Here is a 57,512-nt window from a genome sequence, read left to right as displayed (position 1 = left end):
ATGAATGGAATCGTCTATCTATATGACTCCAAAGGCGAAATGATTTCTTGGGATAGTTTGGGATTCTATCAAGAATTACCATTACTTTGGAACTCGCATACAGATCTCGAAACGGACACTTACTATATTAGTATAAAAGGAAATGACTATTATCAAGGTATTTATGAAATGGACGTCTCTTTCATTCCAGCGAACAATGATGAGATCGAGCCGAATAATAGTAGGGAATCAGCAACCCCAATCGAAGTAAACGACAACAAGATCCATACCGGATTTTTAAGTTATACGGATAAAGAGGATTATTATCGGATTGAAATGAAGTACGATGGCTACATGACGATTGGCTTTTCATCCGAATTTAGTGGGTATAGTTTGATGAAAGAAAGAAGTATTTCGTATGATTCACATTTAAGCAGTGGAGCCATTGGGAAACCTGAAAAGTCATCTAAAAGAGTTGAACTTAAGAAAGGTACGTATTATTTCATTCCTTATGCGCAAGTGATTTGGCAAGGTGGAGTTTATACAATGTCCTTCAAGGCTGAACCTGCGTTCAAAGATATGGCGGGAAGGTACACTCCAGCAGTAACGTACTTAGCAGACAAGGAAGTTGCAAAGGGGATTTCGGGAAGCGAATTTGGAGTCCAGGATAATATTAAACGGGTAGACGCGGCAATTTGGCTTGCTAACATAATGAAACTGAATCAGTCAGATTCCCGTCCAACGCCATATGTCGACGTTCCGGAAAGAGCTTGGGGCGCAGTGAATGCGTTGAAACGAAAAAACATCGTAAACGGAAAATCGTCGACCCACTTCGGTGCAAATGACACGATGACTCGCGGTGAAATGGCTTTGTTGATCCAACGGGCATATGAATTATCAGGCAATGGTGTGAAGCTTCCTTTCACCGATGTTTCATCACGCTATGCAGAAGCGGTTAAGGCTTTGATGAAACATAATATTACGCAAGGGAAATCGGCGGATAAGTTTGGAACCGATGCGGCCATCACACGTGGCGAAATGGCATTGTTTTTATATCGTGCGGATTCGAAGTGATAATGGAAAGAGTGGTCCTCGGACTGCTCTTTTTTGTGTGTGAAGAAGGAGAACCAGCATAGAATGGAGAAGGATAAGGGAACAGCCTATGCAGCCTATGAGCCAAAGTAGTTTAGGAGTGTTAAAATGAAAAAAAGGTACTGGTTTGGCGGTCTATTAGTGTTAATCGTCTTCATTGCTATCCTAACGAATCCGTCGGAAGAAAAATACTTGCAGTTTAGCAAAGAACGTTATGGGGATATAGAGGCACCTGTCGAGATGAAAATTGAGAGAATCAATTTCGTGTTGTTTACTGCTTATACCCCAACCTATCACTGGGATCATGGGATCACACATATAGGAGCATTCGGCACATTCTTTCAAGTGTCAGATGGTCAATATGATTATCCGTTTTGGTTGGAATTTTTTAATTAAAGGAAAGGTCTTCATATGCAAAGAGGCACCCTTCTATTTTTATTATATTAAATAAGTGTGAATTATTATGGGTATAGAAGCTAAATTTGATAAAGGAGAGGATTGTATGGAAGCTTTATTAGTAATTGATGTGCAAAATGGCATTATCGAATTCGGTGATTTTAATAATGAATTGAACTTAATTACAAATATCATTGAAGACTTTAAAGCGAAAGGGAAGCCTATAATTTTCATCCGACATTTTGATGATATGGAGGAGAGTCCGCTTTACAAAGGCTCCGTAGGTTCTGAATTGCACTCTTCCATTAAAGAATTTGCAGAAGTTGTGGTAGAAAAGCAGACACCAAGTTCATTTTTCAAAACCGAATTGGCAGATGTGTTAGGGGAGTTGGAAGTGGATCATGTATTCATTACCGGCTTCAATACTGAATTTTGCTGTATGTTCACAGCAATTTCCGCATTTGACCGTGGTTACAAGGTGACATTCATTGAGGACGCAACAGGGACTGTAAATACAGATGAAACGTATGAGATGCCTAACCTGGATATTAGGGATTTTGTCGGGACAGTGCTGTATTGGTCGGATGTAATTGAAGTACTGGATTATGAGGAGTATGTAGAAGAGTACAAGTAAGGGGGGAGGAACATGTTACCGCAGGAGTTGGCTGTCGAAAAGATTAGTGAAAGCTTGAAGAATGATCCTCTTGTCCAGGCGATTTTCTTGAAAGGGTCGATGGGACGAGGGGAGCATGATGAGCACTCAGACATCGATCTGTATTGCTTGGTGAACGAAGAGGATGAAAAGGAATTCCTTGCCAATCAGGTGAAGCATTTACGGGCGTATCGCGACATCATTTTAATGGATGATATTTTCATTGTTGCACCGCAAATTATCGCTGTGTTTGATGATTTATTACATATTGATTTATTCACAGTGACTAAAGAAACGTTTGTGGGTGGCGACCATTTCAAGGTGCTATATGATCCGCATCATCTGATGGCTGGGTTTATTGAAACACAGGGTCTGACTCTGACGGAGCAGGAGTATCGGGATGATGTCCTCGATGTCGGGTGGTTTTTGTATCAATATAGACAATCTGCCGCGCGAGGAAACGATATCTGGTCGGTAAAGATGCTGACAAATGTTGTGCATCATTTGGGGAGGGTGTTGCTTTATCGTTATGCCCCGGAGCGTGCGAAATTGGGATTGAAGACGATTGAACGGTCATTGCCGGATGAAGTTGTTTCGGATTTGAAGGGGATTTTAGAGTTCATTACTCCCGGTGGACATTCACAGGCGGCATTGCGGATTGGGCAATTGGTGGAACGGGAGTATGAGTGGATTCGGTTGCAATGGGATGAAGATAGCGAGGGGATGAGGTTTATGAAGAGAATGGTGGAGATGTATACAAAAAGTCAGGGGGCAGAGGTATGACACAGGTTTGTGTAATTAGCATTTATGTTCCGGATATGCAGAAGGCGCTTGGATTTTACACGGGGGTATTGGGGTTTGAGGTGAATAAAGAGTATGGCTCGAAAATTGTAACGCTTGTCCACGGAGAGTTGCCGATCGTTTTGGAGGAGATGGAGAATGCAGTGTTTAACCGGGTTTCTTCAGGTGTGGTGTTGACACTAAAAACGGACGACATCCATCAATCCCTTGAAGTGCTCAAAGAACATGATGTTGAATTAATTATCGGAGAGCCGGCCGATTGCCCTCCAGGCAAATATATAAGCTTCCGCGACCCGTTTGGGAACGTGTGGGAGTACTTACAGTTTGGTTGAATAGTTAGATTTCTATTGGATGAATATGCTAAACTTGTAGATAGCGGAATAATAGAAAAGGAGTGGACCATATTCATCCATAAACGAAGAAAAGCGCCCTTACTGTTAGAGGGTCTTGAAGCGGCGATTAGGCGATTGCAGATCTACCATGAAATGGTTCCTGTTTTGCGTTCAAAGCATGCGGCAGTAAAAGCGGGATTTGGCGGCGAGCAGGAGTTGGACAAGGTGTTTGAAAGCTATTCATTTTCAATGAAGCATGGAATTTTCAACGATTTATCATTGTCGTCGAGTGCCTTCTTTCAAGTGGACACGCTATTCATTACGCCGTGGTATGCGGTTTTATTCGAAGTGAAGAACATTTCGGGAGAGCTGACGGTGACAGAGAATCCCCCTCAATTGATACGTACATTGGACTCTGGGCAAGTGAGCGGCTTCAAAAGCCCCATCGCCCAATTGCAAAGTAACTGTGAATTATTTCAAGACTGGCTGTACAGCCGAGATCTATCATTGCCGGTATACGGTGCTGTCGTGATGGCCTACGCCAGCCAACGCATCGAAGTATTCGACACAAAAACCCCTGTACTATTTCCAAGTTCTGTTCCTTCGTATATACGAAAACTTCCAGCAATCTCCCCATTGTTGGATGATGCAGCATTCAACCATCTTCTTTCACTTTTAGCTAACGGTCATCGCCAATTCATTCCTTCCCCCATTTGTGATACGTATTCTATTCGATATAGCGACATTGGGACGGGTGTGATCTGTCCAGATTGCAAAGTCTTAGGCATGAGTTGGCATAGAAGGCGCTGGGAATGCATAAATTGTGGTTTTCGATGCAGCGAAGCGCACAAACAAGCAATCCAAGATTGGTTTTTACTGTTTGGTGGAAAAATGACTAATAAAGATTGCAGGGAATTTCTCCATCTTGAAAGACAGCAAAATGCGAACCGGATGCTTCGGGATATGGATTTACAAACTGAGGGGGCTAATCGCAATCGAACATATTCGATGTTGTTATCAGAAAGCCAAAAAAAGCGCACATAATCGTGCGCTTTTTTGTGTGAAAATATGCTAAGTGGTGATAAAAGCTGACTAAGCGGTGATAAAGACAATGCAAGTGGTGATAAACCTGTTCTAAGTGGTGATAAACCATTTCTGAGTGGTGATAAATTGGTAATACCCTTGAAACTGCCTTGTCGTCACGCTGAAAATGGGCTTTTACCCCGAAATATGCTAAGTGGTGATAAAAGCTGACTAAGCGGTGATAAAGACAATGCAAGTGGTGATAAACCTGTTCTAAGTGGTGATAAACCCACTTTAAGTGGTGATAACCTATCGATCAACCTCAACTCACTTCACTTCACTCACTCCACCTCAATCAATCCACTCTCCACCAAAAACTCCTCCGCAACTCTTTCAACCATCATGCCGTCATTGTCGACTTTGGCGTTCATTTTTTGCATGGCTTCCTCGTCGATCATTCCTTCGAGTTGCTTCAAAATCTCTTCGATTTCAGGATATTCCTTCAGCGTTTCTTCCCGTACGAGCGGAAGTGCGTGGTACGGAGGGAAGTAGGATTTGTCGTCTTCCAATACACGCAGGTCGAATTCCTGCAATTGGCCGTCTGTCGTGTAGGAGTTGATGACGTCGACTTCACCTGCATTGATTGAACGGTACATGATGCCGTGATCCATACCCTTTACATCCTTGAATTCGAGTCCATATTCCTTCTTGAAACCGGGCAGGCCGTCCGGGCGGTCGATGAATTCGAAGACCGCACCTAATGTGAAGTCTTCCGAATAGGCTGCGAAGTCACTGAATGTGACGATGCCAAGTTCTTCGGCTTTTGATTCATCCAATGCGAGAGTATACGTATTGTTGAAGCCGAATGTGTTAAAAGCGATGATGCCGTCTTCAGCAACGAGACGCCTTGTCGCTTCCAACGTCTCATCGGCTGTACCCGGCTCTTCGTGATAATAAGTCACGACAATCGTCCCCGTGTAATCGGGAATGACGTCGAGATTGCCGTTCAGCATCGCATTCCACACGACGTTAGATCCGCCGAGATTCTCTTTATAGATTACTTTTATGTCTGTTTTATGCTCAATCAACTGCCCCATGACGTGCGACAGGATGATGCTTTCTGTGTTGTTCCGTGAACCGAGCGTCAATGATTCTTTTTCGATTAAAATGCAGCCACTTAGCATACTTGTGACAATCGCAATGAGTAGCAATGAAGTTAATTTTTTCCTCATTCTGCTTTCAATCCTTTCGGTGTTGTCCAGCGCTCAACCGAGCCGAAGAACACTTCCAAAACGATTGCAAGTAGTGCTGCAGGGATTGCACCAAGTAGTATCAAACCGTCGATGCCTCGCGTAATTCCTAGGAAAATGAAGTCCCCAAGACCGCCTGCACCAATGAAAGCTGCAAGGGTAGCGTTACCAACGTTAATGACAGCGGCTGTTCGAATTCCAGCCATTATAATGGGGATCGCGAGTGGCAACTCCACTTTGAAAAGAATTTGCATGCTCGTCATTCCCATTCCCTTTGCGGCTTCCCGCGTAGCCGGGTCGACGTCGTTTATACCGGTATAAGTGTTTCGGATGATTGGCAACAACGAGTACAAGAAGAGTGCAGCAATCGCTGTTTTAACGCCGATACCGAAGATAGGAATCATGAAACCGAGCAAGGCGAGACTTGGAATCGTCTGCATGACGCCGCTACCGCCAAGAATGAGTGTCGACAGTTTCGGAACTCGAGTGACGAGGATTCCGAGTGAAACGCCGAGAACGATGGCGATTAACATGGAAAAGAATACGAGTTGAATATGGATGGATGTCGCTTCGAGAACTTCTCCCCAGCGCATCTGTGTTTGTTCAATTAATTGTTGCCAAATTGATAAATTATTCATTGTGCAGCCTCCTCCGTTTCAGTCCACTGAGTGGATAATGCGGATAGTAACGAGCCGCGTGTTACGAGTCCGACGACCTTGTTCGCTTCATCTACGATAGGAATCATGCCGAATGGTGTTTCATCCATCATGATAATTGCGTCTTTTGCGGATGCAGAGTCGAGTAGGAAATGGTCTACCGGCTGCATGATTTCTCCGATCGTACGGATGGCGTTCATACTCTTAATGACGTCATAGGCAGACACGATGCCTTGCAGAGCTTTTGATTCATCCACAATGATGAGATCTGTAATTTTCCTCTGGCGGATTAGTGTAATTGCCTTTTCAGGAGAGCTTTGAGGAAGAGATGTGACGACCGATTCTGACATAATGTCAATGACTGGCATCAGTTCAGGGTTTTGAATGATTCGATGCTTGCCAATGAATTCTTCGACAAAACCGTGGGCGGGTTCATGAAGTAACTTCTCGGGAGTGTCCAGCTGAAGTAGTTTGCCATCTTTCATAATTGCGATACGGTCACCCATTTTGAGTGCTTCGTCCATGTCATGAGTAACGAAAATGATTGTCTTATTCAGTTTTTTATGCAATGAAATGAGTTCGCCTTGCAATTGCTCCCTTGTAATCGGGTCCAATGCGCTGAACGGTTCATCCATTAAGATGACTTCGGGATCGGATGCAAGTGCGCGAGCGATTCCAACACGTTGCTGTTGTCCCCCGGAAAGTTCTTTCGGATAGCGGTTTGCATGGATATTGGGATCGAGTCCTACCAATTCCATCAGTTCATGGACTCTTGGTTTAATTTTATCTGGACTCCAACCGTTTAACTGGGGAACGATGGAGATGTTTTTTTCAATCGTATAATGGGGGAATAAACCAATCTGTTGGATCACATAGCCGATACCCCTCCGCAAATCGGAAGCGACATACGAGTTGGTATCCTTTCCGTTAATCAAAATCTTCCCACTTGTATGTGGTTCCATCCTATTAATCATTTTCATCGTCGTAGATTTGCCTGAACCACTCGGACCGATAAGAACGAGCAGCTCGCCTTTCGGAATCTCAAAGCTGATAGAATCAACGGCTTTGAACCCGTCTTCATACACTTTACTAACGTTTTCAAATTTAAGCATAAAATCCTCCTATGTGTTTTTTTACAAAACTGTATTCCGTTGAATCTGGGGGTGAAAAAATAAAACAACGGGAAAAAAAAGAAGACATTTATATCACCTGGAAGGCCAGGAGCGATGTCTCAGTAATTAGTATAACATACTTCGGGGGTAGAAGTATTGGAAATCCGACTTTTCAGTAGGTTATTAGTATACATATTAGGTGGTATATAAGTCTCATTGGCGGGAGAGAGGGACGAGGATTGGCAAATCGGTGATAAACCCTTCGGAGTCGGTGATAACACGTGAAGAGTCGGTGATAAAGTGGAGGAACTCGGTGATAAACTCACTCAAGTCGGTGATAAAGTAAATCATCTATTAAGATGATTCTTTTGGACTATATGTTATATTGAAATTAAGTTGTAGGACGAGGAGTTTTGGCGGGCCGGTGGTAAAGTCCCCCGAGTCGGTAGTAAACCATGCTAAGTCGGTGATAACCTCACATCCCCGATGATAATCTTTTCCAACTCGGCCCTACACCCTTATAATGAGGGGAAAGAAAGGACGTGGGGCGGGAATGGATATGAATATTTTCATCGTAGAGGACGATTTGGCAATTTACAATTCACTCAAAGAGAGGCTGGGGCAATGGTCGTTTCAGGTGTCGGGACCAACAGATTTTCATGATGTAATGAAGTCGTTTATTCAAATAAAACCGCATCTTGTCATACTCGATATCCAGCTCCCGGCTTATGACGGGTTCCATTGGTGTCGGGAGATCCGGGCGGTTTCGAAGGTACCAATCATCTTCTTGTCATCACGCGATCATCCGATGGATATGGTGATGGCGATGAATATGGGGGCGGATGATTATATTCAAAAACCTTTTCATACGGATGTGTTACTGGCGAAAATCCAGGCGACACTTCGTCGAACGTATGCGTATACGGATGAAACTTCGGACGTGCTGGAATGGAATGGGGCAATGATCGATATGAAGCGCGGCGTCATTCGGCTTGATGGCAATGAAGTAGAGCTAACGAAAAATGAGTTTTTCATCTTGGCGGTGCTTGTCCAATCGAAAGACGAAATTGTGTCGCGTGATGAGTTGATTCGTAAACTTTGGGATGATGAGCGGTTCGTAAACGACAATACACTGACCGTCAATGTGACGCGGTTGCGCCAAAAGCTTGCGGAAATCGGACTTGGTGATGCAATTCTCACAAAAAAAGGGATGGGTTATATGGCGGTTAGCCTGTAGGGGGGATTCGATGTTCATTGCATATGTAAAGGATATGAAAAGCTGGATACTCCTGTTTGCCGCGTCGCTCGCAGTGACCGATGGTTTAATTTGGATTGATAAAGGTTTGACATTGAGGCTGAGCTCTTTAATTTATCTCAATATACTGCTGATTGCTATTTTCATATCATTTCTCATCTGGCGTATTAAAAAAGAAATGCATTTCACGAAAGAACTTCTCCGTATTTCGGAGGATCCTTCAAGGGATTGGCAGGAGGGGCTGCCGGAGCCGCTCTTCTTACGGGATCAAACGATCAATGACCTATTGAAGCAAGTAGCGGCTGATTATATGGGCAAATTATCGGAAATGAAAAGCGCAAACCTTATGGAAAGCGATTATACCGCGGCGTGGGTGCATGAAGTGAAGGCGCCGCTCACCTCGATGAAAATGATGATTGATGCGAATCGGCAAGACCTAACAATTCGGAAAATCGAGTCTGATTGGCTGCGAGTCCATTTGCTGATCGATCGGCAGCTTTATATTTCACGTATGCCGTCGCTCGGGACGGATTATGTATTGGAGAAAATTGAAATGCATCAGCTGATTACACCTGAAATCAGCGAACTTCGGTCATGGTGTATCGAAAAAAACATCGCTGTGGAAATAGAAGACAAAGAGTTGGAACTAATCACGGACAGCAAATGGTGTCGCTTCATCATCCGGCAATTGCTGACGAATGCGGTGAAATACAGCCCGGATGGAGGAGTCGTCTATATTAAGTTCGACCGTTCAGAAAGCGGGAATCCGGTTTTATTGATAAAAGATGAAGGTTCCGGAATCCCTACGCATGATCTCCCTCGGATATTCGATAAAGGGTTCACAGGAGGGACGGGACGGCTACATAATGCGGCGACTGGAATCGGTCTTTATCTAGCTCACCAAGTTGCATCGAAAATCGGAATTTCCTTGTCGACACACTCTAAATTAAACGAAGGAACGACGATGAAAATGACGTTTTCCACCGAAAATGAATTTGATGCGACCCGAACGTGACAACAATGTCACATTGACCGACCTGTTTGTCATCTAAATCGCACGACCATACCAAATTTCCCCGATAAGATAAGGGTATAGCAAACAGGGAGGGTACAATGATGGATCAATATAAGACAGTCTTACACGCACAAAACATCCGTAAATCGTACGGGACTCGTGGAAATGTGCAAGAAGTATTGAAAGGGATCGATTTGCGAGTGCTAGAAGGGGAATTTGTCGGCATTATGGGGGCGTCAGGTGCCGGGAAGACGACACTATTAAATGTCCTTGCGACAATCGATCGTACGACGGAAGGTTCGATTTTGATTGGGGAATCGGATATTTCGAAAATGAAGGACCGTGAACTGTCCGCATTCAGGCGCGATAAATTAGGGTTCATCTTTCAAGATTACAATCTGCTCGATACATTGACAGTAAAAGAAAATATTCTCTTGCCAGTCTCGCTAGGCAAGATGAAAAAACGGGTGGCGGAGGACCAATTCAAGTCGATTGCCGACATTTTAGGTATCAAGGAATTGGCGGATAAATACCCACATGAAATATCAGGCGGTCAAAAGCAACGGACTTCCGCAGCCCGCGCACTCATTAACAAGCCATCCATGGTGTTTGCGGATGAACCTACAGGCGCGCTTGATTCGAAATCGGCTTCGTCTCTGCTCGGGACGTTGGAAGATGTCAATAAAGAACGCGGTGTCACGATCATGATGGTAACGCATGACCCCGTCGCGTCAAGTTATTGCAGCCGAGTTGTCTTCCTGAAAGACGGCAATATCTACTCGGAGCTGTACCGCGGCGAAAAAACGAGACAAGCCTTCTTCCAGGAAATCCTGAAAGTCCAAGGTGTCCTCGGGGGTGACAGCGTTGACGCTCTTTGATCTCGTCATCCGCAGCATGCGGAAAAACATCAAGCATTATTATTTATACTTTTTCGCCCTCATTTTCAGTGTCGTCCTCTACTTTGTATTTGCAACATTACAGCATGATCCGTCGGTAGTTTCTCGGTCTGGAGGCAGCATGGGTGCGGCTTTCAAAGTGGCAGGAATTCTATTATTATTCATCGCAGGAATTTTCGTCGTCTATGCAAATGCGATTTTCTTGAAAAGAAGAAGCCGTGAAATCGGGCTGTATCAATTGATTGGCCTGACGAAAGGTTCTGTCTCGCGTCTGTTGATTATCGAAAACTCCTTGCTTAGCGCCGGGGCATTAGCTATTGGGATTGGCATAGGAATTCTCGTGTCACGTGTATTTTTATTGTTGTTAATGAAGCTTATCGGATTTGACGGTTTTATCGAAGTAGCATTTTCGACGGCCGCAGTCATCCAGACGGTTGTTGTATTCCTTGGAATCATCATTCTCACATCGATTCAAATGATTGTCGCAGTTTACCGCAATACATTGCTCGGGTTATTCAATGCCGAAAAGAAGGGCGACCATCCGAAGAAACCGAAAGCGTTTAGATCAGCACTACTTGCGATTTTAGGAATGGCACTCATCGCGTTCGGATATTGGCTATCCGGCCGGATGTTGAATGCATTGCTACTCATCAATATGGTCGTCGTTTTGGCTGCGACAATTCTCGGTACCTATCTATTGTTCCGGGTGACGATCAGCTGGCTGCTTTATCAGATCCGGAAACGGAAGCAAGGCCATCTGGGGCTGTATAACAGTTTATCTCTTGCGCCGCTTATGCACCGGATGAAAGCCAATGCGAATTCATTGACGATCATTACGGTATTGTCCGCGATGACGCTGACGATGCTGGCAGGTTCGTATTCCCTTTATTATTCAACGGAAAAGGAACTTCGCCTTGTATATCCTTTTGATTTTTCTTTTGATAATTTTTGGTATGAGGACGGTCAAGAAGCCTCCGCAAAATTTGTCAGCGAACTGGATAAGCAAAATATAGCGTATACGGTTTCAACGGTTGAAACTCTAAAAGTGGAGGGCGAATTCGAAAAGGGTAGTGCACCGGAAATGATATCCACATCGTTTGGAGCGATTATTATTAGCGACAAAAATTTGCAGCAAGCAGGTGCAGATATTGAAATTTCCGATCCTGATGCCGCGTACCTTTATGATGCAAGCATATACTGGTTATTGAAAACGATTGAAGTCCCGTTTAATGTCGAGTTATCGAATTCTGAAATAGAATCTGATATGAAAGTTGTGAAAGTGAACGAAGGAAATGCATTAAATACTTCAGGGTCAACACAACTTGTTGTGAAAGATGCGTTTTATCAAGAATTAAAAGGTCAATTTTTGAATGATGAAAACGGTTGGCGCATTTCAAACACTTATGCCATCGATGTGCCGGATCACGATCAGCTTGTTGAGGCATCTGCCATCTTTAAGCGCATCAATGAGGAAAATGATCAACACGGATTTGATTATTATTCTCAATATGTCTCGTCCATGGAATTTAATGGACTGCTCATCTTCATTTCAGGTTTCCTTGGACTCGTGTTCCTCATTTCAACTGGCAGTATTCTATACTTCAAGCAAATGACGGAGGCGGAACAGGAGAAAAGCAGCTATACAACCTTGCGTCAATTAGGCTTCACTGTGCAAGACATCATGCGCGGCATCGTCCGAAAGCAAGTGTTCGTCTTCGGCGTTCCGTTGATAATTGGCTTACTACATTCCATCTTTGCAATCAAGGCAGCATCCTTTATGTTCATGTCGGATATTACCTTACCCGCATCCATCGCAATGGGCATCTACGCGCTCATTTATCTTATCTTCGCATTCTTGACGGTTGGGTATTATCGGAAAACGGTGAAGGCGGCGCTTTGAGAATTGGGTAAATAAGCCGAGTCGGTGATAAAGTGCTGAGAGTCGGTGATAACGCTCTGAGAGCCGGAGGTAAACACGAATAGAATACACAAAAAAGCAATCGCCAGCGAGCGATTGCTTTTTCTTACATTTCTTCAGGCGCTTTCATTCCTAACAAGCGCAGTGATTCAGATAAGACGATTGTGACGCTTTCGATGAGTGCCGAGCGATAGGGCAGATTTGCCTGATCGGTTAACACTTGAACATTCCCGTAAAATGAATTGAATGCTTGCGCGAGATCGATCGCGTATTTGGCGATGATGGACGGATCCAATTCATCAGCTGCACGTTTTACAGCGTGCGGAAATTGTTCAAGCAGCTTGATTGTTTCCCATTCATAATCATTCACTTCATTTACATTGAATGAATCGACGTCGCTAACTTTACGCAAAATCGAGTGGGCACGCGCATTGGCGTATTGGACGTAAGGACCCGTTTCGCCTTCGACCTGCAACATCGATTCCAAGTTAAATTCGATATCATGCTTCCGATGCTGTTTCAAGTCGCTGAATAAAATCGCACCAACGCCAACCGCATCAGCCACTTCGGATTGATTGGCAAGGGTAGGGTTTTTCTCTTTGATATTTTTCTGTGCAAGTTCGATTGCTTCCTTCAAAACATTCTCAAGCAAGACGATCTTTCCTTTACGCGTCGACATCTTTTTCCCGCCTTGCAAAATGAGCCCGAACGGTACGTGTTGAATGTCATTCGACCAGTTGTGCCCCATTTTTCCCAACACTTGCTTCACTTGCGTAAAGTGGAGGCTTTGTTCATTCCCAACGACGTAAATGGATTTGACGAAGTCGTAATTATTTTTTCGATCGATGGCAGCTGCCAAATCACGTGTTGCGTACAATGTCGCCCCATCTGATTTCTTAATCAAACAAGGAGGCATGCCTTCCTGAAGTTCGACGACCATGGCGCCATCGGATTCAACCAATAAGCCTTTGCTTAGAAGCTCTTCCACGACAGGCTCCATTTTGTCATTATAATATGCTTCGCCATTATACGAATCGAATGTGACTCCTAACAGATCATAAATCCGTTGGAACTCCTTCAATGACTCGGTTTTGAACCAATTCCATAAGGCAAGTGCATCCGAATCACCGTCCTCCAACGCTTTGAAGGCTGCGCGCCCCTCATCGTTTAATGAAGGATCAGTCTCTGCTTCCTTATGAAAACGGATGTACAGCTTCAGCAATGTTTCAATTGGAGCTTGACGAACGTCCGCCTCATTACCCCATATCCGATACGCTGTAAGTAGCTTCCCGAATTGTGTACCCCAATCACCGATGTAATTGATTTTCACCGGCTTGTAGCCGATCTTTTCAAGCAATAAAGCAATGGAATTCCCAATGACCGTTGAGCGCAGATGGCCCATGGAAAATGGCTTAGCAATATTTGGTGAGGACAAATCAATCGTCACGACACCATCATTGCCTTCATTGGAAGTGCCATATGTGGTCGATTGTTGCAAGATTGTTTGAAGAAGCGTATCGGCAATGACTTCCCGGTTCATGAATAGATTTACATAGCCATTTACCGCTTCGGCTTTCTGGATTAACGGATGATTGATGGAAGCAGCAATCTCCTCCGCAATGGCAACAGGCGATTTTCGTAAGACTTTTGCAAAAGGAAAACATGGCAATGCAAAATCGCCTAATTTTGCATGTGCCGGGCGTTCTAACATATGTTCCTCCAATGGAATCGGGCTGACTGTCTGTAAAGCTTGTAGAATATCCTTTTTCATATACACAAACCCCTTTTTAGATAAAATAAAAAGCCCTCGATCTCAATAAATGAGACGAAAGCTTGTTCCGCGGTACCACTCAAATTGCCCCTGATAGTATGGATAGGGGCCCCTTTCTCCTAACGGCGAGACACCGGCTTCTCCTACTTCATTCAGAAAAGCATCTACGAAGTGCGTTTCATAATTCATCTTCGCCAGGCTTCCACCAACCCCGGCTCGCTATGGAAGGAAAGAATTATTACTCTCTTCGTCTTCGATATTGTAGTTGAATGTATCAAATCGGTGGCTGGGTGTCAATGGGCGTCACGTAACTTTTGTACGAATCGTCCGTCTAATCCGTTGATGGGAGGTTTTGACATGAACTATAGGTTAACAATCTTATTAAGTGCTGCTTTATTGTTGGGAGGATGTGGAACGGATGATTCCCCGAAAAATGTCGCGGTTGAAGATAGTGTTGAATGGAAGATGTTAAAAATGGTGAGTGGGCGTGAAATCATTGCGGAATTGAAGCAAACCGCTCAAGAAACGCCTAAGCGAGACGAGGCGGCCACCATTGAAACACCACCTGAATATGAAAAGCCTACAAAAGAATTGGCGGAGGATTTGGCGGTCAAAGCAATTGAGGGACCCGCTGCAATCCAGGCGGTGGAAGAAGTTTACGGTGAAGGCGGCATTCGTGATGAAGGAGTCCTCTTTATCGAAATTCAGACAAGAGGCGCAAAGCAATCTGGCGTCTGGATCGGGTTAAAGGAGCCTGACGAACGCGTTCAACAATTGCTTGATCTATTGCAGCCAAAAGTGGATGCGGGCGAAATCCTTGCGGAACCAATCTATATTTTCCGCAGCCCCCACACGGAAAAAGAGCTCAATGATTTACAGGATGAAGTCGCGGAAGCATTGAAAGGAATCGAATCGGAACAGGGATCCTATGCGCTGTACGTCGATGTCATCAACGGCGAGATTGAAGTTTCCCATGATTTTCTCATGCCGGAGCAGCAAGAGGAGCTGCGCCAACAATTCGCAGACCACACAATCAATTTCACGCAAAATGGAAGAATGGTAGCTGCTCCCGGGGAATCAAGGATTATTGCTCCTGAACAAACTTACACAAGCACTCCACTCACGGATGGTGGATTTGTACTGTCTGTTAGTGAAGGGCAGTTCTTGGTAGCTGGTCCGAATGAAACTGCTGCGTTTTACAAATTCCCTGAAGCTGACAAGTTGAAAGTAGGCCAGCGTGTGAAAGTGGAAGCATCAGGCCGCATGATGGAATCCTATCCTTCGCAAGGGACTGCAAAATTTGTAGAAATCTTGCCGGATTATAAGCCTGTAAATGCGAAGCTTTCCGAGTCACAGGCCGTAGCAAAAGCGTTGGAGATTTCGGGTGAGAGGCTATCAAATGGCTATATCGTTATTAACGAGATTATTTTTGATGAGAATGAAAAGAAATGGATTTTCGAGCTTTTGCCGGACGACGGGGAAGGAATACTGGAAGTTGTAGATGAATAGAGGTTATTTGGCAACCGTCCTTTATTGGGCGGTTTTTTTGTGGTGAAAAATTGTTGAGTGGTGATAAATGTCGTTTAAGTGGTGATAACGGCCACCTAAGCGGTGATAAACCCTGCACAAGCGGTGATAAAGTCCGACAGAGCGGTGATAAACTTTTTTGCCATGGAAAATTGCATTGCGGAGCGGGCGAATTGTTTGCAGATACTCTAAAATTGTAGCCAAACGGTGATAAATTCACCTAAGTCGGTGATAAACTCACCTAAGTCGGTGATAAACTCTCCCGAGTCGGTGATAAAGCTCCGAGAGTCGGTGATAACCTCGTCCAAGTCGGTGATAACCATGTCTCTTTCGTAAAAATCAACCCCTTATCACCCCTCTCCCGGTTTCCGCCCCCTTCCCATGGGTATGCTATCTGCAGAGGAGGGATTGATTTGTCGAAAAAATTGATCGCCGCGATACAGGAACACGCTTTTACGTTAGATGAGAAGGCATTTGACACTATTATGAACGCAATTGGGGATGCCCGAATTGTTATGTTAGGTGAAGCGTCGCATGGAACTTCAGAGTTTTACAAAGTTCGCGCGGCATTATCTAAACGACTTATTCAGGAGAAAGGATTCAAAATCATTGCGGTAGAAGGAGATTGGCCGTCTGCTCAAGCGGTTAACCGCTATGTGAAAGGCTTTGATGAAGAGGGTAAAACCGCTCGGCAAGTATTATCGCAATCGTTCAATCGTTGGCCGACGTGGATGTGGGCGAATGAAGAGGTCGCGGAGCTTATTGAATGGTTGAAGCGTGAAAATGAAGGAAAGGATGCAGCTGATAAAACAGGGTTTTACGGGATTGATATGTACAGTCTTTATGAGTCGATTGATGAAGTGTTGCAATTTCTTCAGGAAAATCCCACTTATAATGCGGACTTGGAGATGGCAAGAAGAGCATTTTCCTGTTTTGAGCCGTACAACCGAATGCCTGAGCATTACGCATTGTCGACTCTTCATTTTTCGGATGAGTGCATTCGCGAAGTGACGAACTTGCTGACGACCATCCGTAGCCACGAAGATCTTTATTCAAACGATCAGGAAAAGGATCTAAACATAACGATGAATGCATTGGTCGCGAAAAATGCCGAATCATATTATCGTGCGATGATGCAGGACGACGCCATCTCTTGGAATATACGCGATATGCATATGGTGGAGGCGGTCGGCGAACTATTGAACTACCATGGCGATGACGCCAAAATCATCATCTGGGAGCATAACACGCATGTTGGCGATGCATCGGAAACATCAATGGCCGACCATGATATGATCAATGTCGGTCAGCTCATCCGGGAGAAGTATGGAAGGGATGACACATTTGCCATCGGCTTCGGTACGTATGAAGGAACCGTCATTGCAGGCGAAGGTTGGGGCGAACCGTTACAAAAGATGAAAGTCCCACCCGCCAAGTTCAATTCATGGGAAGGTCAGATGCATGCAGCCGCTGAAGTAGATCAGGTTATTCTTTTCACGGAGGAAAACCGTCATTTATTCAATGAATGGATCGGCCATCGCGCTATCGGGGTCGTCTATAATCCGGAGTTTGAAGCGTATGGAAACTATGTATCATCAAGAGTTGGCAGCCGGTATGATGGGTTTATTTTTGTTGATCAAACGACTGCGCTGACACCAATCAATTCCAATGATTAAGAGCCACGCAATTGCATGGCTCTATCTTTTAAAGAATGGCATTCGCAATGATTTTATCGAGTTTACGTACATCCACTTTTTTATTCAGATTAAATTTAAGTTTTCCTGCCTTCGTCCACAATTCAATTTCAGCGTTGAAATCAATCCGTCCTGCGTTTTCTGTGGAGTACATATTGATTGACTTAAAAGGAATCGTATAGATTTCAACCTTTTTACCTGTCAGTCCTTGCTTGTCTGCGATAATAAATCGTTTGTTTGTTACAACCGCCACATCACGAATTGTTTTATAGGCAACCTCTGCTACTTCGCCATCAATGAGCAAATCCTTTATTTCGTCTGGAACAGCAACTTCCTCCGTAAACGTCCAAGCCATAATTGCGTTTAAATCAGCCATTGGAACCCCTCCTCCTTTTTATATTTATCATCACATATATGAGTAATGAAGTATAGGGAGAAGTCCGTAAATTAAAATATCTTTCTACCTATTTACGATTAAACCACAACATGTTAGGGTAGTAGTTATACATAAGACACAATATATAGTATCGAACGATGGAATGGTACCGTTATCGGTTTAAAAGGGAATCCGTAATTGGAGCTGTCCCCGCAACTGTAAACGCAGACGACCGTCTCAAAAACCACTGCAGCATGAAGCCGCGGGAAGGGGAGATGGAAGGAAGAAGCGTTAGCCAGTAGACCTGCCGTCCATCGTCAAGCGACACTTTCTTCGGGGGTTGAGAGGTGGAAGCGAGCGGGTATTTTTTGCTTTCACTATTTAGGCGAGGTCCCGATCTGTTTCCTAATCAAATTCCATGAGCGATGACTCTACCGAAGAGGTGGAATCATCGCTTTTTTGTATTGTGTCACAAAGGAGGAATCATTTTGATGACATTGATTCGTGAAAAGATGGATGTAGCGGGCATATTTGGAAGCCTAAAGGCGGAGTTCGGGGAAACACGGTTGGCGGTGTTAGAAGATGCGAGTCTAAAATGGTTGGAACGCCATTCCGATGGAGAAAAATCTGAGTGGACGAAAGCGATGATTTTGGAGGCGCTTAGCTATATCGATGAAGCATCCGGTTATTGGACATTCGTTGCTGCGAGGATTTATTTACAAGATGTTTATTCACGCCAGGAAAGCGTTAGGGGCGCAAAAGCATATACGGATTTTGCCGATAACGTGGAGCGGCTTGTTGAGAAGGGCTTGTATACATCTGTTTTGATTGAAAAATATTCGCGCGAGGAATTGGATGAAGTAGGAACATTCTTGAAGCCGGAAAGGGACAAGCTGTTCACGTATATTGGATTGAAAACACTTATGGACAGGTATGTTGCAGTTGATTTCAATAAACAGCCTGTCGAATTGCCGCAAGAACGTTGGCTCATCATTGCGATGACGCTCATGCAAAATGAAACTGAAAATCGCCTTGAAAAAATTGCGGAAGCATATTGGGCGATGAGCAATCTGTATATGACAGTCGCGACGCCGACGCTTGCGAATGCGGGCAAGCCGCATGGTCAGCTGTCGAGCTGCTTCATTGACACGGTCGCTGATTCGCTGCAAGGCATTTATGACAGCAATACCGATATTGCGAATCTATCGAAATACGGCGGTGGAATTGGAGTTTACATGGGCAAAGTCCGTTCACGCGGGTCTTCCATCCGTGGTTTTAAAGGTGCCTCAAGCGGCGTTCTTCCGTGGATCAAGCAGCTGAACAATACGGCGGTAAGCGTCGATCAGCTTGGTCAGCGCCAGGGGGCAATTGCAGTTTACCTCGATGTTTGGCATAAAGATATTTTCACTTTCCTTGACCTCAAGCTGAACAACGGGGACGATCGCTTGCGTGCGCATGATATTTTCACAGGAGTCTGCCTTCCGGATCTATTCCTGGACCAAGTCGAAGCGCGTGGCGATTGGTATTTATTCGACCCGCATGAAGTCCTGACTGTTATGGGATATTCGCTTGAGGATCATTATGATGAAACGAAAGGTGCCGGTTCATTCCGCGATAAATACGAGGAATGCGTGAACCATCCGGAATTGTCAAAGGAGACCGTCCCGGCGATTGAAATCATGAAACGGATCATGCGCAGCCAGCTTGAGACGGGGACGCCATTCATGTTTTACCGTGATGAAGTAAACCGGACAAACCCAAATAAGCATAAGGGTATGGTGTATTCCAGTAATTTGTGTACAGAAATCATGCAAAACATGAGTCCAACCGAATTCGAATCGGTCACTTTTGAAGACGATATCGTCGTGACCCGTTCGAAGCCTGGAGATTTTGTTGTATGCAACTTGTCGTCCGTGAACCTTGGCCGAGCAGTACCCGCAGACGTATTGGAACGACTTATTACGATCCAAGTCCGCATGTTAGACAACGTCATTGATTTGAATAAAATCCCGGTCATCCAGGCGCAACGGACGAACGCCCGCTACCGTGGCATCGGCCTTGGAACATTCGGCTGGCACCATCTGCTTGCATTGAAAAACATCCAATGGGAATCGGATGAAGCGGTTGACTATGCGGACGAACTGTATGAAAGAATTGCTTATTTGACAATCAAAGCATCGATGGAATTGGCGGGGGAGAAGGGGGCTTATCCTTTATTCGAAGGGTCAGATTGGCAGACTGGGACTTATTTCGAACAACGTGGCTACGACTCGAAACAATGGCGTGAGCTACGCATTGATGTTGCGACAAACGGCATGCGAAACGGCTATTTAATGGCTGTCGCGCCGAACAGCTCAACATCGGTCATCGCAGGGTCTACGGCTTCCATCGATCCGATTTTCAAGCCGTTCTACCACGAGGAAAAGAAAGATTACAAGCTACCTGTTATCGCACCGGATTTGGACCATAACACATACGATGTCTACCGTCGCTCTGCGTATATTGTCGATCAGCGCTGGTCCATCAAGCAAAATGCAGCAAGACAGCGCCATATCGATCAGGCAATTTCGTTCAATATTTACGTGCCGAATAACATACGCGCATCCGTCCTCCTTGAGTTGCATATTCAAGCATGGAAATCGGGCATGAAATCGACGTATTACATGAGATCTACAGCTTCGGATATCGAGGAGTGCGAATGGTGTCATTCCTGATTGCGTATGCATCCTGGAGCGGAAATACGGAGGAAGTGGCTGAAATCGTGGAGGAGACGCTGCTGTCGGAAGGATTGGACGTGACTGTGCATCGGATCGGAAACGGTCCGATACCGAATCCGCGGCAGTTTGATGCGATGATAATCGGTTCATTCACATGGGATAAGGGTGCAACGCCTGACAAGGTGAAGGATTTCGTCGCGGACATCAGCTATAAGCCCGAAAACGTCTATGTCTTCGGTACTGGAGACACCCAGTTTGGCGGGGACGAGCTATTTTGCCACGCCGCCGATAAACTAAAACGATTTTATGAATCAAAATACGAACCTCTAAAAATCGAACAAAGCCCACGTGGCATCCAAGAAAAGAAAGTAATCGAATGGGCGAAAGGAGTTCATCAACATTGGCAACACTTACACGCGTTAAAGTGCTAAATCCAGCAAATCCAAATAAATCAACGGCAATATTCGGCGGAAAAGCGAGCGGTATCCTGAACTGGAACGACCTATCGCATCCGCATTTCTATACAATACGTCAGCGCATCCGCTCTCTTTTTTGGACAGCGAATGAAGTCGATATGACGCAGGATGTAAAGCAATTCCCGAACTTATCGAAAGCGGAACAAGAGGCGTTTCTAAAAATTATCGGGCTGCTTGCAACACTCGATGGCCCGCAAACCGTCATCGCCATGAAAATTGTGGACTTCACAACTGATCCTTCGGTGAAGTCAATCATGGCTACAATCGCCGACCAGGAAAGCGAGCATAATCACAGCTATGCGTACGTCCTTTCCTCCGTAACGACGCTCGACAAACAGATGGATTCATTCGAAATGGGCCGCAGCGATGAAGTACTAATGAAACGGAACGAGCGGATTGTCGATATTTATAATGAATTCGCGGAAAATCCTACGGTTGAAACTGTGTTGAAAGCAATGGTGTACACGACATTATTAGAAGGACTATTCTTCTATAGTGGTTTTGCATTCTTCTACAATCTCGCGCGCCATCAGAAAATGGTCGGAACATCGACGATGATTTCATATATAAACCGCGATGAACTGCAGCACGGTAAAGCAATCAGCGATATTTTCCGCGCGGCACTTGCAGAAAATCCGAAGTATAATACCGAAGAATTCACCGATTGGATTTACGATCAATTCCGCCATTCCGTCGAACAGGAAATCATTTGGAGCCGCTATGTGTTAGGGGAAATCGTTGGAATCGACCTCGAAGAAATGGCGGGCTACGTGAAATATCGCGCAAATAAAATGTTACGCATGCTTGGATTGAGCGAAATCTATCCGGAATTCACCGATAACCCGATGAAATGGATCCGCGCCTATGTCGATAACTTTGACGACACAAAAACCGATTTCTTCGAACAAACATCAAGACAATACGTAAAAACAAGCAACTTGAACGGGTTTGATGACTTATAAATGAAAATGAAGAACGGAGAGCTAAATACGATCAATGGCTCTCCGTTAAATACGTATAAATCGGTACAATCACGCATAATCTGTCCGAAAAGTGCATAAAGGGCGAGAATCACGCATAAACACGTCCAGCCGCACATAAAACTCAGAATTCCAGCATAAGCACGTCCAGACACGCATAAAGCTTCAACCGAAAAAAGTTCTGTAAATGATAACAACAATAATTCCTAACGCAAATCCTATCAATGGTTTCAATGCTTTCTTCATATTAGTCCACCATCCTTTTCCGATAAACAACAACAGTCAAGCCAAACATCGCAATCGCCCAGGCTAGGATGATACCTAAAGGCAAGAATGTATCCCCAAATCCTCCACCGGCTTCGACTTTTGCTGCGATCTCAATCAATTGGACATTTGGAAAATATTCCAGAACCTTCAAGACCGGGTACTTTTCTGCAAACGGAAGAGCAAAAGTTCCCATCGAGAAAAATAGGAGCACTGGTAAAACAATAACATTAGCTTCCATAACGGATTTCGCAAACAAACCTAACAATGTCCCCATACCGATATAAAAGAATGCCGAAAAAGCAAATGCCACGCCGATGATAAGCACATTCTGTGGTCGGTAATCTCCGAAAAAGACAGAAAGTATAAGTACTAACATCGTCAGAAGGAAAGTTAGCAGGCTTTTACCTCCTAAAATCTCTAATGTGCTGGCGGGGGAGATCATCAATCCACGCAATGTATTCTTATCTTTCTCTTCTGCAATCAAGCTGCACTGCACATACGTCGCAACAAGAGCAAATGCCATATTGAAAACCATATAATGTGCTTCTATCGAAACAGTTCCAATACGACTGAACAAGGCTGCCATAACAGGTGGCATGAAGATGATAATAGAAACTGCTAGATTTCTAGAAAAGTCCTTATAATCTTTCACTAAAATAGCATTCACACGTCTCCAAGAAAAAGTCATACTAATTCCCTCCCAGTAACTTGTACGAAAATATCACCTAGTGTCGGCTCATTCGAATGTATCGTCGCCACTTGATTTGCCGTCATGTAATTAAATAATTGCTGGGCCCCTTCCTCTCCTGCTGGAATGACCACTTTTTCTTCATTTAACAATTCGACTGTAATGGTTGCATCCGAAAACTGCTTTTTAAGCCGATCAGGTGTATCTAATAATTGGATTTTTCCTTTATTAAGGAAAGCAATCCGATCACAAAGCTTCTCTGCCTCAAGCATGTCATGCGTGGTAAGGAATATCGTCGTTCCTTTCGCGTTGAGAGCTCGTAATCCCTCATAAATATGAAGGGTATTTGTAGGGTCGAGAGCCGAGGTCGGTTCATCCAAGAAAAGTAATTCCGGCTCATGAATCAAAGCACGAGCTAATGTAACCCGCTGAGTCATTCCTTTAGACAGCGTGGAAACCCGCTTTTGTTGATCCGCCTTTAAATTGACGATTTCAAGCACTTCGTCAATTTTGGAAGGGGGCATTCCGTACAAATCGCAATAGAGCTTTAAGTTGTCGTATATGGACAATCTTCCATATAATCCGCTATTATCCGTCAACACTCCGAAGCGTTTCCGATTAGTGGGTTTCCGAAGTGCTTCAACAGATTCTCCAAATACCGTCGCAACTCCGCTTGTTGGATTCAATTGTCCAGTCAATATTTTAATGGTTGTTGTTTTACCTGATCCACTCGGTCCAAGGAAACCGAATACCTCGCCCCTTTTAACTTGAAAATTAACACTTTCAAGTGCTACTTGGTTAGCAAAGACCTTTGCCAAGGCCTTCACTTCAATAATGTTTTCCATCCGTATCCTCCTCAAACTGTTATTCGTTCATTTCGTATCTGCAATCTCAGATTACAAGGAAATGAATAGGGAGGCATTATATCTTGGATGAAAGGAGTTTATTTCAAGGTGAATGGAGCAGTTTAAAGGGTGAATGAACAGATGAAAACCGGTCACTGGAGCTGAATTTCTGTTAAATAAGAAAAAGTGAAGCGTGAAGAACGCAGGAAAATCACTGTTTTTTAAGTGTCTTCTATTGTCGAATATTTCCGGGGAAATTAGACAAGCTTCTACATGATTAGAGTCCTAACATCTCTTTAAGTTCAGCCATTTTCGTTTTCGATAATGGGATTGAAGACTTCTTCGCATCCTCCAACACCAAACTATAACTATTCCTTGTCCAAGTAATCACTTCTCTTACCCTTTGAAGATTAACGATATATGAACGATGGCAACGAAAGAAACCGAAGGGAAGTAGTCGTTGTTCCAAATCATTCAGGGTGAACACGCTTGGAAATGACTCTCCTTTAATATGCAAGAATGATTGGCCTTCATTACTTTCAATATAGTCAATTTCAATAGGGTCAAATAATACGATTTTATCGTTCACTTTTGTTGGGATTTTTTCGAATTTTACCGGTTGAACGACCGGTACGGTTTGTTCATTCGAAACATTAATTTCTTCTTCAGAGGGCATTTCGTTATCCGCCTCAATCTGCTCTTCGATCTGGACGCCATGGAGTCCGTTTTCGTCCAACCTCCAAACTTCATCGGAGGAATTGACTGCACTTTCGAGATTTCCCGTTAATATGAAAACTACCTTTTTCTGTAACCGAATCTCATCTAAAACAGTGAGCAAGATTCTTTTTGTTTCCAGATCAAGGTTTTGATCGGGCTCCTCCAAAATGTAAATAAAAGGATTTTGAATAAGTAAACAAGCAAGTTGAACTCGTTTTTTCTCGGAATAGGACAACTGTTTTATTTTTACATTACGTTTTGAACCTAATTGAACTGAGTTAATGACTTCAGCAACTGATATAGCGGATGAGTAAATACTTTTTGTGAACTGAATCATTTCTACAATAGATAAACGTTCATATAATCCACTGTTTAAGAAGAAAAAACCAATTTGATGTTTGTTCCCGGGAATGTCATCCTCACCGATGCGAATTTCTCCATTAGATAATTTGTTTTTTCCAACTAAGAGCCCAATCAGTTGTTCCCGGATATTAACGCTGGAATAGACTGCAACAACTTTACCTCGTTCAGCTGATAAATCGAAAGAAGGGAAGATGACTGAGTCATTGATTCTTTTTTCTGCATTTATAAATTGAAGTGACAAGTAACAAACCCCATTTCCGGAATTATATCTAATATTCGTATTATACCAGTAGATTAATATCTATGAAGTTGGAATACTGGACATTTTTCACAGTTTTTGTAGCGAGTCGGTGATAAAGTGCGGAGAGTCGGTGATAAAGCGTCAAGAGTCGGTGATAAAGTCGTCCAAGTCGGTGATAACCCCCTAAGAGTCGGTTATTCATCGTTTTTATAGGCATATACGCGTCCCAAATTACGAATAATGTGACTCGGGGATTTGACTAAGCCGTTCAGTTGAGAGGTACAAAAACTAAATTAAACACACAAAAAGAGTCCAAATTCGCATATGAATTGGACTCTTTCCTTTTTACCTATATATCAACGTTTGCAAATGAATCACACCTACTTTAGATAGCCTATCGACAAGCCTATTAGCAGGATTACAATTTCTATTGTAGTTCTGCTAACGTATGTGTTAATACCGCTGTTGATTTGTATGTCAAAACATATTTTTATAAGTTGGAGTGATCAGAAGTTAATTAAATTGCGGCATAAATTAAGTAATTTGAAGGTTTCGTTCGTTATCTCTGATATAATAAAGAGTAAGGAATAAAATTTGATACTTCAACAAACGGAGCCAGATTGTTGTATACGGAAATATCTATATTAAAGGTATTGTAAATAAAGTTTGTGAAGGATTGTTCAAGAGAAGAAACATTAGGTTTCTGTGATGTAATTCTTATGTTAATTTTTCTCTTAGTCATTATTTATTATGAGGGAGCTGAGTAATTTGGAATTATTTATTTTGTTGATAGTAATTGTGGTATTAGTTATTGTGCTAATAGTTAGCATAATTATGGGTATTTACTCTACCAATAAACATTTTAAAATTAAGGAAAGAGAAATAAAATTAGAGCAGGAAAAATTAGATCTGGAACGAAGAAGGTTAGAATTAGAAGAAAATAAAGGATAGAGAAATAGTAATTTTGTTCAATTAACGGGTGCGATTGTTGAATAATTAATATCTTAAAAGGGCCTTGATCGGGTCCTTTTTTTATAGCGTCAGAAGTTATATTATTAGACGAAATTGAATTCTAGTCACCAATTATAAATTAGAAAAAACACCGCCAATGGCAGTGCTAATTGATGTATTAATTCGAAGCTATTTGTGATGCTAATTGGCGTGTTAATTCTCGTTTTGTACCAGTGAACTGAACGGGTTATGATTTGACTACCGTGATTCCATTTCCGTTTGGTTCTGTTCCTTACTAATTATTAGACCTGAAGCAGGCTATATGGCCTCAGTTCCATTGACGTTCAAATTGCATATTCTGAGTGGTTTCCTCATTTTTGCGATGTGGCCGTTCACAAGACTTGTCCATGTATGGAGTGTCCCGTTGAATTATGCGGGCAGGAGCTATATCCTGTATAGAAGGTCACCAGCAAAAGCGGATAAAAGATAATAATTTTCTATAGGGAGTAATGAATATGAAAGAATGGGTGGGATTTAACTTCCAGCAAGAGATTGAGCGTATCCGCGATGTATTCGGATTCGATTATGTCGGGATAGCACTCGTTCAATCGCCAGAACGTGGATTTGAATTGAAGTGGGCACACGTGACAGGAAATAAAAGCGAGAGGCACCGCCGTATTATTCTCCAATCAGGAAAAGGTGTGGCGGGACTTGTTTTCAAGACAGGCAAATCGATGTTTGTGGGTGATGCATTACATGAGTTGGGCACAGATAATCTTTTCAACTACCCGATTCTCGTTGCGGAAGGACTAAAAAGTTTCGGGGCAATCCCGCTGTATAAGTATAGTCGTGTGTACGGTGTCATGCTTGTCGGCTATCGGAAAAACCAAGCATTGACACCGGAACAGTTTGAGGAATTCAAGCAAGAAATCGGTACGAAATTCGGCCCGTTCTATGATAAGGAGATGGTGAAAGATGACTCAGTTCAGTAAAGAGAATTTGCCGAGCCTTTTAATGAATCTATATGGCAATTCTAATGAAGCCATCTTCTTTTTTGATCGGGACGGCAAAGTCCTCACGATGAATACAGCTGCCGAAGAAATTATAGATAAAGATGTCTATGAGCAAATGATGGCAGGAAGCGCGGGGGCAATTTGTAAAATATGCAGAGGGTATACAAGCTCCGATGAATTGCTGACTTGTGAAGCATGCTATATGTCGAAGCCAGACATAGATATCAGTTCCTTCCAAGTGTATTTTGATACGAAAGGTAGAGGTGTCATACCTTACACAGGAAGCATTCAAACAATCGACCAAGAATCCGGAATTCGAGTTTTCATGCTTCGGGATTTGACACAGCAATTCAAGACACAAGAAGAATTGAATCAAAAACTGATGATGAAAAGAGTTATTAAAGCACAAGAAGACGAACGGAAACGTATATCCCGTGAATTGCATGACAGTGTCGCGCAGGAGATGCTCAGTTCATTAGTTGATTTACGTGTATTGAAATATATGAATATTGATGAAGAAGTGCTGAAAAAAGTGCAACAGACGGAAGGCTCGCTCATGCGGCTTTTAGATGATATCCGCCATCTTTCCGTTGAATTGCGTCCAGCTACACTTGACGATCTCGGATTGGAAGCAGCATTCCGTACTCACTTCAAATGGATTGAAAAAAATTATGGCCTCATCATTCATTTTCATCCCGAGTTAGAGTCGAAGCGTTATGGCGGCGAAATTGAAACGGTCGTCTATCGGATTTGTCAGGAGTCAGTGTTCAACGCGTTGAAATATGCAGAGGTCGATGAACTCGTTGTCCGTCTGTATGAAGCGGATGGATCACTTCATTTGCTTGTGGCGGATGAAGGAAAAGGGTTCGAAGTGAAAAATACGGATCCAAAAGGAACGGGTCTTGGCCTTTATAGTATGAAAGAGAGAGCAGAGCTCGTTGATGGCAACCTTCATATCCGTTCCGAACTTGGAAAAGGAACTGTAATCCAATTGGAAGTTCCAGTTGTTGAAGGAGGGGAAAGCGAGTGAAAATCATAATTGCAGATGATCATGCAGTCGTTCGCAGCGGTTTTATGCACATATTGAACTATCAAAATGATATGGAAGTAGTAGCAACTGCCGCAGATGGACTAGAAGCGTATGACAAGGTAGCAAAACATCGTCCCGATATTTTGCTTATGGATTTAAGCATGCCACCTGGTGAGAGTGGTTTAATCGCAACTGGGAAGATAAAAGAAGATTTTCCGGAAACGAAAGTTGTTATTCTTACGATGTACGACGATGAAGAATACTTATTTCATGTATTAAAAAATGGTGCTTCCGGGTATGTATTGAAAAACTCTCCCGACGAAGAATTAGTTACTGCGATTCGGACGGTCTACGACGGAGGCACCTATATCCATCCTTCCATGGCGACTTCCCTTGTCCGCCAATTCGTCAAAAAGGACTTCGATGAAGTAGAGACAGATCCCTATAAAATTTTATCGAAAAGGGAGATTGAAATCTTGCCCCTCGTTGCAAAAGGCTATGGGAATAAAGAAATCGCGGAAATGCTTTATATTTCCGTCAAGACGGTCGAAGCGCATAAGTCCAAAATCATGGGGAAGTTAAACCTGAAAAGCAGACCGGAACTTGTTGAATACGCGTTAAGAAAGAAGTTTCTTAACTTTTAGTGAGGAGGTGCATTGTTGAACTTGTACTTGTAGTTTGGCTGTATTATATGGATCGTCTGACACTTTCAAAAGAAGTATTCGATTCAACAGGGCAAGGGATTCTCGTCACAAATCCCGATGGCAAAATCATGTCGGTAAACCCTGCATTTACATAGCTCACAGGGTATACTGAAGAGGAAGTAGTTGGGAAAAATCCAAACATTCTCAGTTCAGGAAGACAACCAAAAGATTTTTATGCTGCTATGTGGAAGGCAATAAGCGAAGTGGGCCATTGGCAAGGTGAAGTATGGAATAAGCGGAAAGATGGAAACGAATATCTCGAATTACTAACCATCAATACCGTAGTCAATAATTCCGGCGATATCGAACGTTACGTAGGAACATTTAGCGATATTACACCTTTACCAAAAGAGGGCGACCGGTTATAAAGACCGGAAGCCCTTGCTTCATTCAGAAGCGAAGGCGGCCTGCCTATATGTTAGATTGCAAGGGAGTGTGGGGGAAGTGGAAAACAGATATTCACGTCAGACGCTGTTCAAGCCGATTGGCAAAGAAGGGCAAGAGCGTTTGCAGGGTGCACATGTCGTCATAATCGGCTGCGGCGCGTTAGGTTCGCCTATTTCTGAGATGCTTGTCCGAGCTGGTGTTGGCAAACTAACAATTGCAGACCGAGATTATGTGGAGATGTCCAATCTGCAAAGACAGCAATTGTTCACAGAACAAGATGCGCTTCAAGGCACTCCGAAAGTGGTTGCTGCAAAACGTAGATTAAAAGAAATCCGTCAAGATTGCGATATCAAGACAGTTTTAGATCATGTAGACGGACTAATGCTTGAGGAAATGGTTGCGGACGCCGACTTAATCATGGATGCAACAGATAATTTCGAAACAAGACTTCTCATGAATGACGTTGCATGGAAAAAAGGAATTCCATGGATCCACGGTGCTTGCGTCGGAAGTTCCGGCACAGTGTTTCCATTCATTCCAGGAAAAACAGCTTGCTTCAGATGTCTATTGCCAGTCCTCCCTTCTGTCAATGAAACATGCGATACTGCAGGTGTCATCGCCCCCGCCGTCCAAGTCGTTGCAGCAAGGCAAACAGCGGAAGGACTAAAATGGCTCACGGGTAATCAAGACGCAATGATGACGAAGCTTTTACATTTCGACTTGTGGAATAACACTCAAGTCGAAGCAGGAATTTCACGTATTCGAAAAGAACACTGTGAAACATGCGGAGCGGAGCCTACATATCCTTCTCTTAATAAACCTGAAGGGACGAATTACGCGGTTCTTTGTGGAAGAGAAACGGTCCAAGTCATACCGGCTAACAATCGAACGCTGACATTGCAGGACGGCGAGCAAGTCGCCAAGCGATTGGGGACAACGTATAAAGTGACACCGTTTTTCGTCGAATTCCATGCGGAAGGCTATCGTTGTGTTTTATTCCAAAATGGAAGGTTACTCATTCATGGGTTAAGAGATATGAAGGAAGGCAGGAAGTTGTATCATCAATTTTTTGGATAGGGGGAGAGAATGGATTGTCTCAACCATCGGAATTGGAAAAGAAAAATGAAATATCCATCTGCGTCTTAACGGTGAGCGATACTCGGAATAAAGAAACGGATAAAAGCGGTGGAACAATTATTCAGACGGCAGAAGGAGCAGGCCATCATATCGCTGATTACCGAATCTGTACAGACGAGCCAACGGAGATTTCTCGCAATGTCGAAGAATGGCTTCGTAATGAAGCTGTTGAAGCAATCATCATAACCGGTGGCTCCGGAATCGGATTTCGCGATGTGACCATTGAAACAGTGACTCCCTATTTCACGAAGACAATTGATGGTTTTGGTGAATTGTTTAGGTTTTTAAGTTATACAGAAGACGTCGGATCAAAAGCGCTATTAAGCCGCGCAACTGCGGGGACGATTGATGAAAAGGCGTTATTTGCATTGCCGGGTTCATCGAAAGCGGTGAAGTTGGCGATGGAAAAACTGATCCTTCCGGAGCTTCATCATATCGTGCACGAATTGACGAAGCATCGGAAGGGGTAGTCGGTGATTCTAATAGTGAGTTTGGCGAAAGGCGCACTTTGAGAATGTTATCGGTCACTTGCGGAGAGTTATCGGTCATTGTCACAAATATATCGGTCACTTCCGGGAAGTTATCGGTCACTTTCGCAATTATATCGGTCACTTTCCGAAAGTTATCGTCGTTTCGTGACTTTTCACCCATGAAAAATCGCCGCGCCGACGGAAGAATTTATGATTCTCCTTTCAGTGCAGCGAGAGTTCTCCTTTATCGCTATAAAGTTCTCATTTACGGTGTAAGAGTTCTCGTTCTTCGTTGAAGAGTTCTCGTTAACGGTGCAAGAGTTCTCGTTTATCGCCGTAGAGTTCTCATTAATGGTTAAAGAGTTCTCGTTTATCGCCGCAGAGTTCTCATTAACGGCTAAAGAGTTCTCATTCACCATCAAAAACTTCTCATTCCAACGTAGCTCGCTCGAAATCGCCATTTTTCCCGCCAGTTTTTCGCAGCAGCATCGTTGGTCCAATAACCATCTCTTTTCCGGCAGCCTTACACATATCGTAAATCGTAAGCGCAGCAGCAGACGCGGCGGTGAGGGCTTCCATTTCGACTCCGGTTAAGCCTTTTGTCTTCACTTCGGCTTGGATGAGCACCTCATAATGGCTGGTTGATTCATCGATCTTCCATTCGAAGCGGACATCAACACCGGTAAGAGCGAGCGGATGGCACATCGGAATGATAGACGATGTGTTTTTCGCTGCCATGACTGCAGCAACTTGGGCGACAGCAAAAACATCACCTTTTTTATTCGTCCCCTCTGTAATTTGAGAGTGGATTAGTTCATTTACAATAATAGATGAAGCGGCAATGGCTGTTCGTGTTGTAACAGCTTTGTCGGAGACGTCGACCATTTTGGCTCGTCCTTGTTCGTTAAAATGTGTCAGTTCAGACATTGGATTCATTCCCCTCAAAAATAGTACCCTTAGTATAGCAGAAGATAGGAGAGGATTCAGAATGGTGGAAATAAGAAAACCGATCCCGGTCGCTGAAGCTGTCGGGCTTGTAATGGAGCATGTAAAACCGATAGGTACAGAGATTATCGACCTTGAGCAATCGTACGGAAGAGTGTTAGCTGAACCAATCATCGCTAGACACGATGTACCTCCTTTTGACCGATCACCTTATGACGGATTCGCAATCCGGTCGCTTGATTCGAAAGGAGCATCTGGCAATAACCGGATCCCTTTTTCAGTCATTGGTGAAATCGGCGCCGGTTATCTCGGAGACAAGCCGATCGGTGAAAAGGAAGCATATCGAATCATGACGGGTGCGCAAATTCCGGGAAATGCGGATGCAGTCGTCATGTTGGAGCAGTCGAGCGAAACAGAAGGCGGATTTACATTAAGAAAGCCGTTTGAAGATGGCGAGAATATATCCTATAAAGGCGAGGATGCCAAAGAGGGCGAGCTCCTGATTGAAGCGGGTTCACTTATCCATCCGGGAACAATTGCCTTGTTGGCCACATTCGGCTACGCGCAAGTGAAAGTGGCAAAACGTCCGGTCGCTGGAATTCTATCAACTGGTACAGAGTTACTTGAAGTGGGTGACGAGCTTGTGCCGGGTAAGATCCGGAATTCCAACGGTCCGATGATCAAAGGTCAGCTCAATCGGATGGGGATTTCCTATCGTTCATACGGAATGGCAGTGGATGATCTTGACGCTTGCACATCGATTGTCAAGCAGGCAATTGCTGAGACTGATTTCCTCATAACGACGGGCGGTGTATCTGTCGGGGATTATGATTATTTGCCGGCGATTTACGAGCGGCTTGGTGCCAAAGTTTTATTCAATAAAGTCGCAATGCGCCCAGGCAGTGTAACGACAGTCGCGGTACTTGGGAATAAATTTCTGTTCGGATTATCCGGCAATCCATCCGCTTGCTTCACTGGGTTTGAATTGTTAGTAAGGCCCGCTATCCTTGCGATAATGGGTGGAACTGCCCCGTATATGCCAAGGATGAGAGCGAAATTGGGAGAGGACTTCACGAAGCCGAATCCGTTTACGCGGTTCATACGGGCAACTTGGACATTTACCGAATCAGGCATTCAAGCAGTGCCTGCAGGTTTTAATAAATCAAATGCTGTCTCTTCGATTGCAAGAGGGAATTGCCTAATCGTCCTACCGAGCGGAACGCGGGGATATGCAACAGGTGATGCTGTGGATATTTTGCTCTTGGGCAGCGAGCAAGGTGTCAGTGAGTGGACAGTGTGAAAACGCTGCATGTTGTCGGCTATAAAAATAGCGGCAAAACGACTCTTGTTGCGAGATGGGTTCGTTTATTGAAGGAAAAAGGTTTGTCGGTTGCTGTGCTGAAGCATCATGGGCACGGCGGAAAGCCGGAAATGCCTGACGCCGGAACGGACACGATGACGTTTTTAGCTGACGGGGCGGATGCTACACTTGTGGCGGGTGGCGGCGCAGTGCAGCTCATTTGGAATGAAGAACCAGATTTTGAAACGTTGAAACGGATGGTTTCGTTCAGAAAACCGGATGTTTTATTAATAGAAGGATATAAGAGTGAGTTTGGAGATAAAGTGGTGCTGCTTCGCGCTGAAGAGGATTGGGTTTCACTTCGGAAGTTGCAAGGCAAACAGCTTGTTATCGGGTGTCCAGAAATTGAGACGGATACCGCCCATATTCATTCGCGTGAGCAAACGGAGCTTATCGATAAATGGTTTTTGGAATGGATTGGAGAGGGAGATGGAAATGAAGCCTTTTGAAATTGTGGAAACACCGATAGACGTTCAGAAATACATGGACTATGTGCTGCATCCATCGGCAGGCGCTGTTACGGTATTTACGGGCAATGTGAGGGAATTTACTCATGGCGTGAAGACGCTTTACTTGTCGTATGAAGCCTATATCCCGATGGCGGAAAAGAAAATGGCGGAAATCGGAGCGGAAATGGAAGAACGCTGGCCTGGTGTTCGCGTTGCGATTGCGCATCGAATCGGTGAACTGCAAATTTCGGATATCGCTGTCGTCATCGCCGTCTCTTCTCCACATCGGAAAGCGGCTTACGAAGCGAATGAATATGCGATTGATCGGATAAAAGAAGTGGTGCCCATCTGGAAAAAGGAAATTTGGGAAGATGGGGAAGAGTGGATTGGTGCACAGAAGAAATATCCAGAAAAGGGGGTTGAGCGAAAATGATTAAAGTGAATTATTTTGCAAGATTGCGTGAGTTGACTGGAAAAGGGGAAGAGACGCTTGAACGCGATTCGATGACGGTTGCTGAATTGCTGAACTGGGCAGAGGAAACATACCCGGGCTTCGGGGCGGATACTATACAGGTTGCGGTGAATGAAGAGTATGCGCTGAAAGATGACGTCATCCAATCGGGTGATGTTTGTGCGTTCATTCCTCCGGTGAGCGGCGGCTGATGAAAACGGCGGGGATTGTGTTAGCCGGTGGATTGTCGAGTCGGTTCGGTTCCCCGAAGGCATTTGCCGAATGGGGGGCCCGGTATTTTTATGAACTGTCAGTAGACGCTTTATCGCCTTCATGCGAGGAAATCGTCATTGTGACGCGGCCGGAGTTGGTAGAACTTTTTCCTAAAGAATTACATGTTACAACAGACATTGAAGAGTTTGCTGGGCAAGGTCCGATTGCAGGGATTTTATCGGGAATGAAAAAAGTGAAAGCCGATCGATATATCGTTTTGCCATGTGACATGCCGTTCATGACGGCGGATGTAATTGAGCGCTTGTTAGAGTGCCATAGTTCTGGTGTGACGGCAGTTGTTTTAGATGGGAAATATCATCCGCTTGTGTCGGTTTGGGATAAAATAGTCCTTCCTGATTTGCAGGAAGCACTTGAAAACGGAAGGCGTCGGGTCATGGACGTACAGGAAAAACATGGAGTCCGGTGGATTGAGGGTGTATTGCTGACCGAAGGGGATGCAGAGCGGATTTTCATGAATGCGAACACGCCAGACGTCTTGGAAAGGAGTTGTCGATAATGGAACCAATTGTAGATAAATTAGGCCGTCCGATCCGCGATTTGCGGATATCGGTAACTGACCGTTGTAATTTCCGTTGCACGTACTGCATGCCGAAGGAGATTTTCGGTGATGATTATGTGTTCTTGCCGAAAAACGAGCTATTGTCATTTGAAGAATTAGAACGGTTCGCACGTCTATTTGCATCCATTGGTGTAAAAAAACTTCGTCTGACAGGGGGCGAGCCGTTAATGCGGCGCGGTCTTCCTGATTTGATTGAAAAACTGATGAAAATCGAGGGCATCGAGGACATCGGTTTGACAACAAATGGTGTACTCCTTGGCCAATATGCGCAACCTTTGTATGACGCCGGACTTCGCCGATTGAACATGAGTCTTGATGCGATGGATCCGGAACTTTTCGGGAAAATGAACGGCCGGGGAATTAAACCGGAGTTGATTCTCAAAAATATCGATCGTGCAAAGGAAATAGGGTTTACGATTAAAATGAATATGGTCGTTCAAAAAGGGGTAAATGAAAGCGAGATCCTTCCGATGGCGGCGTACTTCAAGGAACGCGGTATCACGTTGCGCTTCATCGAGTTCATGGACGTCGGAAATGACAATGGCTGGAGCTTCGAAAAAGTCGTGACGAAGAAGGAAATTTACCAAATGCTTCGTGCGGAATACGAAATGGAGCCTGCTGAAGAGGAGTATTACGGCGAAGTTGCGAAGCGTTACCGTTATTTGGACAACGGAGCAGAGGTCGGTTTCATCACATCAGTTTCGGAATCATTCTGTTCGACATGCACAAGGGCAAGGCTTTCTTCAGATGGGAAATTGTACACTTGCTTGTTCGCTTCAAACGGATTTGATTTACGTGAATTAATCCGAAGCAGCTTGTCCGATGAAGAACTGCTTGAGGCCATAACGGGTGTCTGGAAAGGACGCGCTGACCGCTATTCCGATGAGCGTACGGAACAGACCGTGAAAAATCGCAAGAAGATTAATATGAGTTATATTGGTGGATGATTTTTCGGATTGCCCCACGGTCATTTGTTGGCTGGTGGGGCGTTTTTTTGTGTGTTGTGTGTGGGTCGAAGGTCATGAAATGACAATAAACTTTGGGAAATGATCGATATAAGTCGGGAAATAAACGATAAGTACGCTCAAATGATCGATAAATGTCGGGAAATGATCGATAACGTCCGGGAAATAACCGATAACTTTTCCGCGAGCCAAATAATGCCCGCCTGTATAGTAGGCGGGCCTCATCGCTTTATCCTAATTTCGACATAAAACTCGCAATTGCTTCATTCACAAAGTATGCACCCAACTTCACAGTCCGTCCGTTTTCATCCAAAGCCGGATTCACTTCACAAATGTCGAAAGAACGCGTTTTTTCATGCTCCACTACTTTTCGAATAATGGAGCGCACCGTAGACGGGTCAAGTCCAAATGGTGAAGTGGCACTTACTCCAGATGCAAATGCGGCGTTGACGACATCCGTGCATAAAGTGAGCATCACCGCATCATGTTCATTCATGAAATCTTCCAGTGAAGCCATTAAACCCTCGAGTTGGCCGGGAATCATTTCATCTTCCATTACATAAGTTACGCCTAACAAATCCGCTCGATTAAACAGCTCCTGCGTATTGCCGTAGCGCTGGATGCCAGCGACGAAATAGTGTGCATTCGGGTCTTGTTCTAAAATCTGCCTGAACATCGTACCGGAAGAAGGCTGTTCATCATAAGGTCGCAAGTCAAAATGCGCATCGATATTGACGATGCCGAGAGTCGCTTCGTTACCAAGCGATTCGCGGACACCTAAATAATGCCCGTATAACGTCTCATGCCCACCGCCTAAAATGATGGGTTTTGACCCTTTCAATAAAATCGCAGACACCGCTTCACCTAATTGCTGTTGTGCGGACTCTAAATCTTCACCGTCACAGACGATATTGCTGACATCGAATAGGCGGGCAATCTCCGGGAATCGCCAAGGCAAAGGCGCAAGTCCACTTCGTAATGCGTTCGGGGCAACGGCTGCGCCTAAACGACCTTTATTCCGCCGGACGCCTTCTTCACATTCGAATCCAATAATCGTACATCCGCCCGAAACTTTCTCAATATCCGCAATTTCAACGACTTGATGATAGCGGAAGCTTGAACGGTCCTCCGTATGGTCAACCCGACCAGACCAGATAGATTCATTGACTTTATTCACAAAATCCACCCTTTCTGAATGAATACTTCTTGCCATCAGTATATAGTTAGATAGAGATAAATCCAATTCGAAAAAGGTGATCGCATGAAAATTCGACTCCTCGTAAAAGACGCACTCGAAGCACAAGGACTGAAATGGCTACTGACATCCCAATGGAGCGATATCCAGGTGGAAATTGCAGAAACCGCAGATAATTCCATAGATGCTGACCTCTATATTATCGATATGACTTACATCATGACGGAGGAATTCGAACTACCGCCTCAAGCAGTATGGCTTGGAATCTCTTCCGAACGAACATTTCAAACGGTTTATAAGGCACTCTCTTTGAAGGCGGAGGATATTTTATTCCGACCATTCCAGCCTGATCGGCTCATCAAACAAGTCCAGCAAATCCGCTTCAGATGGCGGAATGAAAGGGAGCAGTTCAAAAGCTCCGGCCGACAGAAGGAAGGCATTCTCACGTACGAGAATCTGCTGATCGGTGAAACCATTCCAGAAAACCAAGTGCTTTTGAGTTTAATCGCACCATCGCGTGTAGGGGAACTTGAACATCTCGTCCGCGATTTAAAAAAACATGATTTTCCGCTCACTTGTGACATCTTTCCGTTTTCAGATTACGTCCTCGTCATCCATCGACAAGGGGAAGTACATGTTTTACAGGAAGCGTATTCAATGTTTTTTGCCCAATGGAAACGCCAGTCGGAAACCCTTTTAACAATCTATTTATACGCTAATGAAAATGGAGCAAGTTACCCAGAATTGTATAAAAAGATGCTCCGCTTTCATGAACGGATTTTTTACGACGGTTATGATATTTTGACGATTGAGAATGAAGACCTTCATTGGCGGGATATGGATCCGTTTCTTTCACCGTTAGAGCAACGGCAGTGGGTGGAAATGCTTGAAAAGCGTCAAGTTAGGGAGATCAGAAGTTGGATGGAAAATGATTTCCTGACCTTGGAGCCACCTTTCCCAGATCCTGAAATGGTTCGTGTCCGTTTGTCGAGTATCCTTGCTCAGATTCGCCGCTACATGACCGCGAAATCATTGAAGTCGCAGAAAGTGGAGATAGATTACAATTCGCTATTTGAAACGGTCATCCGTGAACCGGTCATGTATCATATCGTTCAATCGTTCATCGGTTTCATTTCGGAACTGCTCCATACTTCTGCTGATGAGTCGCATCGGGAAGGTAACCTCGTGGACAAGGTACAGGAACGGATTGCCGCAAATTATTGGGATGCGACATGGAATTTGGCGGCATGCGCGGATGAGTTGAAGATACACAAAAGTACGTTGAGCCGAAAGTATGCAATGGAGGTGGGGGAGACGTTCAGCGATGCATTGTTAAAAATGCGGATAGAGGAAGCGAAGCGTTTATTGACAGAGACTGACTTATCGATTGCTGAAGTGTCAAGTTCAGCGGGCTTCACCCATTCCACTTATTTTAGTCGGCGGTTCAAAGAAGAGACAGGGATGACCCCTTATCAGTTTAGAATGAAATGGGTATAGGTTAAACAAAAAAAGCAGCGAAGATAGGATAACGGGTTCGGTTGATGGGGAGAAAAGTGCAATTAACAACGTAAATAACAGCTTAATCAGCATATATTTCAACAGTGAAATAGCTATATAAAAAACAAGTAAAAACGCTCAAATCTAAGCGTTTTTTTGCGAAATATTTTACTATCCTTATTGAACTAAAGCGCCCTTTTATGGAATAACAGAGAAGGAATCTATTAGCTAATTGTAATAACGGGTAGTATCTCATTTAAAATTATCTACTATTCCTTCTATTTTCCTAGCCGTTACGAGCTTTTCGTCATATGATACTATGATAAAATTTGGAAAACCATATAAAGAAGCATAAAACCATATGCATTTATTAAGAGTGTTCTAATCCAATGTGTTTTCAGAATTTTATCAAGATAAGGGCTTGCACTTCCCAGTGTATCTTTTGATAGCTTTGCTTGCCACTGTCCCCATAGAATTGCAGTAAGGAAATGTGAGATAAATTGAAAAACAAAAGCAACCCAAACTTGCCCTACCTGAATACTCTCAGGACGATACCAAAATAAAACTATTGAACCAACAAACCCAAGTCCAACTGGAATGAAAACCCAGTATGCGAGTTTTTTCCAATGGACACCCTGCACAATGTGAAATGTTTTGGGATCAACAAGCTGCTTCCAAGTCCTGAAAATGTCTACTTCGTGGGCCCAAATAGTCCCAACATTATAAAATGCAAGAACCAAATTCAGAACAAGAAAAATTTCTTCTGTCATATTGCACCTCCTTTGCCTAGATTCAGTATGGCTGTCATTTCTTAAACTACATTTGCATAGTTCTTAACCAAATATAACTTATAGTAATTCCATTTTGATTTTAACATACCCAATATATTTTTAAAAATTGTTCAACAATCTGCTCCGTTAGTTGAAGAACATTATTTCACAATCTTTAGTATATTTCAGCATAGATTTCTCATCTTCCTTCTATATTTTTCTTTCCAATATCCAATTAGCAAGTGTTTTAACAACGGAATTAACAAAGGCACATAAATTTATGCGCTGTTGCTAATTCCTGTGCCAATTGTGGTACCAATTCATCAATATAAAGCATCTAAATGTTGAAGCAACAAGAAAAACAGGGACACCAATTCATATGCGAATTGTGTCCCCGAACGCTGTGTTTTTTATTGTTTTCTCCCCATCAACCGAACCCGTTAAAGATAGGACAGAACCTTTCTTCACTGCTTTTTAGTTGAATGTATCTATTAAAAATTCTTTCGGAAGAATGGTGTTTTTTTCAAAGCGAGGCAAAGTGGAATGGCAATTAGCAAACCAACAACGCTTTGAATAAGGTCGCCCGGGATGGATGCGAGTGGCGCCACCCAGTTGTTATACATAATTCCTTGCCCGATATAGTAAACCGCCAGCATGACAGGTGTCGAGGCAACTGCTGCCAAAATGTTAAGTTTGACGCTATCTCCCCGGTGACCGTTCGACCAAGCGATCTTCCCGACGATATAGCCTTGCAGGGCACGGGCGACGATGGTCGTCGGTGCCCAAATGATCCAGCCGCCAAAGATATCGAATAAGCCCATCCCGATAGCTCCTGCTAACGCTCCCTTTTTCGGACCGAATAGAATGGCAACGATAAAAAGCGCACCTGTCCCTAAATGGATCAAGCCACCTTGGCCGATTGGAAGTTTGATGTTGATGAACATCGTTGAAATAAGGACGAGTGTAGATAGTATGGCGGTAAGCACCAAGTCAAATGTTCTTGCGCGTGTTGCAGATTGTGCGCTTGGTTGTATATTTTGCATGCTTTGAATAAAGCCTCCTCTTTCTTACTTTGTAAGATTTTTATTAATTTCATTTTACAGAACAACTGACCATCATAAAAGTGCCAGTTCAGATAAACTAATAGTGGTCAGATGAATGGAGAAGAAATTGTAAATCCTTCTATTCTTGCTTTCCTATTCTTGTGATACGATGGAGTAAATACAAGACGGATGAATTAGGTGGGAAATGTAATGAAAAAAGTTGCGATTATCCAAGATATGTCTTCTTTCGGGAAGTGCTCGCTCACTGCGGCGATTCCGGTCCTTTCTGTCATGGGTGTGCAGGCAGTGCCGCTGCCCACAGCAGTTTTGACATCACAAACAGAGTATCCAAGCTATTATTGTGAGGATCTGACGGCTAAGATGAGACATTTTACAGATGAGTGGAGCAAGTTAGGTGTTACATTTGACGGCATTCACACAGGATTCGTGACAGGAAAAGAGCAGATTGAAAACATCTTTTCATTCTTAGATACATTTTATAAGAAGGGGACAAAGCTGCTTGTCGATCCGGTGATGGGTGACCGGGGAGAGATGTATGATGTCTTTACGGATGAGTTGATCGGCTATATGAAGGAGCTTGCGAAGCGTGCGGACATCATTACGCCAAACGTGACGGAGTGCTGTTTGCTGACGCGCCTGCCATATGATAAGCTGCATAGCTACCAATCCAACGAGGATTACCTAACTGCAATTAGGGAGGCAGGGCATCAGCTTCAGTCAATGACTGGTGCAAGTGTCATCATTACAGGTTTGAATCCGCCGGCTATTTCGGGAACGGAGTACGTTGGCAATATGTATATCGACGGGAAGGGTTCGTTCCACAGCCTATTTGAGTCAAACGGCAAAAGCTATTCCGGAACGGGTGATTTATTTGCATCCGTCATTATGGGAGGCATGATGCGCGGTCAGGACGTGGAGGAAACGATGAAGTTAGCGGAGAAGTTCTTATCGGCTGCGATCGAAGCGACAGTAATGGAACGGATTCCAACAGTTGACGGTGTGAATTTCGAAACGTTTTTAGGGATGTTAATTTGAAATTAAACTTAATAAAGCAAGCCGCTCCTTGAATTATTCAAGAAGCGGCTTGCTTTATTTGAAGGATGATCAAAATAGTGCAGTGTAATTCACGTATCTTGTCAATAAAGTGAAGAAATGTAATTGATTCATAAACAATTATCTGAAACTTTCATATAGAATGATAGTAACGAAGAAGGGGGTCATTCAATTATGAAAACTGATACAGTGGAAAAGGTTATTCAATACAGAGGGACTAAACTAAATACGAAGGGGTGGCAACAAGAAGCGGCGCTCCGGATGCTTATGAACAATTTGCATCCTGACGTAGCGGAGCATCCTGAAAAGTTGGTCGTTTACGGAGGAATCGGGAAGGCGGCACGTAACTGGGAGAGCTTTGACGCGATTGTTTGTTCATTGAAAGAGCTTGAAAATGATGAAACGTTATTGATCCAATCTGGTAAACCAGTTGCAATTTTCAAGTCGCATACGGATGCACCAAGGGTTTTGATTGCAAACTCGAATATCGTTCCTGCTTATGCGAATTGGGATACATTCCATGAGCTTGATAAAAAGGGCCTCATGATGTACGGACAAATGACGGCGGGAAGCTGGATTTATATTGGTTCGCAAGGAATTGTGCAAGGGACATATGAAACGTTTGCTGAGCTTGCAAAACAGCATTTCGGTGGTTCATTGAAAGGAACGATCACGCTGACGGCGGGCCTTGGCGGCATGGGTGGAGCGCAGCCATTGGCGGTGACGATGGCGGGTGGCGTCTGCATCGGTATTGAAGTCGATGAAACGCGTATCGATCGCAGGATTGAAACTCGTTATACAGATGTGAAAACGGATTCGCTCGATGAAGCGATTCGACTTGCGGAAGAGGCGAAGGCGGAAGGTAAGGCGTTATCGATTGGGCTCCTTGGGAATGCATCGGATTTATTGCCAGAAATGATTGCCCGCGGATTCAATCCGGACGTCCTAACTGACCAAACATCAGCGCATGACCCGTTGAACGGCTATATTCCATCCGGTATGTCGCTTGAGGAAGCAGCAGCGCTTCGCGACTCCAATCCGGATGAGTATGTGAAACGCTCTAAAGCATCGATGGCTAAGCATGTTATTGCGATGGTTGAGATGATGGATAAGGGTGCCATCACATTCGATTACGGCAATAACATACGTCAAGTGGCGAAAGACGAGGGGGTTGAGCGTGCATTCGATTTCCCTGGATTCGTTCCAGCATACATCCGTCCGCAATTCTGTGAAGGGAAGGGGCCTTTCCGCTGGGTGGCGCTTTCGGGAGATCCTGAGGATATTCGTAAAACGGACGAAGTCATCCTTCGCGAGTTTAGCTATAATACGCATCTTTGCAATTGGATTAAAATGGCGCAGGAGAAGATTCAGTTCCAAGGTTTGCCTTCACGTATTTGCTGGTTAGGATACGGCGAGCGCGCACGCTTCGGTAAGATCATCAATGATATGGTCGCAAGCGGTGAATTAAGCGCGCCAATCGTCATCGGTCGTGACCATCTTGACTCGGGATCTGTTGCGTCCCCGAACCGTGAAACAGAAGCGATGAAAGATGGCTCTGATGTCGTTTCCGACTGGCCGATTCTGAATGCGATGATCAATGCGGTTGGCGGAGCAACTTGGGTTTCCGTCCATCATGGCGGCGGTGTTGGAATGGGGTATTCACAGCATGCAGGAATGGTCATTGTTGCGGACGGAACGAAGGAAGCGGAAGTTCGACTTGAGCGTGTGTTGACGACTGACCCTGGAATGGGAATTGCCCGTCATGTTGACGCAGGTTATGACTTGGCCATTCAAACGGCGAAGGATAAAGGGGTTAATATCCCGATGATGGAAGGTGACAAGTAATTGAAGCCACTTTGGATTAAACATGCAGCGCAGCTTGCGACCATCGCGGGGAAAAACGCACCGCGAAAACGCAAAGAAATGTCGGAATTAGGCATTATCGAAGACGGAAGCATTTGGATTGAAGATGGTGTGATTAAGAAAATCGGAACGACGGAAGAATTGGAGCAGCGGTATGGTGATCGTGCAGCTGAAGCTGAAATCATAGACGCAACCGGCCGTCTGGTGACACCGGGGCTTGTCGACCCGCATACACATGTCGCCTATGGTGGCAGCCGCGAGCGTGAGTTTGAAATGCGGCTCGAAGGTGCGACCTATATGGAAATCATGAATGCTGGCGGGGGGATTCATGCTACGACAAGGATGACGCGTGAATCGACGGAAGATGTGCTTGTGGAGCAAACGACACGCAGGCTTGATTCATTCCTAAAGCATGGAGTGACGACGGTCGAAGGGAAGAGCGGTTATGGCCTGGACCTTGAAACGGAACTTAAGCAACTTCGAGTTATGAAGCGTTTGAATGAAAGCCATCCAATCGATCTTGTGCCGACTTTTATGGCGGCACATGCCGTTCCGCAAGAATATAAAGGTAACGAAGATGAATATATTGATAGTATCATCAATGACATGCTTCCTGTAGTAGCGAAAGAGGGGCTGGCCGTTTTCAATGATGTGTTCTGTGAAGTCGGGGTGTTCACGCCGGAACAATCGGAGCGTATTTTGGAAGCAGGGAAAAAGCACGGGTTGATTCCGAAAATCCATGCAGACGAAATTGAGTCGTATGGCGGAGCGGAACTTGCCGCTAAAGTCGGTGCTATTTCGGCGGAGCATCTGTTGAAGGCATCTGACGTAGGCATCAAACAGATGGCGGAGGCGGGAGTGATCGCCTGTTTACTGCCGGCGACGGCGTTGTTTCTACGCGAGGAAGCGGCGAAGGGGCGACAAATGGTAGATGAAGGGGTTGCTGTTGCGATTTCAACGGATTGTAATCCGGGTTCATCACCGACAACTTCGATGCCACTCGTCATGAACTTGGCGTGTATTTCGATGCGATTGACACCTGCTGAAGCACTTGTCGCTGCGACAATGAATGCCGCTTGCGCGATCAAGATGGAAGAGAAAGTCGGATCGCTCGAAGTCGGCAAACAAGGCGATGTCGTCATGTGGAATATCGGAAATTATCAAGAGCTGCAGTATTTATTCGGCGTGAATCATGTCGATAAGGTTTGGAAAAAGGGACAACAGGTTGTAGGGTAATGAATTGCCGCGTTTGGATAAATCGTTCAATCGCGGCCGTTTTTTAACAAATTTTTAGATCGAAAGGGGAAATTAGTGGAGCAAGTCGGGAAAAAGGGGAATTTGCAGCGGTCCAATCCGGGGATGTGGAAGTTTTTCGTTTTTAGCGCAATAGGGGCATTTATGTTTTTCGTTCCAGTGACGGTCGGTGGGAAAAGTTCAATTATGCTTGACCATATTGTGACGTGGATTCAAACGAATTTAGGGCCGGTTGTGCCTTATTATGCATTGCTTGTCATCATTGCCGGTGCGGCTTACCCGTTCATTTCAGGCAGTTGGAAGAAGTCGAAAGTCGATATCGTATTTTCTGTTTTTAAGTTGATGGGACTTATTGTTGGAATCATGTTAGTATTCGACTTTGGTCCAGCTTGGTTGTTCGAACCTGATATGGGCCCGTTTTTGTTGAATAAATTAGTCATTCCGGTCGGGTTATTAGTGCCGGTTGGTGCTATTTTCTTGGCGATGCTCGTTGGATACGGCTTGTTAGAGTTTGTCGGAGTGCTATTGCAGCCCGTTATGCGTCCTGTTTGGAAGACGCCTGGGAGGTCTGCAATTGATGCGGTTGCGTCTTTTGTCGGTTCGTATTCTTTAGGTTTATTAATTACGAACCGGGTGTATAAAGAAGGGAAGTATACAGCAAAAGAAGCCGCCATCATCGCGACCGGTTTCTCGACGGTATCTGCAACTTTCATGGTCGTCGTGGCAAAAACTCTCGATTTGATGAGCATATGGAATTTGTTTTTTTGGGTCACGTTGGTTGTCACATTTGCCGTTACAGCCGTTACGGTGCATTTATGGCCATTGCGCTCCATGAAAAACGATTATTATGAAGGGGCTACACCGCAACCGGAAGTGAAACCTGAAGGCAAGCGGATGGCTGTCGCTTGGAAGGAAGCGAAGGAAACCGTCTCGAAGGCTCCTTCATTTGAGCGGAATATCGCAGTTAACCTGAAAGATGGGCTCGTAATGGCGATGGCAATTTTGCCATCAATTTTATCCATCGGTCTATTAGGGCTAGTGTTAGCTGAGTTTACACCTGTGTTTGATTGGCTTGGCTACATTTTCTATCCATTCACATGGGCGTTGCAGTTACCGGAGCCGATGTTAGTCGCAAAGGCGAGCGCACTCGGCATCGCTGAAATGTTCTTACCCGCGTTGCTTGTTGTGGAATCTGCGTTGGTTGTTAAGTTTGTTATCGCGGTTGTATCGGTTTCATCGATCATTTTCTTCTCTGCGGTCGTGCCGTGTATTGTATCGACGGAGATTCCGATTTCTATACCGAAGTTGGTCGTAATTTGGCTACAACGCGTTATTTTAACGATTATTATCGTCACGCCGATTGCGTATTTATTGCTATAGATGACTTTTCCGGAAGGCATTTCTGTCTTCCGGTTTTTTGTGTTTATGCGTATTTGGGGTCGTTTTTGCGTTTTAATGGATGTTTATGGACTTTTGCTGCAATTTATGAGTAATTTCGGGGATTTATGCGTTTTTGTGACGATTTATGAGCTTTTCAGTTTTTTCTCCCCTCATGTAATTTATCTGGCTATTGTTGAATGGACCGAATTGAATAAGTAGAAAAAAACCGGAACGCCACATTTCGAGGGAGTTCCGGTTTCCTGACAAATTTATTTTCCACCTAACATATTAAACAATCCACCTGCGATGCTGCCTTCATCTCGGGATCCGCCGCCTGGAGTTTGTGGAGCGGCTGCGAATACCCGGCTTGCGAGTCTGGAGAATGGCAATGACTGAATCCAAACTTTCCCTGGCCCTCTTAACGTTGCGAAAAACAGTCCTTCGCCGCCGAACAATGCAGTTTTGACGCCTTTCACCATTTCGATATTATAGTTAACGTCCTGCGTCATAGCAACGAGGCATCCTGTGTCGACGCGCAAAGTTTCGCCAGGCGTCAACGTCTTCTCGATAATCGTTCCTCCCGCGTGAACGAAAGCCATGCCGTCTCCCTCAAGTTTTTGCATGATGAACCCTTCACCGCCGAAAAAGCCTACGCCAAGCTTTCTTTGGAACTCCACCCCGACGGAGACGCCTTTTGCTGCAGCCAAGAACGCGTCCTTTTGACAAACGATTTTTCCATTATATTGACTCAAGTCCATCGGAATGATTTTGCCTGGATATGGGGCTGCGAATGATGCGTGCTTTTTGCCAGATCCTGTATTCGTGAACGTCGTCATGAATAAACTTTCACCAGTGATCAGACGTTTTCCTGCGCCCACCAATTTACCCATGATGCCGCTGCCGGAATTTCCGGAACCGTCTCCAAAGATCGTCTCCATATCAATTCCGTCCTCCATCATCATAAGGGAGCCGGCTTCTGCCACGACCGTTTCACCCGGATCAAGCTCGACTTCAACGAATTGCATATCATCCCCGTACAGTTTGTAATCAATTTCATGATTGTTCATAAAAAAGCCTCCCATTTCGTAGTTACTGATTAATACTACGAAGGGAGGCGAATGAAAGTTTCAGCGATTCTTTTTGATTTTATCAATATACTTCCATAGTAATAATACAACTTCATCTATATTGATTGCATGTTCATTATCCGCACCTAACTCTCTCAATGAACGCGAAACAACTTCCAAAATCGAAAGTCGCGGAGTTTGAGATTCTAGTTCATTCAAAAGGAAGTCCGTATATTGTTGGCCGGTTTCATCCCCGCATTTCACAAACTTTTCCTCAGTGGCATGCAATTTTTGTACAATTATGTTTCTCATCTCATCAATCGAAGGCTGGTTCATAGACATTGCTTTAAGCATAGACGGCCCAAGTAAAGTATCCCCGCTTTTGATTAAATCCTGCATAATGCCGTCCACACGTCGCATTGCGAAATGTACCAGTTTTTCAATATCGGGTTTCTCGGACGAGGCGGCTTTTCGGAAATGGGTGAGCTGTTGAATCATGCCTAAAATCATGATGGAACAATCGGTTATATGAGGTTCCGCTTCAATACCGTATATATCAACAAGCCGTCCAGATAACCAAGTTAATTCCTTGATGTGATGGGATCTGACATAATTACGAAGCTCTTCATCTCCGGAATAAAAAATCGCCTCATATACAGGCAGCAGATTCAATTCTCGATTTACATGCATTCTAACTAGGATTTGATGCACCAAAATCGTTTTATCGCTTTTATCCCGCCCGACAAGCAGTTCCCTTCTTCGGGTAATCGATTCTTCAGCCGCATGTTCGAGGATTGCAATGAGACATTCATTTTTGGAAGTGAAGTAATTATAAAACGTTCCTTTGGAAATTTTGGCCTCATCCAATATATCCTGAACGGATGTTGATGCGAAGCCTTTCTCGATAATCACTTTTTGAGCGGTTTGCATAACCCGCCGTTTACGCTCGTTCATCTATATCACCTATCTAATTTCGACTTTGGACTAATGGTACAAAATGATTTTATCAAAGAAAACGCCGTAATAACAGTGAAAGCAAATTTATTTTATATGAAAACGGTTTCTCGTATTGATTATTTTAGACTCCGGGTATAAACTAAAGAACGTGTCGAAAAAAATGTAAGATTGAATGGGGGAAAATTAATTGGATATTGATATAAAAAAGATGCACGAAAAGCCTCCATATGGAATGATTGCAATTCTGTTCTTCGGGGCGTTCGTAGCTTTTTTGAATAATACATTGTTGAATATTGCATTGCCGGTCATTATGAATGAATTTGAAGTTAAACCGTCTGACGTTCAATGGTTAACGACAGGCTTTATGTTAGTCAATGGTATTATGATTCCGGCAAGTGCCTTCTTTGTCCAGAAGTTTACAAACCGTAGATTATTCCTAACTGCGATGACGTTGTTTTCAATCGGTACTGCGCTTGCAATTTTTGCACCGACATTCGGCCTGCTTGTCACGGCAAGAATGATTCAGGCTTCCGGTTCTGCATTGATGATGCCGTTATTGATGAACGTCATGCTTGTCGCTTTCCCGATTGAAAGAAGGGGGTCGGCGATGGGGATGTTCGGTCTCGTCATGTTCACGGCTCCTGCAATCGGACCGACTTTATCGGGGTATATTGTCGAACATTACTCATGGCGTACACTTTTCGAAATCGTTTTGCCGTTTGCGATTCTAACGCTCATCTTTGCGTTTATCAAATTGAAAAACATTACCCCGAATACAGACGTGAAACTGGATGTCTTCTCGTTAATCCTCTCCAGTATCGGATTTGGAGGATTACTATACGGTTTCAGTTCAGCGGGGGATAAAGGCTGGGATGCTCCAATCGTTTATGGAACAATCGCAATTGGAGCGATTTCTTTGCTTACGTTTATCATTCGTCAATTACGAATGGAAGTCCCGATGTTAGACTTCCGGATTTATAAATATCCGATGTTCGCACTTGCATCCGTCATTTCCATTGTCCTATCGGTAGCGATGTTTTCAGGGATGATCCTGACTCCGCTCTACGTTCAGGAAGTTCGCGGCATTTCGCCGTTTGAAGCGGGTATCCTTATGTTGCCTGGGGCGATCATTATGGGATTAATGTCGCCGATCACAGGACGGCTTTTCGATAAATACGGAGCAAAAGTGCTTGCAATCACTGGGTTAGTGATCACAGTTATAACGACATTCTATTTAAGTAGACTTGAATTGCATTCAGGGTATTATTACTTGATGGCACTTTACACAGTCCGGATGTTCGGGATGTCGATGGTAATGATGCCAATCATGACAAACGGCCTTAACCAATTGCCGATGAAATCGAACCCGCATGGTACTGCGATGAATAACACATTGCAACAAGTTTCCGGTGCAATCGGTTCTGCGATACTTCTAACGATAATGACGAAGAGGATGGAAAAGTCCGGCATGTCGCTTGCGGAAGAAGCGGCAACATCCGGTACTATACCATCAGATCAAAATGCATTGGCAACATTCCAGCAACAAATTGAAATGAAAGCAATGCTTGATGGCATCAATTTCTCATTCCTTATTGCAACGATCATTGCCACTGCAGCATTGTTCCTCACATTATTCATCAAAAGGGTTCGCCCACCGAAATTTGAACAAGTGGCGACAGACGATAAAATTGATACAGAAACGGTACAGGATTAATCTCCTGCACCGTTTTTTTGTATTTCATTAAAAGAAGGATTTAAGCCTAATAATGTCGAAGTGGATAAAGTGAAAGGGTTTTCAAAAGTCCGGTAGGAAAGGGGAAATGAAGACATGCAATTGAACAACTTTATCGGGGGATCTTGGCAAGGAAGCGGTGGAGCGGAGTATACTGCCGTCACGAATCCAGCAACCGGGGAAGAGCTGGCGCAAGTACGATTATCGACAAGTATTGATGTTGATCTGGCCGTTAAGGCAGCTAAAGAGGCCCAGAAAAAATGGGCGCTCGTGCCTGCACCAAAACGAGCGGATTACTTATATGCAATCGGCAATCTCATGAAGGAAAGAAAAGAGCATTTGGCGCAAGTGTTGACGAGTGAAATGGGGAAAGTCATCGAGGAAGGACGCGGTGAAGTCCAGGAAGGTATTGATATGGCGTTTTATATGGCTGGAGAAGGACGCAGACTGATTGGGGAAACAGTACCTTCCGAGCTGCAAGATAAATTCGCGATGAGCGTACGTGCACCGATTGGGGTCGTCGGTTTGATTACGCCATGGAACTTCCCTGTCGCAATCGCAACGTGGAAGTCGTTCCCTGCAATCGTCGCGGGGAACACATTCGTTTGGAAGCCTGCGACGGAAACACCGATGATGGCTTATGAAATGGCTCGTATTTTCGAAGAAGTCGGATTGCCGGCAGGTGTTGCGAACATCGTTTTCGGTTCAGGGTCCGAGGTAGGATCGGCAATGATCGAACATCCGGATGTCCGTGTCATTTCATTCACAGGTTCAACGGAAACAGGGCGCCATGTTGCGGAAACGGGCGGACGCCATTTGAAGAAAGTGTCTCTTGAAATGGGAGGTAAAAATGCGGTCATCGTCATGGATGATGCAGATATCGATCTTGCTGTTGAAGGGATTCTTTGGAGCGCATTCGGAACTGCGGGCCAGCGTTGCACGGCATGCAGCCGGGTCATTGTGCATAAAGATGTAAAGGAAGAACTTGAACAAAAACTATTAACTTCCATGAAGAGTTTGACAATCGGAAACGGTTTGGACGAGTCCGTTAAAATCGGGCCCGTTATCAACGGGAAGGCGTTGGAGAAAATTCAAAGCTATGTTGAAATCGGCAAAGGTGAAGGCGCGAAACTGTTGGCGGGTGGAAATGTGCTGACAGAAGGGGAATTCGCGAATGGTCACTACTTCGAACCGACTTTATTCACTGATGTGAAGTGGGATAGCCGATTAGCGCAAGAGGAAATCTTCGGACCAGTTGTTTCGCTGATTGAGGTTAGCAGCTTGGATGAAGCAATCGAAGTGAACAACAGTGTCATCTATGGTTTATCCAGCTCCATTTTCTCGAGGGATGTCAATAAAGTATTCCGCGCGCAAAGGGATTTGGACACAGGAATTGTCTATGTGAACGCAGGGACAACAGGAGCGGAAATACATCTTCCGTTCGGAGGAACGAAAGGAACTGGCAATGGGCATCGCGATTCGGGAGTGGCGGCGCTTGATGTATTCACGGAGTGGAAGAGCATTTACGTAGATTTCAGCGGGAAATTACAACGGGCGCAAATCGACACGGAATAAAGTGAAACTTCAATCAGTGGACGCTTTTCCCCACTGATTGTTAGTTGAACCAATCGGGCATTTACTGGCTGTTTCCCCAAAAGGGGGGCATTACAGCCAGTTAATGCGGGATAATATAATTTCGGGATAAGGAGATGTTCATATGAAAGTGGTCGTATTGGGAGCGGGGTTGATGGGGAAAGAGGCAGTACGCGACCTTGTGAAAAGTGACGATGTGACGAAAGTATATTTGGCTGACTTGAACTTAAGACCGGCGGAAGATTTTGCGGAACAGCTCATGTCCGATAAATTGGATCTTTTGCAACTTGATGCGACGAATGATCTCCAATTGCAGGAAGTGATGGCTCTTGGGGACGTCGTCATCAATGCACTTTTCTATACATTCAATGAAAAAGTTGCGCGGATTGCCGTTGACATCGGCGTCCATTCCATCGATCTCGGCGGACATATTGGTGGTGCGACGGATGCCGTATTGGAACTTGCAGATAAAGCCGCGTCAAAAGGAGTCACAATCATTCCAGACCTCGGGGTAGCCCCCGGTATGATTAACATTCTTGCGGGATACGGTGCCGAAAAATTAGAAAAAGTCGATACCATCAAGCTTTATGTCGGTGGAATCCCCGTGAAGCCGGAGCCTCCGTTGAATTATAATGTTGTATTTTCACTCGAAGGCGTTTTCGATCACTACACAGATCCATCCCATGTCATCCGCAACGGAAAATTAGTTGAGGTTCCATCATTATCCGAAGTGGAACCAATCTATTTCGATGGATTTGGTGAATTGGAGGCATTCCATACTTCCGGTGGAACATCGACATTAACGAAGACATTCCCTAATGTGCAAACGTTAGAATATAAGACAATCCGTTACAAAGGCCATGCCGAAAAGTTCAAATTGCTTGTCGACCTTGGACTGTTGTCGCGCGACACCGAAGTGACGATTGGCGATAGAAAAGTGAAAGTCCGTGATGTAATGCGTGAACAGCTTTCCCCGCAATTACGGTTGGGCGACAAATCAGATGCAGTCCTCCTTCGAGTAATTGTCAGCGGCGAAGCGCGTGGCATTCCAGCGACATATGAATATAATTTGGTGACGGAAAAGGATTTGTCTGTTAATGAAACCGCAATGGCCCGCGCAACAGCAAATACAATCTCAATCGTCGCACAAATGATAGGCAATGGAACAATCACAAAACGCGGCGTTCATCCACCGGAGAATATTGTACCGGGCGAGCAATACATCGAGGAAATGAAAAACCGCGGAGTCGTTATCGAAGAGACTGTCAAAACGCATGTTTAATCATATATAAAAAAACTTAGTAGTCCTGCAATGCTTTAGGATTGTAGCATAAGGCGGCGACTCCTGCGGGAATAGCATGAGCTGAAGACCCCGCAGGAGCGTAGCGACGAGGAGGCTGAAGCCATGCCCGCGGAAAGCGTCCGCCTGAAGCGGAAATCCGGGTAATCATGGAAATTATAATACAGGGTAAGGGGTGGGAGAGGATGGATTTTAGTTTTACTGAAGAGCAAAAGATGTTACGAAAGACAGCCCGTCAATTTGTAGACGATGAAATCATGCCACATATTCAAAGATGGGACGCGGAAGGTGGATTCGACCAAGCCATTTGGAAAAAGTTAGCCGGCCTGGGATTCATGGGTGTTTGCATCCCTGAAAAATACAGCGGCAGTGGAATGGATTATAACTCACTCGCCATCCTTTGCGAAGAACTCGAACGCGGGGATACGGCATTCCGGACAGCTGTTTCCGTCCATATCGGTCTAAACTCAATGACGCTCATGCAATGGGGAACAGAAGAACAGAAGCAAAAATATTTAGTTCCACAAGCAAAGGGTGAAAAAATCGGTGCATTCGGACTGACAGAACCAGGAGCTGGCTCAGACGTTGCAGCTATGGCGACGACAGCCGTGCGCGATGGGGACGAATACGTCATCAATGGGCAGAAAACATGGATCTCGCTTTGCGATGTGGCGGATCATTTCCTTGTTTTCGCCTATACCGATAAATCGAAGAAACACCACGGCATCAGTGCCTTCATCGTCGAGCGCACGACACCGGGTTTTTCATCGAAAGCGATTAAAGGAAAGTACGGCATCAGGGCGGGCAATACGGGAGAATTATTCTTCGAAGACATGCGCATTCCTGCCTCGAACCTATTAGGTCAAGAGGGTGAAGGATTCAAGATTGCGATGTCCGCGCTTGATAATGGGCGTTTCACAGTCGCAGCAGGAGCGGTCGGCTTAATCATGGGTTGCCTTGAGGAAAGCGTGAAGTATTGCCATGAGCGCGAAACATTCGGGAAACCGATCGGTAAGCATCAGCTTGTCCAACAAATGATTGCCAATATGGAAGCGGGCTATCAAATGAGCCGCCTCCTCGTTTACCGTGCAGGTGAATTGAAGAATAAAGGACTGCGCAACACACGCGAAACATCCCTTGCCAAATGGCAGGCATGCGATTTTGCGAATAAAGCTGCAGACGATGCATTCCAAATTCACGGAGCTTACGGCTATTCGGACGAATATCCAGTCGCCCGATTCCTCCGAAACTCGAAAGCGCCGGTCATTTATGAAGGAACCCGCGAAATCCATACGATCATGCAGGCGGAGTACGTATTGGGCTACCGGGAAGATAAAAAGTTAAGTCATATGCTGCCGGAATGGCCGTTTGAATGAATGACATGTCGGTTAATGCCAAGAGTCTGCGAGCTCTTGGCGTTTTTCTTATGGTCGGAGGGTAGGGCGAAGGTGACAAGATAAGCATAAGTAGGGGAAACTCGAGCAAAAGATGCACAAACTTGAGCAAAAACAATCCGAACTCGAGCAAAACGCACGCTAACTCGAGCAAAACTTTTACACAATTTCTCCCCGATGGAAAAAAGCGCCAAAGGGTTAATCCTTCGGCACTTTACTCCTTAAATATGTTTTTTAAGTCAATTTCTAATTCGGGGAAAATCCCAGCGGTCAGCAAATCATCTTTCGCAAGGATTCCCGCCTGCACAAATGAAGCTCCCTGAAGTGAATAAATCTCGACTGTCATATTATACGGGTCGACAATCCAATACTCTTTAACCCCGGCTTTTTCGTAACTATTATATTTGATTAAGCGATCGTTTCTTGCGGTTGATGGTGATAACACTTCTACAATTAGGTCGGGTGCGCCGTAGATGTTTTTATCGCCGATTTTATGGGGATCGCAAACTATGAGTAAATCAGGTTGGACCCAATCCAAAATAGCATCTGCTTTTGTATTCTTATCGGCAAACAAGCAAACATCCATCGGTGCCAAAAAAGCCATGCACTTCTTGCCCCGTAAAAACATCTTGAACTCTGCAGTCAATTCGCCGACGATATCTTGATGTTTTGGGGTGGGAGAAGGTGACATACTAATTATTTCACCATTTAGTGCTTCTGAATTGAAATCATTGTCCCACTCCAAATAATCTGCATAGGAATATGTTTTTTTTCCTTTTGGCAATACCATATAATCACCTCGGCTTACAATTCTTATTATTATGATTATAGCACGGGAACATCATGTTTGCGTCATTCTGAGATGGGAAATGTAACTTTACCCAATCAAATTCGGTCTAATGAACAAAGGATGGTGGTTGAAGTGAAAAAGAAAATCGCTACATCGTTAGTCGGCATGAGCCTATTAATACCTTTATCGGGTTGCGGTACTGATTCAAACCATAACAGTCTGCAAATTTCCAAAGACGTGGAATTCGGTGAACAGGACTATGAAAAGATTATCACCCCGAATAATGAGCTTGGATTTAACTTATTGGATGAAGTTGAAAAGGATGATGACGGAAATCTATTCATCTCACCAACGAGTCTGTTAATGGCACTGGCGCTTGTTTATAACGGAGCGGACGGTGTAACAAAGGAAGAAATCGCGATAGCCTTGCAAATACCAGAGATGGATGCGACAGAATTAAATAAAGCAAATGCATCCCTAATGACTATGTTGAATAAAGCTACCGATGGCATTCAGCTACAAGTCGCTAATTCCATTTGGCTCAATGAAGACTACCGTTTCCAAGATGACTTTGCCAAACGAGCGAAGGATTACTTCAATGCTGAAATCCAGGAAATCGATATCGCGAGCGATGACTCACCAAAACGCATTAATAACTGGGTGAAGGAAGCAACGAATGGCAAAATCGACAAAATGGTTGAAGGCAATTTGGATGAAAACTTAGTCGCCATGCTACTGAATGCAATTTATTTCAAAGGGGACTGGCAATACCCATTCGATAAAAGATTAACCGAAAATCGGACGTTCCATCTTGCGGATGGGAATAAAATTAACGCACCGTTCATGTCGCTTCAAGAAAAACTATCCTACATGGCGAATAGTGATTACCAGGCGATTAAACTTCCTTACGCAGACGGTGGAATGAGCATGACGATTGTTCTTCCAAATGACTTGAAAAAATTTGAAAGCGATCTATCTGCCGAGAGTTGGGAGAAAATCCAATCAGGAATGAAAAAAACGCGTGGAACAATCCTTCTCCCGAAATTCAAACTTGCCTATGAAACGGAGCTGAATGAAGCTTTGAAAGCCCTTGGCATGAAGAGCGCTTTTAAGGAAGGTGCTAATTTCAGCAAGATGATCGAAGGGGACGAATCTCTTCTCATTAACAGAGTCAAACAAAAAACATATATTGATGTGAATGAAGAAGGAACAGAAGCGGCAGCTGTAACTGGTGTCGAAGTAGGAGTCACATCTGCTCCTCCTGACGATCCTTTCATCATGGAAGTGAACCGCCCGTTTTTCATTGCGATTACCGATGATGAAACAGGGGCCATACTGTTCATGGGTTCAATTTCCAATCCGACAGTAAAATAAGTAGTTAAAAGTGGCAAAGTCTACGGTAGGCTTTGCCACTTTTTATTTTGAAATTAAAATCTATAGCTATTAACAAACATGAAATTAATTATTTTAATGCGGAAGTTAATATATTTAAGTTTTTGGTTGATTTTAATTGAGAACTAACATATGATGGTATTAATTGAAAGGGGAGAGGTGATACCGGTTATGTCATACCCCATAATTAGCCATTGCCCTGTGTGCGACGAAACATTGAAAGTCACCAGGCTGCATTGTTCAAAATGCCATACAACCATTGAAAATGAGTTCGAATTAACAAAACTAGCTGCCTTATCGGGCGAACAACTCCATTTCGTTGAAGTGTTTTTGGCATGTAGGGGAAATATCAAAGAGGTTGAAAAGGAATTGGGAATTTCCTATCCAACCGTACGGGGTAAACTGAATGACGTCGTCAGCTCACTTGGATACGAAGTGAAAAAGAAATCCAATGTCGATGAGAAAAGTGTTGTTGCTATGTTGGAAAGCGGAGAAATCTCCGCAGAAGAAGCATTACGGCTTTTAAAAGATGAATAGGGGGAATTCATGATGAAAACTGAAATTGAAAAAGTGTTAACGATGGTGCAAGAGGGGAAAGTCGATGCTACGAAGGCATCCGAGCTAATCGAAGTATTGAACAATAGGGAATCCGGGAGCAGTCTATCATCGAAGAAGACTGCATATGCAGATAAAACACTTAAAATTAGGGTAGTATCTTCGGATAATGATAATGTGTCCGTCAACTTGCCAATCAAGCTCATCAAAGTCATGCTTAAAGCGGGGTACAATATCGCGGGGAATATCCCTCAATCCGAGAAGTACGTGAAAGACCTTGATATCGATATACTCATCGAAGCAATCGAAAATGAATTGGACGGACCAATCGTCGACGTCAAATCAGCCGATGGCGATACAGTTTCCGTGTTCATCGAATAATATGCTGAAAGTCAAAGTTAAAACCGAAAAGTTCAAACTTTCCATTCCGCTACCGTACATTTTCCTATCATTAGGAATATCAATTATTAGCTCTAATAGGCTACGGAAACTGATAAACGAGCAAATCGCTAAAAATGCGGATGATAAGTCGAAAGCATATACAATTCCAGAATTGGATAAACATGAACTCAAAAGCATCGTTTCCGAGATGAGAAATCATAAGGGAACTGGATTAGTAAACGTTAAAGCAAAAGACGGAACAGAAGTTATTGTGAGATTATGAGTTACGATAAAATAATATGAATCAAAAGCCTTCCACCTGGTCGTGGAAGGCATTTTTTGGATGTTTTATTTGTACGTGGGTTGCCATTTGAAATTGTACGCTCAAGAAGTGTGTTCCCGCGCTCATAGAAGGCAGCATCACGCTCAAGAAAAGCGATTAGTGCTCATAGAAGGCAGTTCCACGCTCAAGAAAAGCGATTCGTGCTCATGGAAGGCAGCATCGCGTTCAAGAAATGCAT

At 44.2% G+C, this 57,512-nt stretch carries 59 protein-coding genes, 2 pseudogenes, 1 riboswitch and 1 other annotated feature (1 of these 63 running past the window's edge); of the genes and pseudogenes, 44 read left to right on the top strand and 17 right to left on the bottom strand.

Features of this window, described 5'->3' with window-relative positions; all coding sequences use genetic code 11:
- The 6 genes from ACFPZG_RS02700 to ACFPZG_RS02675 all read left to right on the top strand — a co-directional run.
- Positions 1-1,053 carry the 3' portion of an S-layer homology domain-containing protein gene (locus ACFPZG_RS02700; RefSeq protein WP_283733193.1) on the top strand. Its footprint begins 567 nt before the window's first position, so the window shows 1,053 of its 1,620 coding nt (coding positions 568-1,620); its start codon lies off the left edge, out of view; it ends in the stop codon at positions 1,051-1,053.
- Positions 1,054-1,179: 126 nt separating this feature from the next.
- Positions 1,180-1,467 carry a hypothetical protein gene (locus tag ACFPZG_RS02695; protein ID WP_317941373.1) on the top strand — a complete coding sequence of 96 codons (288 nt, stop codon included), beginning with the start codon at positions 1,180-1,182 and terminating at the stop codon, positions 1,465-1,467.
- A gap of 106 nt (positions 1,468-1,573) precedes the next feature.
- Positions 1,574-2,101, top strand: a complete 528-nt coding sequence (locus tag ACFPZG_RS02690) for an isochorismatase family protein (protein ID WP_283733191.1) — start codon at positions 1,574-1,576, stop codon at positions 2,099-2,101.
- A gap of 12 nt (positions 2,102-2,113) precedes the next feature.
- Positions 2,114-2,902 (top strand): nucleotidyltransferase domain-containing protein, encoded by a 789-nt coding sequence (locus ACFPZG_RS02685; protein WP_317941372.1) that lies wholly within the window; start codon positions 2,114-2,116, stop codon positions 2,900-2,902.
- Positions 2,899-3,252, top strand: coding sequence for a VOC family protein (locus ACFPZG_RS02680; protein WP_283733188.1), 354 nt, complete (start codon positions 2,899-2,901; stop codon positions 3,250-3,252). The genes ACFPZG_RS02685 and ACFPZG_RS02680 overlap by 4 nt, the downstream gene beginning before the upstream one ends.
- Before the next feature lie 15 nt (positions 3,253-3,267).
- The gene (locus ACFPZG_RS02675) at positions 3,268-4,296 is read left to right on the top strand and encodes a nuclease-related domain-containing protein (RefSeq protein ID WP_317941371.1); all 1,029 of its coding nucleotides are present in this window, start codon (positions 3,268-3,270) and stop codon (positions 4,294-4,296) included.
- A 320-nt stretch (positions 4,297-4,616) separates the two neighbouring features.
- On the opposite strand, the gene ACFPZG_RS02670 is transcribed toward ACFPZG_RS02675, so the two are convergent.
- Genes ACFPZG_RS02670 through ACFPZG_RS02660 form a run of 3 tightly spaced genes read right to left on the bottom strand, consistent with a single transcriptional unit; the run spans position 4,617 to position 7,293 of the window.
- The gene (locus ACFPZG_RS02670) at positions 4,617-5,507 is read right to left on the bottom strand and encodes a glycine betaine ABC transporter substrate-binding protein (protein WP_317941370.1); all 891 of its coding nucleotides are present in this window, start codon (positions 5,505-5,507) and stop codon (positions 4,617-4,619) included.
- A complete protein-coding gene (locus tag ACFPZG_RS02665) occupies positions 5,504-6,163 on the bottom strand; it encodes an ABC transporter permease (protein WP_283733183.1) in 660 nt (219 codons plus the stop codon). The genes ACFPZG_RS02670 and ACFPZG_RS02665 overlap by 4 nt, the downstream gene beginning before the upstream one ends.
- Positions 6,160-7,293 carry a betaine/proline/choline family ABC transporter ATP-binding protein gene (locus ACFPZG_RS02660; protein ID WP_283733182.1) on the bottom strand — a complete coding sequence of 378 codons (1,134 nt, stop codon included), beginning with the start codon at positions 7,291-7,293 and terminating at the stop codon, positions 6,160-6,162. The genes ACFPZG_RS02665 and ACFPZG_RS02660 overlap by 4 nt, the downstream gene beginning before the upstream one ends.
- Positions 7,294-7,846: 553 nt before the next feature.
- Here ACFPZG_RS02660 and ACFPZG_RS02655 point away from each other — a divergent pair.
- From ACFPZG_RS02655 to ACFPZG_RS02640, 4 genes are all read left to right on the top strand, one after another.
- Complete coding sequence (locus tag ACFPZG_RS02655; protein ID WP_283733181.1) at positions 7,847-8,530, top strand: response regulator transcription factor; 684 nt, start codon at positions 7,847-7,849, stop codon at positions 8,528-8,530.
- 10 nt (positions 8,531-8,540) lie between these two features.
- Positions 8,541-9,563 (top strand): sensor histidine kinase, encoded by a 1,023-nt coding sequence (locus tag ACFPZG_RS02650; protein WP_317941369.1) that lies wholly within the window; start codon positions 8,541-8,543, stop codon positions 9,561-9,563.
- A 101-nt stretch (positions 9,564-9,664) separates the two neighbouring features.
- A complete protein-coding gene (locus ACFPZG_RS02645; RefSeq protein ID WP_283734536.1) occupies positions 9,665-10,441 on the top strand; it encodes an ABC transporter ATP-binding protein in 777 nt (258 codons plus the stop codon).
- Positions 10,419-12,359: an FtsX-like permease family protein gene (locus ACFPZG_RS02640; RefSeq protein ID WP_283733179.1), complete on the top strand. Its 1,941-nt coding sequence runs from the start codon at positions 10,419-10,421 to the stop codon at positions 12,357-12,359. Before ACFPZG_RS02645 ends, ACFPZG_RS02640 begins: the two co-directional genes overlap by 23 nt.
- Before the next feature lie 124 nt (positions 12,360-12,483).
- Here ACFPZG_RS02640 and argS read toward each other — a convergent pair whose 3' ends face one another.
- On the bottom strand, positions 12,484-14,154 hold the full coding sequence (gene argS / locus ACFPZG_RS02635; protein WP_381426391.1) for an arginine--tRNA ligase: 1,671 nt from the start codon (positions 14,152-14,154) through the stop codon (positions 12,484-12,486).
- A 41-nt stretch (positions 14,155-14,195) separates the two neighbouring features.
- Positions 14,196-14,411 (bottom strand) — a binding site (T-box leader).
- A 94-nt stretch (positions 14,412-14,505) separates the two neighbouring features.
- On the opposite strand from argS, the gene ACFPZG_RS02630 reads away from it, so the two are divergent.
- The gene (locus tag ACFPZG_RS02630; RefSeq protein ID WP_317941390.1) at positions 14,506-15,657 is read left to right on the top strand and encodes a DUF3221 domain-containing protein; all 1,152 of its coding nucleotides are present in this window, start codon (positions 14,506-14,508) and stop codon (positions 15,655-15,657) included.
- A gap of 431 nt (positions 15,658-16,088) precedes the next feature.
- The gene (locus tag ACFPZG_RS02625) at positions 16,089-17,351 is read left to right on the top strand and encodes an erythromycin esterase family protein (RefSeq protein WP_283733175.1); all 1,263 of its coding nucleotides are present in this window, start codon (positions 16,089-16,091) and stop codon (positions 17,349-17,351) included.
- Positions 17,352-17,379: 28 nt separating this feature from the next.
- On the opposite strand, the gene ACFPZG_RS02620 is transcribed toward ACFPZG_RS02625, so the two are convergent.
- The gene (locus tag ACFPZG_RS02620; RefSeq protein ID WP_283733174.1) at positions 17,380-17,745 is read right to left on the bottom strand and encodes a PH domain-containing protein; all 366 of its coding nucleotides are present in this window, start codon (positions 17,743-17,745) and stop codon (positions 17,380-17,382) included.
- A gap of 146 nt (positions 17,746-17,891) precedes the next feature.
- Positions 17,892-18,071, top strand: a riboswitch (cobalamin riboswitch).
- A gap of 165 nt (positions 18,072-18,236) precedes the next feature.
- Here ACFPZG_RS02620 and ACFPZG_RS02615 point away from each other — a divergent pair.
- Genes ACFPZG_RS02615 through ACFPZG_RS02605 form a run of 3 tightly spaced genes read left to right on the top strand, consistent with a single transcriptional unit; the run spans position 18,237 to position 21,900 of the window.
- The gene (locus tag ACFPZG_RS02615; RefSeq protein ID WP_317941392.1) at positions 18,237-20,459 is read left to right on the top strand and encodes a ribonucleoside-diphosphate reductase subunit alpha; all 2,223 of its coding nucleotides are present in this window, start codon (positions 18,237-18,239) and stop codon (positions 20,457-20,459) included.
- The gene (locus tag ACFPZG_RS02610; RefSeq protein ID WP_283733173.1) at positions 20,444-20,893 is read left to right on the top strand and encodes a flavodoxin; all 450 of its coding nucleotides are present in this window, start codon (positions 20,444-20,446) and stop codon (positions 20,891-20,893) included. Before ACFPZG_RS02615 ends, ACFPZG_RS02610 begins: the two co-directional genes overlap by 16 nt.
- Positions 20,839-21,900, top strand: coding sequence for a ribonucleotide-diphosphate reductase subunit beta (locus ACFPZG_RS02605; RefSeq protein WP_283733172.1), 1,062 nt, complete (start codon positions 20,839-20,841; stop codon positions 21,898-21,900). The genes ACFPZG_RS02610 and ACFPZG_RS02605 overlap by 55 nt, the downstream gene beginning before the upstream one ends.
- Before the next feature lie 265 nt (positions 21,901-22,165).
- On the opposite strand, the gene ACFPZG_RS02600 is transcribed toward ACFPZG_RS02605, so the two are convergent.
- The 4 genes from ACFPZG_RS02600 to ACFPZG_RS02585 form a co-directional block, all read right to left on the bottom strand.
- On the bottom strand, positions 22,166-22,873 hold the full coding sequence (locus tag ACFPZG_RS02600) for an ABC transporter permease (protein ID WP_317941389.1): 708 nt from the start codon (positions 22,871-22,873) through the stop codon (positions 22,166-22,168).
- Positions 22,870-23,718, bottom strand: coding sequence for an ABC transporter ATP-binding protein (locus ACFPZG_RS02595; protein WP_283733169.1), 849 nt, complete (start codon positions 23,716-23,718; stop codon positions 22,870-22,872). The genes ACFPZG_RS02600 and ACFPZG_RS02595 overlap by 4 nt, the downstream gene beginning before the upstream one ends.
- Before the next feature lie 277 nt (positions 23,719-23,995).
- Positions 23,996-25,039 carry a LytTR family transcriptional regulator DNA-binding domain-containing protein gene (locus ACFPZG_RS02590; RefSeq protein WP_283733168.1) on the bottom strand — a complete coding sequence of 348 codons (1,044 nt, stop codon included), beginning with the start codon at positions 25,037-25,039 and terminating at the stop codon, positions 23,996-23,998.
- A gap of 40 nt (positions 25,040-25,079) precedes the next feature.
- Entirely contained in the window at positions 25,080-25,256 is a 177-nt protein-coding gene (locus ACFPZG_RS02585; protein WP_381426390.1) for a hypothetical protein, read from the bottom strand.
- Between the two features lie 551 nt (positions 25,257-25,807).
- On the opposite strand from ACFPZG_RS02585, the gene ACFPZG_RS02580 reads away from it, so the two are divergent.
- From ACFPZG_RS02580 to ACFPZG_RS02535, 10 genes and pseudogenes are all read left to right on the top strand, one after another.
- Positions 25,808-25,990, top strand: a complete 183-nt coding sequence (locus ACFPZG_RS02580) for a hypothetical protein (protein ID WP_283733167.1) — start codon at positions 25,808-25,810, stop codon at positions 25,988-25,990.
- A gap of 253 nt (positions 25,991-26,243) precedes the next feature.
- A pseudogene (locus ACFPZG_RS02575) lies at positions 26,244-26,480 on the top strand (respiratory nitrate reductase subunit gamma); the annotation flags it as partial.
- Positions 26,481-26,505: 25 nt separating this feature from the next.
- The gene (locus tag ACFPZG_RS02570) at positions 26,506-26,982 is read left to right on the top strand and encodes a GAF domain-containing protein (protein ID WP_283733166.1); all 477 of its coding nucleotides are present in this window, start codon (positions 26,506-26,508) and stop codon (positions 26,980-26,982) included.
- Positions 26,966-28,033, top strand: coding sequence for a sensor histidine kinase (locus ACFPZG_RS02565; RefSeq protein WP_317941388.1), 1,068 nt, complete (start codon positions 26,966-26,968; stop codon positions 28,031-28,033). The genes ACFPZG_RS02570 and ACFPZG_RS02565 overlap by 17 nt, the downstream gene beginning before the upstream one ends.
- On the top strand, positions 28,030-28,677 hold the full coding sequence (locus ACFPZG_RS02560) for a response regulator (protein WP_283733165.1): 648 nt from the start codon (positions 28,030-28,032) through the stop codon (positions 28,675-28,677). The genes ACFPZG_RS02565 and ACFPZG_RS02560 overlap by 4 nt, the downstream gene beginning before the upstream one ends.
- Complete coding sequence (locus ACFPZG_RS02555) at positions 28,677-28,832, top strand: PAS domain-containing protein (protein WP_317941387.1); 156 nt, start codon at positions 28,677-28,679, stop codon at positions 28,830-28,832. The genes ACFPZG_RS02560 and ACFPZG_RS02555 overlap by 1 nt, the downstream gene beginning before the upstream one ends.
- A gap of 12 nt (positions 28,833-28,844) precedes the next feature.
- Positions 28,845-29,105, top strand: a pseudogene (locus ACFPZG_RS02550) (PAS domain-containing protein); the annotation flags it as partial.
- 76 nt (positions 29,106-29,181) lie between these two features.
- Positions 29,182-30,201: a ThiF family adenylyltransferase gene (locus ACFPZG_RS02545; RefSeq protein ID WP_283733164.1), complete on the top strand. Its 1,020-nt coding sequence runs from the start codon at positions 29,182-29,184 to the stop codon at positions 30,199-30,201.
- Between the two features lie 14 nt (positions 30,202-30,215).
- Positions 30,216-30,731 (top strand): MogA/MoaB family molybdenum cofactor biosynthesis protein, encoded by a 516-nt coding sequence (locus ACFPZG_RS02540; RefSeq protein ID WP_283733163.1) that lies wholly within the window; start codon positions 30,216-30,218, stop codon positions 30,729-30,731.
- 38 nt (positions 30,732-30,769) lie between these two features.
- Positions 30,770-31,027, top strand: a complete 258-nt coding sequence (locus tag ACFPZG_RS02535; protein WP_317941361.1) for a hypothetical protein — start codon at positions 30,770-30,772, stop codon at positions 31,025-31,027.
- A gap of 133 nt (positions 31,028-31,160) precedes the next feature.
- Here ACFPZG_RS02535 and moaC read toward each other — a convergent pair whose 3' ends face one another.
- A complete protein-coding gene (gene moaC / locus ACFPZG_RS02530; protein WP_283733162.1) occupies positions 31,161-31,658 on the bottom strand; it encodes a cyclic pyranopterin monophosphate synthase MoaC in 498 nt (165 codons plus the stop codon).
- A gap of 61 nt (positions 31,659-31,719) precedes the next feature.
- Here moaC and ACFPZG_RS02525 point away from each other — a divergent pair, with 61 nt between their 5' ends.
- From ACFPZG_RS02525 to moaA, 6 genes are read left to right on the top strand one after another with little or no spacing between them, the layout of a single operon-like run.
- Positions 31,720-32,976 carry a molybdopterin molybdotransferase MoeA gene (locus tag ACFPZG_RS02525; protein WP_317941360.1) on the top strand — a complete coding sequence of 419 codons (1,257 nt, stop codon included), beginning with the start codon at positions 31,720-31,722 and terminating at the stop codon, positions 32,974-32,976.
- Positions 32,964-33,485 carry a molybdopterin-guanine dinucleotide biosynthesis protein B gene (gene mobB, locus ACFPZG_RS02520; RefSeq protein WP_283733161.1) on the top strand — a complete coding sequence of 174 codons (522 nt, stop codon included), beginning with the start codon at positions 32,964-32,966 and terminating at the stop codon, positions 33,483-33,485. Before ACFPZG_RS02525 ends, mobB begins: the two co-directional genes overlap by 13 nt.
- Positions 33,472-33,918, top strand: coding sequence for a molybdenum cofactor biosynthesis protein MoaE (locus ACFPZG_RS02515; RefSeq protein WP_283733160.1), 447 nt, complete (start codon positions 33,472-33,474; stop codon positions 33,916-33,918). Before mobB ends, ACFPZG_RS02515 begins: the two co-directional genes overlap by 14 nt.
- Complete coding sequence (gene moaD, locus ACFPZG_RS02510; protein WP_283733159.1) at positions 33,915-34,148, top strand: molybdopterin converting factor subunit 1; 234 nt, start codon at positions 33,915-33,917, stop codon at positions 34,146-34,148. Before ACFPZG_RS02515 ends, moaD begins: the two co-directional genes overlap by 4 nt.
- On the top strand, positions 34,148-34,726 hold the full coding sequence (mobA, locus tag ACFPZG_RS02505) for a molybdenum cofactor guanylyltransferase (RefSeq protein ID WP_283733158.1): 579 nt from the start codon (positions 34,148-34,150) through the stop codon (positions 34,724-34,726). The genes moaD and mobA overlap by 1 nt, the downstream gene beginning before the upstream one ends.
- Positions 34,726-35,736 (top strand): GTP 3',8-cyclase MoaA, encoded by a 1,011-nt coding sequence (gene moaA, locus ACFPZG_RS02500; RefSeq protein ID WP_283733157.1) that lies wholly within the window; start codon positions 34,726-34,728, stop codon positions 35,734-35,736. The genes mobA and moaA overlap by 1 nt, the downstream gene beginning before the upstream one ends.
- A 72-nt stretch (positions 35,737-35,808) precedes the next feature.
- On the opposite strand, the gene ACFPZG_RS02495 is transcribed toward moaA, so the two are convergent.
- Together ACFPZG_RS02495 and hutG are read right to left on the bottom strand one after the other, a co-directional pair.
- Positions 35,809-35,946: a hypothetical protein gene (locus ACFPZG_RS02495; protein ID WP_283733156.1), complete on the bottom strand. Its 138-nt coding sequence runs from the start codon at positions 35,944-35,946 to the stop codon at positions 35,809-35,811.
- A gap of 37 nt (positions 35,947-35,983) precedes the next feature.
- On the bottom strand, positions 35,984-36,967 hold the full coding sequence (hutG, locus tag ACFPZG_RS02490) for a formimidoylglutamase (RefSeq protein WP_381426389.1): 984 nt from the start codon (positions 36,965-36,967) through the stop codon (positions 35,984-35,986).
- Positions 36,968-37,015: 48 nt separating this feature from the next.
- Here hutG and ACFPZG_RS02485 point away from each other — a divergent pair, with 48 nt between their 5' ends.
- Positions 37,016-38,446 (top strand): response regulator transcription factor, encoded by a 1,431-nt coding sequence (locus ACFPZG_RS02485; protein ID WP_317941358.1) that lies wholly within the window; start codon positions 37,016-37,018, stop codon positions 38,444-38,446.
- A gap of 317 nt (positions 38,447-38,763) precedes the next feature.
- Here ACFPZG_RS02485 and ACFPZG_RS02480 read toward each other — a convergent pair whose 3' ends face one another.
- The gene (locus tag ACFPZG_RS02480; RefSeq protein ID WP_283733153.1) at positions 38,764-39,216 is read right to left on the bottom strand and encodes a hypothetical protein; all 453 of its coding nucleotides are present in this window, start codon (positions 39,214-39,216) and stop codon (positions 38,764-38,766) included.
- A gap of 491 nt (positions 39,217-39,707) precedes the next feature.
- The gene (locus ACFPZG_RS02475) at positions 39,708-40,259 is read right to left on the bottom strand and encodes an ECF transporter S component (protein ID WP_283733152.1); all 552 of its coding nucleotides are present in this window, start codon (positions 40,257-40,259) and stop codon (positions 39,708-39,710) included.
- Positions 40,260-40,469: 210 nt separating this feature from the next.
- Between ACFPZG_RS02475 and ACFPZG_RS02470 the strand changes: the two genes are divergently transcribed.
- The 4 genes from ACFPZG_RS02470 (at position 40,470) to ACFPZG_RS02455 (ending at position 45,830) form a co-directional block, all read left to right on the top strand.
- Positions 40,470-41,315, top strand: a complete 846-nt coding sequence (locus ACFPZG_RS02470; RefSeq protein WP_283733151.1) for a pyridoxamine kinase — start codon at positions 40,470-40,472, stop codon at positions 41,313-41,315.
- Between the two features lie 192 nt (positions 41,316-41,507).
- Positions 41,508-43,178, top strand: coding sequence for a urocanate hydratase (hutU, locus tag ACFPZG_RS02465; RefSeq protein ID WP_317941357.1), 1,671 nt, complete (start codon positions 41,508-41,510; stop codon positions 43,176-43,178).
- Entirely contained in the window at positions 43,179-44,432 is a 1,254-nt protein-coding gene (gene hutI, locus ACFPZG_RS02460; protein WP_317941356.1) for an imidazolonepropionase, read from the top strand.
- 123 nt (positions 44,433-44,555) lie between these two features.
- Positions 44,556-45,830, top strand: a complete 1,275-nt coding sequence (locus tag ACFPZG_RS02455; RefSeq protein ID WP_317941368.1) for a YjiH family protein — start codon at positions 44,556-44,558, stop codon at positions 45,828-45,830.
- Between the two features lie 269 nt (positions 45,831-46,099).
- Here the strand turns inward: ACFPZG_RS02455 and ACFPZG_RS02450 are convergent, their stop codons facing one another.
- Positions 46,100-46,897 (bottom strand): TIGR00266 family protein, encoded by a 798-nt coding sequence (locus ACFPZG_RS02450; protein WP_283733150.1) that lies wholly within the window; start codon positions 46,895-46,897, stop codon positions 46,100-46,102.
- Positions 46,898-46,957: 60 nt separating this feature from the next.
- Positions 46,958-47,851 (bottom strand): TetR/AcrR family transcriptional regulator, encoded by an 894-nt coding sequence (locus ACFPZG_RS02445; RefSeq protein ID WP_283733149.1) that lies wholly within the window; start codon positions 47,849-47,851, stop codon positions 46,958-46,960.
- 211 nt (positions 47,852-48,062) lie between these two features.
- On the opposite strand from ACFPZG_RS02445, the gene ACFPZG_RS02440 reads away from it, so the two are divergent.
- The 4 genes from ACFPZG_RS02440 (at position 48,063) to ACFPZG_RS02425 (ending at position 53,855) form a co-directional block, all read left to right on the top strand.
- Complete coding sequence (locus ACFPZG_RS02440) at positions 48,063-49,568, top strand: DHA2 family efflux MFS transporter permease subunit (RefSeq protein WP_317941367.1); 1,506 nt, start codon at positions 48,063-48,065, stop codon at positions 49,566-49,568.
- A gap of 114 nt (positions 49,569-49,682) precedes the next feature.
- Complete coding sequence (locus tag ACFPZG_RS02435; RefSeq protein WP_283733148.1) at positions 49,683-51,161, top strand: aldehyde dehydrogenase family protein; 1,479 nt, start codon at positions 49,683-49,685, stop codon at positions 51,159-51,161.
- Positions 51,162-51,303: 142 nt separating this feature from the next.
- On the top strand, positions 51,304-52,461 hold the full coding sequence (locus ACFPZG_RS02430; protein ID WP_317941355.1) for a saccharopine dehydrogenase family protein: 1,158 nt from the start codon (positions 51,304-51,306) through the stop codon (positions 52,459-52,461).
- Between the two features lie 203 nt (positions 52,462-52,664).
- Positions 52,665-53,855, top strand: a complete 1,191-nt coding sequence (locus ACFPZG_RS02425; RefSeq protein ID WP_283733147.1) for an acyl-CoA dehydrogenase family protein — start codon at positions 52,665-52,667, stop codon at positions 53,853-53,855.
- Between the two features lie 232 nt (positions 53,856-54,087).
- Here the strand turns inward: ACFPZG_RS02425 and ACFPZG_RS02420 are convergent, their stop codons facing one another.
- The gene (locus ACFPZG_RS02420) at positions 54,088-54,663 is read right to left on the bottom strand and encodes a Uma2 family endonuclease (RefSeq protein ID WP_283733146.1); all 576 of its coding nucleotides are present in this window, start codon (positions 54,661-54,663) and stop codon (positions 54,088-54,090) included.
- Between the two features lie 132 nt (positions 54,664-54,795).
- Between ACFPZG_RS02420 and ACFPZG_RS02415 the strand changes: the two genes are divergently transcribed.
- The 4 genes from ACFPZG_RS02415 to ACFPZG_RS02400 all read left to right on the top strand — a co-directional run bounded on the left by ACFPZG_RS02415 (position 54,796) and on the right by ACFPZG_RS02400 (position 57,274).
- The gene (locus ACFPZG_RS02415) at positions 54,796-56,037 is read left to right on the top strand and encodes a serpin family protein (RefSeq protein ID WP_317941354.1); all 1,242 of its coding nucleotides are present in this window, start codon (positions 54,796-54,798) and stop codon (positions 56,035-56,037) included.
- Positions 56,038-56,226: 189 nt separating this feature from the next.
- On the top strand, positions 56,227-56,592 hold the full coding sequence (locus tag ACFPZG_RS02410; protein WP_317941353.1) for a DUF2089 domain-containing protein: 366 nt from the start codon (positions 56,227-56,229) through the stop codon (positions 56,590-56,592).
- A gap of 12 nt (positions 56,593-56,604) precedes the next feature.
- Positions 56,605-56,991 carry an SHOCT-like domain-containing protein gene (locus ACFPZG_RS02405; RefSeq protein ID WP_283734535.1) on the top strand — a complete coding sequence of 129 codons (387 nt, stop codon included), beginning with the start codon at positions 56,605-56,607 and terminating at the stop codon, positions 56,989-56,991.
- A 1-nt stretch (position 56,992) separates the two neighbouring features.
- Positions 56,993-57,274, top strand: coding sequence for a hypothetical protein (locus ACFPZG_RS02400; protein WP_381426388.1), 282 nt, complete (start codon positions 56,993-56,995; stop codon positions 57,272-57,274).
- Positions 57,275-57,512: the final 238 nt, after the last annotated feature.

Origin of the sequence: Sporosarcina thermotolerans (assembly GCF_042658975.1) — a bacterium.
In the GTDB taxonomy this organism is placed as follows: Bacteria; Bacillota; Bacilli; order Bacillales_A; family Planococcaceae; genus Sporosarcina; species Sporosarcina thermotolerans.
Note: the sequence above shows the minus strand (reverse complement) of the source record. Positions and strands in the feature narration are given on the sequence as shown.

Bases quoted from the DNA above. Each gene is read 5' to 3' on its own strand.
- ACFPZG_RS02695 (WP_317941373.1), top strand. From the start codon at position 1,180: ATGAAAAAAAGGTACTGGTTTGGCGGTCTATTAGTGTTAATCGTCTTC.
- ACFPZG_RS02690 (WP_283733191.1), top strand. From the start codon at position 1,574: ATGGAAGCTTTATTAGTAATTGATGTGCAAAATGGCATTATCGAATTC.
- ACFPZG_RS02685 (WP_317941372.1), top strand. From the start codon at position 2,114: ATGTTACCGCAGGAGTTGGCTGTCGAAAAGATTAGTGAAAGCTTGAAG.
- ACFPZG_RS02680 (WP_283733188.1), top strand. From the start codon at position 2,899: ATGACACAGGTTTGTGTAATTAGCATTTATGTTCCGGATATGCAGAAG.
- ACFPZG_RS02670 (WP_317941370.1), bottom strand. From the start codon at position 5,507: ATGAGGAAAAAATTAACTTCATTGCTACTCATTGCGATTGTCACAAGT.
- ACFPZG_RS02665 (WP_283733183.1), bottom strand. From the start codon at position 6,163: ATGAATAATTTATCAATTTGGCAACAATTAATTGAACAAACACAGATG.
- ACFPZG_RS02660 (WP_283733182.1), bottom strand. From the start codon at position 7,293: ATGCTTAAATTTGAAAACGTTAGTAAAGTGTATGAAGACGGGTTCAAA.
- ACFPZG_RS02655 (WP_283733181.1), top strand. From the start codon at position 7,847: ATGGATATGAATATTTTCATCGTAGAGGACGATTTGGCAATTTACAAT.
- ACFPZG_RS02650 (WP_317941369.1), top strand. From the start codon at position 8,541: ATGTTCATTGCATATGTAAAGGATATGAAAAGCTGGATACTCCTGTTT.
- ACFPZG_RS02645 (WP_283734536.1), top strand. From the start codon at position 9,665: ATGGATCAATATAAGACAGTCTTACACGCACAAAACATCCGTAAATCG.
- ACFPZG_RS02630 (WP_317941390.1), top strand. From the start codon at position 14,506: ATGAACTATAGGTTAACAATCTTATTAAGTGCTGCTTTATTGTTGGGA.
- ACFPZG_RS02620 (WP_283733174.1), bottom strand. From the start codon at position 17,745: ATGGCTGATTTAAACGCAATTATGGCTTGGACGTTTACGGAGGAAGTT.
- ACFPZG_RS02615 (WP_317941392.1), top strand. From the start codon at position 18,237: ATGACATTGATTCGTGAAAAGATGGATGTAGCGGGCATATTTGGAAGC.
- ACFPZG_RS02610 (WP_283733173.1), top strand. From the start codon at position 20,444: ATGGTGTCATTCCTGATTGCGTATGCATCCTGGAGCGGAAATACGGAG.
- ACFPZG_RS02605 (WP_283733172.1), top strand. From the start codon at position 20,839: ATGGGCGAAAGGAGTTCATCAACATTGGCAACACTTACACGCGTTAAA.
- ACFPZG_RS02600 (WP_317941389.1), bottom strand. From the start codon at position 22,873: ATGACTTTTTCTTGGAGACGTGTGAATGCTATTTTAGTGAAAGATTAT.
- ACFPZG_RS02595 (WP_283733169.1), bottom strand. From the start codon at position 23,718: ATGGAAAACATTATTGAAGTGAAGGCCTTGGCAAAGGTCTTTGCTAAC.
- ACFPZG_RS02585 (WP_381426390.1), bottom strand. From the start codon at position 25,256: ATGCCTATAAAAACGATGAATAACCGACTCTTAGGGGGTTATCACCGA.
- ACFPZG_RS02570 (WP_283733166.1), top strand. From the start codon at position 26,506: ATGAAAGAATGGGTGGGATTTAACTTCCAGCAAGAGATTGAGCGTATC.
- ACFPZG_RS02565 (WP_317941388.1), top strand. From the start codon at position 26,966: ATGACTCAGTTCAGTAAAGAGAATTTGCCGAGCCTTTTAATGAATCTA.
- moaC (WP_283733162.1), bottom strand. From the start codon at position 31,658: ATGTCTGAACTGACACATTTTAACGAACAAGGACGAGCCAAAATGGTC.
- ACFPZG_RS02525 (WP_317941360.1), top strand. From the start codon at position 31,720: ATGGTGGAAATAAGAAAACCGATCCCGGTCGCTGAAGCTGTCGGGCTT.
- ACFPZG_RS02515 (WP_283733160.1), top strand. From the start codon at position 33,472: ATGAAGCCTTTTGAAATTGTGGAAACACCGATAGACGTTCAGAAATAC.
- moaD (WP_283733159.1), top strand. From the start codon at position 33,915: ATGATTAAAGTGAATTATTTTGCAAGATTGCGTGAGTTGACTGGAAAA.
- mobA (WP_283733158.1), top strand. From the start codon at position 34,148: ATGAAAACGGCGGGGATTGTGTTAGCCGGTGGATTGTCGAGTCGGTTC.
- moaA (WP_283733157.1), top strand. From the start codon at position 34,726: ATGGAACCAATTGTAGATAAATTAGGCCGTCCGATCCGCGATTTGCGG.
- hutG (WP_381426389.1), bottom strand. From the start codon at position 36,967: ATGGCAAGAAGTATTCATTCAGAAAGGGTGGATTTTGTGAATAAAGTC.
- ACFPZG_RS02485 (WP_317941358.1), top strand. From the start codon at position 37,016: ATGAAAATTCGACTCCTCGTAAAAGACGCACTCGAAGCACAAGGACTG.
- ACFPZG_RS02480 (WP_283733153.1), bottom strand. From the start codon at position 39,216: ATGACAGAAGAAATTTTTCTTGTTCTGAATTTGGTTCTTGCATTTTAT.
- ACFPZG_RS02475 (WP_283733152.1), bottom strand. From the start codon at position 40,259: ATGCAAAATATACAACCAAGCGCACAATCTGCAACACGCGCAAGAACA.
- ACFPZG_RS02470 (WP_283733151.1), top strand. From the start codon at position 40,470: ATGAAAAAAGTTGCGATTATCCAAGATATGTCTTCTTTCGGGAAGTGC.
- hutU (WP_317941357.1), top strand. From the start codon at position 41,508: ATGAAAACTGATACAGTGGAAAAGGTTATTCAATACAGAGGGACTAAA.
- ACFPZG_RS02455 (WP_317941368.1), top strand. From the start codon at position 44,556: ATGTGGAAGTTTTTCGTTTTTAGCGCAATAGGGGCATTTATGTTTTTC.
- ACFPZG_RS02450 (WP_283733150.1), bottom strand. From the start codon at position 46,897: ATGAACAATCATGAAATTGATTACAAACTGTACGGGGATGATATGCAA.
- ACFPZG_RS02445 (WP_283733149.1), bottom strand. From the start codon at position 47,851: ATGAACGAGCGTAAACGGCGGGTTATGCAAACCGCTCAAAAAGTGATT.
- ACFPZG_RS02440 (WP_317941367.1), top strand. From the start codon at position 48,063: ATGCACGAAAAGCCTCCATATGGAATGATTGCAATTCTGTTCTTCGGG.
- ACFPZG_RS02435 (WP_283733148.1), top strand. From the start codon at position 49,683: ATGCAATTGAACAACTTTATCGGGGGATCTTGGCAAGGAAGCGGTGGA.
- ACFPZG_RS02430 (WP_317941355.1), top strand. From the start codon at position 51,304: ATGAAAGTGGTCGTATTGGGAGCGGGGTTGATGGGGAAAGAGGCAGTA.
- ACFPZG_RS02425 (WP_283733147.1), top strand. From the start codon at position 52,665: ATGGATTTTAGTTTTACTGAAGAGCAAAAGATGTTACGAAAGACAGCC.
- ACFPZG_RS02420 (WP_283733146.1), bottom strand. From the start codon at position 54,663: ATGGTATTGCCAAAAGGAAAAAAAACATATTCCTATGCAGATTATTTG.
- ACFPZG_RS02410 (WP_317941353.1), top strand. From the start codon at position 56,227: ATGTCATACCCCATAATTAGCCATTGCCCTGTGTGCGACGAAACATTG.
- ACFPZG_RS02405 (WP_283734535.1), top strand. From the start codon at position 56,605: ATGAAAACTGAAATTGAAAAAGTGTTAACGATGGTGCAAGAGGGGAAA.
- ACFPZG_RS02400 (WP_381426388.1), top strand. From the start codon at position 56,993: ATGCTGAAAGTCAAAGTTAAAACCGAAAAGTTCAAACTTTCCATTCCG.